This window comes from Pseudomonas sp. 203-8, assembly GCF_020708595.1.
Taxonomy (GTDB): domain Bacteria; phylum Pseudomonadota; class Gammaproteobacteria; order Pseudomonadales; family Pseudomonadaceae; genus Pseudomonas; species Pseudomonas aeruginosa.
In genome coordinates this window covers 397,836-453,249 of record NZ_JAJFDF010000005.1, presented here as the reverse complement: position 1 = coordinate 453,249, position 55,414 = coordinate 397,836, and the positions used below count along the sequence as shown (strand labels likewise).

The 55,414-nt window shown below is 66.1% G+C and carries 53 protein-coding genes, 2 tRNA genes, 2 pseudogenes and 1 riboswitch (1 of these 58 running past the window's edge); of the genes and pseudogenes, 25 read left to right on the top strand and 32 right to left on the bottom strand.

Going from position 1 to position 55,414, the window contains the following annotated elements; genetic code table 11:
* Positions 1-2,070, bottom strand: partial view of a TonB-dependent receptor gene (locus tag LJF27_RS14710; protein WP_003099265.1) — the 5' portion only. It extends 159 nt beyond the left edge of the window; only the first 2,070 of its 2,229 coding nucleotides appear in the window; the start codon lies at positions 2,068-2,070; its stop codon lies off the left edge, out of view.
* Positions 2,071-2,220: 150 nt separating this feature from the next.
* Between LJF27_RS14710 and LJF27_RS14705 the strand changes: the two are divergent.
* From LJF27_RS14705 to LJF27_RS14695, 3 genes and pseudogenes are all read left to right on the top strand, one after another.
* Positions 2,221-2,346, top strand: a pseudogene (locus LJF27_RS14705) (integrase); the annotation flags it as partial.
* Between the two features lie 52 nt (positions 2,347-2,398).
* Entirely contained in the window at positions 2,399-2,677 is a 279-nt protein-coding gene (locus LJF27_RS14700) for a type II toxin-antitoxin system RelE/ParE family toxin (protein ID WP_003117425.1), read from the top strand.
* An 11-nt stretch (positions 2,678-2,688) separates the two neighbouring features.
* On the top strand, positions 2,689-2,994 hold the full coding sequence (locus LJF27_RS14695) for a HigA family addiction module antitoxin (protein ID WP_003099268.1): 306 nt from the start codon (positions 2,689-2,691) through the stop codon (positions 2,992-2,994).
* A 150-nt stretch (positions 2,995-3,144) separates the two neighbouring features.
* Here the strand turns inward: LJF27_RS14695 and LJF27_RS14690 are convergent.
* The 9 genes from LJF27_RS14690 to lbcA all read right to left on the bottom strand — a co-directional run bounded on the left by LJF27_RS14690 (position 3,145) and on the right by lbcA (position 10,250).
* A tRNA-Met gene (locus LJF27_RS14690) sits at positions 3,145-3,221 on the bottom strand.
* Positions 3,222-3,399: 178 nt separating this feature from the next.
* Entirely contained in the window at positions 3,400-4,500 is a 1,101-nt protein-coding gene (gene ychF / locus LJF27_RS14685) for a redox-regulated ATPase YchF (protein WP_003099270.1), read from the bottom strand.
* 40 nt (positions 4,501-4,540) lie between these two features.
* The gene (gene pth / locus LJF27_RS14680) at positions 4,541-5,125 is read right to left on the bottom strand and encodes an aminoacyl-tRNA hydrolase (protein WP_003099278.1); all 585 of its coding nucleotides are present in this window, start codon (positions 5,123-5,125) and stop codon (positions 4,541-4,543) included.
* Positions 5,126-5,166: 41 nt separating this feature from the next.
* On the bottom strand, positions 5,167-5,781 hold the full coding sequence (locus LJF27_RS14675; protein WP_003099279.1) for a 50S ribosomal protein L25/general stress protein Ctc: 615 nt from the start codon (positions 5,779-5,781) through the stop codon (positions 5,167-5,169).
* A gap of 116 nt (positions 5,782-5,897) precedes the next feature.
* Positions 5,898-6,839, bottom strand: a complete 942-nt coding sequence (locus tag LJF27_RS14670) for a ribose-phosphate pyrophosphokinase (protein WP_003099281.1) — start codon at positions 6,837-6,839, stop codon at positions 5,898-5,900.
* A 55-nt stretch (positions 6,840-6,894) separates the two neighbouring features.
* Positions 6,895-6,969 (bottom strand) — tRNA-Gln (locus LJF27_RS14665).
* 36 nt (positions 6,970-7,005) lie between these two features.
* A complete protein-coding gene (ispE, locus tag LJF27_RS14660; RefSeq protein WP_003117426.1) occupies positions 7,006-7,854 on the bottom strand; it encodes a 4-(cytidine 5'-diphospho)-2-C-methyl-D-erythritol kinase in 849 nt (282 codons plus the stop codon).
* Between the two features lies 1 nt (position 7,855).
* The gene (gene lolB, locus LJF27_RS14655; protein ID WP_003117427.1) at positions 7,856-8,473 is read right to left on the bottom strand and encodes a lipoprotein insertase outer membrane protein LolB; all 618 of its coding nucleotides are present in this window, start codon (positions 8,471-8,473) and stop codon (positions 7,856-7,858) included.
* Between the two features lie 4 nt (positions 8,474-8,477).
* Entirely contained in the window at positions 8,478-10,250 is a 1,773-nt protein-coding gene (gene lbcA, locus LJF27_RS14650) for a proteolytic complex protein LbcA (RefSeq protein ID WP_004347799.1), read from the bottom strand.
* 143 nt (positions 10,251-10,393) lie between these two features.
* On the opposite strand from lbcA, the gene hemA reads away from it, so the two are divergent.
* The 6 genes from hemA to pagL all read left to right on the top strand — a co-directional run bounded on the left by hemA (position 10,394) and on the right by pagL (position 15,788).
* Complete coding sequence (hemA, locus tag LJF27_RS14645; RefSeq protein WP_003095001.1) at positions 10,394-11,662, top strand: glutamyl-tRNA reductase; 1,269 nt, start codon at positions 10,394-10,396, stop codon at positions 11,660-11,662.
* Positions 11,663-11,679: 17 nt separating this feature from the next.
* Positions 11,680-12,762, top strand: coding sequence for a peptide chain release factor 1 (gene prfA / locus LJF27_RS14640; RefSeq protein WP_003099290.1), 1,083 nt, complete (start codon positions 11,680-11,682; stop codon positions 12,760-12,762).
* A 1-nt stretch (position 12,763) separates the two neighbouring features.
* A complete protein-coding gene (gene prmC / locus LJF27_RS14635; protein WP_003117429.1) occupies positions 12,764-13,594 on the top strand; it encodes a peptide chain release factor N(5)-glutamine methyltransferase in 831 nt (276 codons plus the stop codon).
* Complete coding sequence (locus LJF27_RS14630) at positions 13,588-14,346, top strand: molybdopterin-synthase adenylyltransferase MoeB (protein ID WP_003117430.1); 759 nt, start codon at positions 13,588-13,590, stop codon at positions 14,344-14,346. Before prmC ends, LJF27_RS14630 begins: the two co-directional genes overlap by 7 nt.
* Positions 14,336-15,133 carry a glutamate racemase gene (murI, locus tag LJF27_RS14625; protein WP_003117431.1) on the top strand — a complete coding sequence of 266 codons (798 nt, stop codon included), beginning with the start codon at positions 14,336-14,338 and terminating at the stop codon, positions 15,131-15,133. Before LJF27_RS14630 ends, murI begins: the two co-directional genes overlap by 11 nt.
* Before the next feature lie 133 nt (positions 15,134-15,266).
* Positions 15,267-15,788 carry a lipid A 3-O-deacylase gene (gene pagL, locus LJF27_RS14620; RefSeq protein WP_003099307.1) on the top strand — a complete coding sequence of 174 codons (522 nt, stop codon included), beginning with the start codon at positions 15,267-15,269 and terminating at the stop codon, positions 15,786-15,788.
* A 125-nt stretch (positions 15,789-15,913) separates the two neighbouring features.
* Here the strand turns inward: pagL and phrB are convergent, their stop codons facing one another.
* The 4 genes from phrB to LJF27_RS14600 all read right to left on the bottom strand — a co-directional run bounded on the left by phrB (position 15,914) and on the right by LJF27_RS14600 (position 20,357).
* Positions 15,914-17,359 carry a deoxyribodipyrimidine photo-lyase gene (gene phrB, locus LJF27_RS14615; RefSeq protein ID WP_003121048.1) on the bottom strand — a complete coding sequence of 482 codons (1,446 nt, stop codon included), beginning with the start codon at positions 17,357-17,359 and terminating at the stop codon, positions 15,914-15,916.
* On the bottom strand, positions 17,356-18,255 hold the full coding sequence (locus tag LJF27_RS14610) for a MerR family transcriptional regulator (protein WP_003117433.1): 900 nt from the start codon (positions 18,253-18,255) through the stop codon (positions 17,356-17,358). The genes phrB and LJF27_RS14610 overlap by 4 nt, the downstream gene beginning before the upstream one ends.
* Before the next feature lie 9 nt (positions 18,256-18,264).
* Complete coding sequence (locus LJF27_RS14605; RefSeq protein WP_003099314.1) at positions 18,265-19,221, bottom strand: DUF523 and DUF1722 domain-containing protein; 957 nt, start codon at positions 19,219-19,221, stop codon at positions 18,265-18,267.
* Positions 19,222-19,373: 152 nt separating this feature from the next.
* A complete protein-coding gene (locus LJF27_RS14600; RefSeq protein ID WP_003099318.1) occupies positions 19,374-20,357 on the bottom strand; it encodes an NAD(P)/FAD-dependent oxidoreductase in 984 nt (327 codons plus the stop codon).
* Between the two features lie 413 nt (positions 20,358-20,770).
* Between LJF27_RS14600 and LJF27_RS14595 the strand changes: the two genes are divergently transcribed.
* The 3 genes from LJF27_RS14595 to LJF27_RS14585 all read left to right on the top strand — a co-directional run bounded on the left by LJF27_RS14595 (position 20,771) and on the right by LJF27_RS14585 (position 24,360).
* Positions 20,771-21,688, top strand: coding sequence for a TIGR01777 family oxidoreductase (locus tag LJF27_RS14595; RefSeq protein WP_003117434.1), 918 nt, complete (start codon positions 20,771-20,773; stop codon positions 21,686-21,688).
* Positions 21,685-22,707, top strand: a complete 1,023-nt coding sequence (gene hemH, locus LJF27_RS14590; protein ID WP_003099324.1) for a ferrochelatase — start codon at positions 21,685-21,687, stop codon at positions 22,705-22,707. The genes LJF27_RS14595 and hemH overlap by 4 nt, the downstream gene beginning before the upstream one ends.
* Before the next feature lie 279 nt (positions 22,708-22,986).
* Complete coding sequence (locus tag LJF27_RS14585; protein WP_003099328.1) at positions 22,987-24,360, top strand: spinster family MFS transporter; 1,374 nt, start codon at positions 22,987-22,989, stop codon at positions 24,358-24,360.
* Position 24,361: 1 nt separating this feature from the next.
* On the opposite strand, the gene LJF27_RS14580 is transcribed toward LJF27_RS14585, so the two are convergent.
* The 8 genes from LJF27_RS14580 to upp form a co-directional block, all read right to left on the bottom strand.
* Positions 24,362-25,309, bottom strand: coding sequence for a spore coat U domain-containing protein (locus LJF27_RS14580; protein ID WP_023116764.1), 948 nt, complete (start codon positions 25,307-25,309; stop codon positions 24,362-24,364).
* Positions 25,306-27,678, bottom strand: a complete 2,373-nt coding sequence (locus tag LJF27_RS14575) for a fimbria/pilus outer membrane usher protein (protein ID WP_003099332.1) — start codon at positions 27,676-27,678, stop codon at positions 25,306-25,308. The genes LJF27_RS14580 and LJF27_RS14575 overlap by 4 nt, the downstream gene beginning before the upstream one ends.
* Positions 27,679-27,694: 16 nt before the next feature.
* Positions 27,695-28,483 (bottom strand): molecular chaperone, encoded by a 789-nt coding sequence (locus LJF27_RS14570; protein ID WP_023090862.1) that lies wholly within the window; start codon positions 28,481-28,483, stop codon positions 27,695-27,697.
* A gap of 18 nt (positions 28,484-28,501) precedes the next feature.
* Positions 28,502-29,044, bottom strand: coding sequence for a Csu type fimbrial protein (locus tag LJF27_RS14565; protein ID WP_003099337.1), 543 nt, complete (start codon positions 29,042-29,044; stop codon positions 28,502-28,504).
* Entirely contained in the window at positions 29,044-29,577 is a 534-nt protein-coding gene (locus tag LJF27_RS14560; protein WP_003146046.1) for a Csu type fimbrial protein, read from the bottom strand. The genes LJF27_RS14565 and LJF27_RS14560 overlap by 1 nt, the downstream gene beginning before the upstream one ends.
* 30 nt (positions 29,578-29,607) lie before the next feature.
* Positions 29,608-30,156, bottom strand: coding sequence for a Csu type fimbrial protein (locus LJF27_RS14555; protein ID WP_003099340.1), 549 nt, complete (start codon positions 30,154-30,156; stop codon positions 29,608-29,610).
* Between the two features lie 333 nt (positions 30,157-30,489).
* Positions 30,490-31,773, bottom strand: a complete 1,284-nt coding sequence (locus LJF27_RS14550; protein ID WP_003094970.1) for a uracil-xanthine permease family protein — start codon at positions 31,771-31,773, stop codon at positions 30,490-30,492.
* Between the two features lie 2 nt (positions 31,774-31,775).
* Positions 31,776-32,414, bottom strand: a complete 639-nt coding sequence (gene upp / locus LJF27_RS14545; RefSeq protein ID WP_003094968.1) for a uracil phosphoribosyltransferase — start codon at positions 32,412-32,414, stop codon at positions 31,776-31,778.
* Positions 32,415-32,581: 167 nt separating this feature from the next.
* On the opposite strand from upp, the gene LJF27_RS14540 reads away from it, so the two are divergent.
* From LJF27_RS14540 to LJF27_RS14520, 5 genes are all read left to right on the top strand, one after another.
* Complete coding sequence (locus tag LJF27_RS14540) at positions 32,582-33,139, top strand: hypoxanthine-guanine phosphoribosyltransferase (RefSeq protein ID WP_003094967.1); 558 nt, start codon at positions 32,582-32,584, stop codon at positions 33,137-33,139.
* 1 nt (position 33,140) lies between these two features.
* Entirely contained in the window at positions 33,141-33,614 is a 474-nt protein-coding gene (locus LJF27_RS14535; protein ID WP_003094965.1) for a WbuC family cupin fold metalloprotein, read from the top strand.
* Between the two features lie 67 nt (positions 33,615-33,681).
* Positions 33,682-34,167 carry a hypothetical protein gene (locus tag LJF27_RS14530; protein ID WP_003094962.1) on the top strand — a complete coding sequence of 162 codons (486 nt, stop codon included), beginning with the start codon at positions 33,682-33,684 and terminating at the stop codon, positions 34,165-34,167.
* An 82-nt stretch (positions 34,168-34,249) separates the two neighbouring features.
* Positions 34,250-34,540 (top strand): PA4642 family protein, encoded by a 291-nt coding sequence (locus tag LJF27_RS14525; protein ID WP_003099343.1) that lies wholly within the window; start codon positions 34,250-34,252, stop codon positions 34,538-34,540.
* Positions 34,541-34,808: 268 nt separating this feature from the next.
* Positions 34,809-35,222, top strand: a complete 414-nt coding sequence (locus LJF27_RS14520; protein WP_003094957.1) for a VOC family protein — start codon at positions 34,809-34,811, stop codon at positions 35,220-35,222.
* A 51-nt stretch (positions 35,223-35,273) separates the two neighbouring features.
* On the opposite strand, the gene mqo is transcribed toward LJF27_RS14520, so the two are convergent.
* The gene (mqo, locus tag LJF27_RS14515) at positions 35,274-36,797 is read right to left on the bottom strand and encodes a malate dehydrogenase (quinone) (protein WP_003099345.1); all 1,524 of its coding nucleotides are present in this window, start codon (positions 36,795-36,797) and stop codon (positions 35,274-35,276) included.
* Positions 36,798-37,638: 841 nt separating this feature from the next.
* Here mqo and LJF27_RS14510 point away from each other — a divergent pair.
* Positions 37,639-38,226, top strand: a complete 588-nt coding sequence (locus LJF27_RS14510; protein WP_003094953.1) for a YajG family lipoprotein — start codon at positions 37,639-37,641, stop codon at positions 38,224-38,226.
* A 57-nt stretch (positions 38,227-38,283) separates the two neighbouring features.
* Here LJF27_RS14510 and LJF27_RS30445 read toward each other — a convergent pair whose 3' ends face one another.
* Entirely contained in the window at positions 38,284-38,490 is a 207-nt protein-coding gene (locus LJF27_RS30445) for a hypothetical protein (RefSeq protein ID WP_003094951.1), read from the bottom strand.
* A gap of 283 nt (positions 38,491-38,773) precedes the next feature.
* Between LJF27_RS30445 and LJF27_RS14500 the strand changes: the two genes are divergently transcribed.
* Entirely contained in the window at positions 38,774-39,052 is a 279-nt protein-coding gene (locus LJF27_RS14500; RefSeq protein WP_003114705.1) for a hypothetical protein, read from the top strand.
* Between the two features lie 120 nt (positions 39,053-39,172).
* On the opposite strand, the gene LJF27_RS14495 is transcribed toward LJF27_RS14500, so the two are convergent.
* A complete protein-coding gene (locus tag LJF27_RS14495) occupies positions 39,173-40,333 on the bottom strand; it encodes a 1-acyl-sn-glycerol-3-phosphate acyltransferase (protein ID WP_003099351.1) in 1,161 nt (386 codons plus the stop codon).
* Between the two features lie 97 nt (positions 40,334-40,430).
* Between LJF27_RS14495 and LJF27_RS14490 the strand changes: the two genes are divergently transcribed.
* Positions 40,431-40,613: a CPXCG motif-containing cysteine-rich protein gene (locus tag LJF27_RS14490; RefSeq protein WP_003094945.1), complete on the top strand. Its 183-nt coding sequence runs from the start codon at positions 40,431-40,433 to the stop codon at positions 40,611-40,613.
* Positions 40,613-40,876, top strand: a complete 264-nt coding sequence (locus tag LJF27_RS14485) for a putative signal transducing protein (protein WP_003094943.1) — start codon at positions 40,613-40,615, stop codon at positions 40,874-40,876. The genes LJF27_RS14490 and LJF27_RS14485 overlap by 1 nt, the downstream gene beginning before the upstream one ends.
* Before the next feature lie 12 nt (positions 40,877-40,888).
* Here the strand turns inward: LJF27_RS14485 and LJF27_RS14480 are convergent, their stop codons facing one another.
* Positions 40,889-41,593: an MgtC/SapB family protein gene (locus LJF27_RS14480; protein ID WP_003457052.1), complete on the bottom strand. Its 705-nt coding sequence runs from the start codon at positions 41,591-41,593 to the stop codon at positions 40,889-40,891.
* Positions 41,594-42,018: 425 nt separating this feature from the next.
* On the opposite strand from LJF27_RS14480, the gene LJF27_RS14475 reads away from it, so the two are divergent.
* Complete coding sequence (locus tag LJF27_RS14475; RefSeq protein ID WP_003123419.1) at positions 42,019-42,633, top strand: SOS response-associated peptidase; 615 nt, start codon at positions 42,019-42,021, stop codon at positions 42,631-42,633.
* A gap of 2 nt (positions 42,634-42,635) precedes the next feature.
* On the opposite strand, the gene LJF27_RS14470 is transcribed toward LJF27_RS14475, so the two are convergent.
* Positions 42,636-44,774: a methyl-accepting chemotaxis protein gene (locus tag LJF27_RS14470; protein ID WP_003099358.1), complete on the bottom strand. Its 2,139-nt coding sequence runs from the start codon at positions 44,772-44,774 to the stop codon at positions 42,636-42,638.
* A gap of 162 nt (positions 44,775-44,936) precedes the next feature.
* Here LJF27_RS14470 and LJF27_RS14465 point away from each other — a divergent pair, with 162 nt between their 5' ends.
* Complete coding sequence (locus LJF27_RS14465; protein ID WP_003099360.1) at positions 44,937-45,758, top strand: M48 family metallopeptidase; 822 nt, start codon at positions 44,937-44,939, stop codon at positions 45,756-45,758.
* Between the two features lie 143 nt (positions 45,759-45,901).
* Complete coding sequence (locus tag LJF27_RS14460) at positions 45,902-46,927, top strand: NAD-dependent epimerase/dehydratase family protein (RefSeq protein ID WP_003121034.1); 1,026 nt, start codon at positions 45,902-45,904, stop codon at positions 46,925-46,927.
* 9 nt (positions 46,928-46,936) lie between these two features.
* On the opposite strand, the gene LJF27_RS14455 is transcribed toward LJF27_RS14460, so the two are convergent.
* The 5 genes from LJF27_RS14455 to LJF27_RS14435 all read right to left on the bottom strand — a co-directional run bounded on the left by LJF27_RS14455 (position 46,937) and on the right by LJF27_RS14435 (position 52,065).
* Positions 46,937-47,380 carry a nuclear transport factor 2 family protein gene (locus LJF27_RS14455; protein WP_003114708.1) on the bottom strand — a complete coding sequence of 148 codons (444 nt, stop codon included), beginning with the start codon at positions 47,378-47,380 and terminating at the stop codon, positions 46,937-46,939.
* Between the two features lie 116 nt (positions 47,381-47,496).
* Entirely contained in the window at positions 47,497-48,075 is a 579-nt protein-coding gene (locus tag LJF27_RS14450) for a TMEM165/GDT1 family protein (protein ID WP_003094926.1), read from the bottom strand.
* Between the two features lie 90 nt (positions 48,076-48,165).
* Positions 48,166-48,289: riboswitch (yybP-ykoY riboswitch) on the bottom strand.
* A gap of 138 nt (positions 48,290-48,427) precedes the next feature.
* A complete protein-coding gene (locus LJF27_RS14445; RefSeq protein WP_003094922.1) occupies positions 48,428-49,891 on the bottom strand; it encodes an amino acid permease in 1,464 nt (487 codons plus the stop codon).
* Positions 49,892-49,985: 94 nt separating this feature from the next.
* Positions 49,986-50,984, bottom strand: a complete 999-nt coding sequence (locus LJF27_RS14440) for a class I SAM-dependent methyltransferase (RefSeq protein ID WP_003117439.1) — start codon at positions 50,982-50,984, stop codon at positions 49,986-49,988.
* A 109-nt stretch (positions 50,985-51,093) separates the two neighbouring features.
* Complete coding sequence (locus LJF27_RS14435) at positions 51,094-52,065, bottom strand: 2-hydroxyacid dehydrogenase (RefSeq protein WP_003146034.1); 972 nt, start codon at positions 52,063-52,065, stop codon at positions 51,094-51,096.
* Positions 52,066-52,385: 320 nt separating this feature from the next.
* On the opposite strand from LJF27_RS14435, the pseudogene cdrA reads away from it, so the two are divergent.
* A pseudogene (gene cdrA / locus LJF27_RS14430) lies at positions 52,386-55,414 on the top strand (two-partner secretion system adhesin CdrA); the annotation flags it as partial.

The window sequence follows — 55,414 nt, the reverse complement described above, 5'->3', positions numbered from 1 at the left end:
GCCCACCGGCAGCGCCTGGGTGCCGAGCAGGTCGAACAGCGCGTAGCCGTCGATCTTGTTGCCCGGCTCGTCGTTCAGGTTGAAGGTGCGCACGCCCTGCAGGCGCAGGCTGCGCTGGTCGTCCTTCCAGCCGACGAAGGCGCCGGCCTTGGACGGGCTGGCCGAGGTCACGTCCTGCTTCAGCCAGCGGCCGTCGACCTTCTCCTGGGAGCGGATGGCCAGGCCGTTGACGCCGACCTGCCAGTGATCGTCCAGCCAGTAGGTAGCCTGGCCCTCCAGGCCGTAGTTGCGCTTCTTGGTGTCCTGCTGCAGCACCGCCAGGGTCTTCGAGTCGTACTTGATGCTCTTGTCCGACCAGGAATAGAACGCCGCCACCTGGGTATCCAGGGCACCGTCGGTGTGCCGCCAGCCCAGCTCGACCTGCTTGGTCTTGATCCCGTCCAGCGGCGAGTCGTTCACGCTGACCCCCTGCAACAGCGGGTAGTGGCCATTGCCGTCGGCTGCGCCGTAGCGTCCGAAACCGTAGTACTTGGCCGGATCCGGCAGCTCGAAGCCTTCGCTGTAGTTGGCCCAGACCTGTTGTTGCAGGTTCAGCTTGTAGATGGCGCCGACGTTGACCAGGTTGACGTCGTAGTCCTTGCTCCCGCCCGGAACCGCGTCGGCGGTCTTGCCGAGGCCGTTGGCGATGAGGATCTGCTGGTTCGCCGCAACGAAGTCGCTGACGTCGGTGCTCATCGACTGGCGCCGCACGCCGGCGCTCAGGGTCAGGTCGTCGGTGGCCTTCCAACTGCCCTGGAGGAAGAAGGCGCGGCTGTCGGTATCGATGTCCGGGTAGCGGCCCAGTTTGGCCTGTTCACTGGCTACCAGCCCGCCGCTGGCGGCGGCGAGCGGCAGGTTGAAGAGCATCTGGTCGGACGTGAATTTTTCCCGGTCCAGGTCCACCCCGTAGGTCAGGCTGGCGCGCTCCCAGGTCTTCACCAGGGCCAGTTTCATCCCGTAGTAGTCGGTGTCCTGCTGCGAGGCCGAGTAGTAGGAGGTGCCGTAGTTGATCGCGCCGCTATTGCTGTAGCGGATGGTAGGGAAGGGATTGAAGGCCATCTTCTCGTTGCGGTAGTAGGCCTGCAGGTAGAGGTCGTGACCCAGCACTTCCGGCGCGTGGTAGGTGGCGTTGAACTGATGGCGCTTGCTCTCCGGCTCGCGGTCGAGGTCGACGCCGCCCTTGATCGAATAGGGTGCCCGTCCGCGCAGGGCGTCGAAGTTGCGCCCAAGATCGAGGCCGCGGTCGCCGTCGTAGCCGGAGTCGTAGTACTGCAGGCCGAGATCGAGGCTGTGGCCATTGGCGAAAGTGAAGCCAAGGCTGCCCATCAGGTCCACCGACCTGTTGTACTGCAGGTCGGTCTGGGTGATGTCCGTCAGTACCTGGTCGCCACTGCCGTCGTAGGCCGCGCCGTTCTTCTGGTAGGCGATGGCCAGGCGGCCGTTGAACAGGTCGTTGCCGCCGCTGATCGACTGCGCCGCGCGCAGGTCGTGGTCCTCATGGCTCTGGAAGCCGCTGCGGGCGCCCAGCTCGGTGTTGAAGCGAGTGTCGCCGCCGACGCCCTTCTTGGTCACGATGTTGATGATCCCGCCGGTGGCGCCGCCGCCGTACACCGCGCTGGCGCCGGACATCACCTCGATGCGCTCGATGTTGAATGGGTCGATGGAGTCGAACTGCCGGCTGATGCCCCGTGAACTGTTCAGCGACACCCCGTCGATCATCACCAGTACGCTGCGTCCGCGCAGGTTCTGGCCGTTGTTGGTACGACCCTGGGAGCCGATATCCAGGCCCGGGATCAATTGTCCCAACGCCTCCTTCAGCGGCACGCCGGCCTGGGTCTGCTGGTCCAGTTGCTCGCGCTCGATCACCCAGACCGTGCCGGGCAACTCGCTGATGCTGGTCGGCGCGCGCGAGCCGATCACTACCATCTGCTGCTCCACCGGATCGGCAGCCAGCGCAGGAGCGGAAAACGAAGCGAAGAGGGACAGGGAAAGCGCCAGGGGAGCCGGGCGCAAAGGGATGGAGCGGGGCATGAGGAGATTTCCGAGTTGCTGTTGTTTTGATGGGCGGCAAAGCTAAACAAATCGATAATGATTATCAAATGATTCGAACTGTTTCAATGAGGCATGCCTGGCATCCAAAGCAAGATGAAATGCCTGACACGGGGCGCTGCGCATGGCGTGGCCCTACAGCGGATCCTCGGGCATTCCTCGATGATGATGCGGTATGCACATCTGTCGCCGGAGCACTTGGAATCGGCGATGCGCTTTTCTCCGATTACTCAGTCTGGCTACAAATTGACCACATGAGGATCTGTGGTAGTCTGTAGTGAAATTAACGCTTAACGTTAAGGGTTAATGAATGATTCTGACCTTTCGCTGCGACGAGACTCGTCAGCTTTTTGAGACGGGTCTTTCGAGGCGGTGGGGAGCGATCCTCACAGTCGCTACGCGTAAGCTCGCAATGCTTCATGCGGCTAGGGAGCTTCGAGACCTGCGCTCTCCACCTGGAAACCGGTTGGAGCCGTTGCAGGGAAAGCGGGCGGGCCAACATAGCATCAGGATCAATGACCAGTGGCGTGTCTGTTTCGTCTGGACGGATGCGGGTCCCGAAGAAGTCGAAATAGTTGATTACCACTGAGGAGGTGGACCATGGCTACCAATGGTATGCGCCCCATCCATCCCGGGGAAATATTGCGCGATGAGTTTCTGATGGAGTTGGATATCTCTCCAGCTGCTCTAGCACGCGCTTTGAAAGTCTCCGCTCCGACAGTGAACGATATCGTTCGTGAGCAGCGTGGTATCTCCGCAGATATGGCGATTCGTCTGGGGCGTTACTTTGATACGTCCGCTCAGTTCTGGATGAATCTCCAGAGTGAGTATTCGTTAGCAACTGCTTATGCGGCGAATGGCAAGCAGATCGAACATGAGATTGAGCCGCTGCTTGCTCACGGATAGCAGTGACGTTGATCGTAGAGCCCCGCAGATGCGGGGCTTTTTTATGCGAACCGTAAATCGGTAAAGGGGGGCGTAGACGGTTTGTAGTCGGTTTGTAGTCTGCCGACCAAAACAAAAAGGGGTTAGCTTGCGCTAACCCCTTGAAAAATATGGTGGCTACACCGGGACTTGAACCTGGGACATCAGCATTATGAATGCTGCGCTCTAACCGACTGAGCTATGTAGCCGAGTGGCGCGCATTTTCCGTATCTCGGGCGGGGCTGTCAACCCCTGGGGCTAGATAATTTTCTGATCTTTCAATCGTTTAGACGGAAGGGGTCGGATCGCCGGAGAGAGGGCGATGGGGAGGGGTAGGAGCGAAAAGCCCCGGCGCTTGGCCGGGGCTTTCCTGGGACGGGAAGGGGATTACACGTTGAAGCGGAAATGCATCACGTCGCCGTCCTTGACGATGTAGTCCTTGCCTTCCAGGCGCCATTTGCCGGCTTCCTTGGCGCCCTGTTCGCCCTTGAACTGGATGAAGTCGTCGTAGGCGACCACTTCGGCGCGGATGAAGCCTTTCTCGAAGTCGGTGTGGATCACGCCGGCGGCCTGCGGGGCGGTGGCGCCGACGCGGACGGTCCAGGCGCGGACTTCCTTCACCCCGGCGGTGAAGTAGGTCTGCAGGTTGAGCAGGCCGTAGCCGGCACGGATCACACGGTTCAGGCCGGGTTCCTCGAGACCGAGGGACTCGAGGAACATGTCCTTCTCTTCGCCGTCTTCCAGCTCGGCGATCTCGGCTTCGATCTTGTTGCACACCGGCACCACCACCGCGCCTTCTTCCTCGGCGATGGCCTTCACCACATCCAGGTGCGGGTTGTTCTCGAAGCCGTCCTCGGCGACGTTGGCGATGTACATCACCGGCTTGCTGGTCAGCAGGTGGAAGCTGCGCACCAGGCGCTTCTCCTCGTCACCGAGGTTCTTCAGCAGCGAACGCGCCGGCTTGCCCTCGGTGAAGTGGGGGATGAGCTTTTCCAGCAGGGCCTTCTGGGCCAGGGCTTCCTTGTCGCCGCCCTTGGCGTTGCGGGCGACTTTCTGCAGTTGCTTCTCGCAGCTGTCGAGGTCGGCGAAGATCAGTTCGAGGTCGATGATCTCGATGTCGCGCTTGGGGTCGACGCTGTTGGACACGTGGATCACGTTGTCGTCTTCGAAGCAGCGCACCACGTGGGCGATGGCGTCGGTCTCGCGGATGTTGGCGAGGAACTTGTTGCCCAGGCCCTCACCCTTGGAGGCGCCCGCCACCAGGCCGGCGATGTCGACGAATTCCATGGTGGTCGGCAGTACGCGCTCGGGCTTGACGATCTCGGCCAGGGCGTTCAGGCGCGCGTCGGGCATCGGCACGATGCCGCTGTTCGGCTCGATGGTGCAGAACGGGAAGTTTTCCGCCGCGATACCGGATTTGGTCAGGGCGTTGAACAGGGTGGACTTGCCGACGTTGGGCAGGCCGACGATGCCGCAGTTGAATCCCATGCTATGTCCCTCGCGCTCAGACAGGCGCTAGAAAAGTGGTTCAGGCCTTCTGGCTGTGCAGCTTCTGCATCGCCCGGGTCCAGTCCCCGGCGAGCATTTCCGGCAGCACGCCGAGGGCGAAGTCGATGCTGGTGTCGAGCAGTTCCTGCTCGCTGCGCGGGGCGCGGCCGAGCACGTAACCGGAAACCAGGCTGCTGTGCCCCGGATGGCCGATGCCAAGCCGCAGGCGATGGAAAGAATTCTGATTGCCGAGCTGGGCGATGATGTCGCGCAACCCGTTGTGCCCGCCGTGTCCGCCGCCGGTCTTGAGCTTGGCGACGCCAGGGGGCATGTCGAGTTCGTCGTGGGCCACCAGGATGGCGTCCGGGGCGATCCGGAAGAATCCCGCCAGCGCCGCTACGGACTGGCCGCTGCGGTTCATGTAGGTGGTCGGGATCAACAGACGAACGTCCTTGCCCTGGTGGCTGAACTTGCCGACCAGGCCGAAATACTTGCGGTCAGCCACGAGGCTGACGCCCTGGGCATGCGCCAGGCGCTCAACGAAAAGGGCCCCCGCGTTATGCCGGGTCTGGTCGTATTCAGGACCCGGGTTTCCCAGGCCAACGATCAGTTGTACGGCAGTCACGACGGGAGCCCCTCTCTATAAAAAGGCGATCGAGTAATGAATTACTCGGCGGCGCCTTCTTCGCTACCTTCTTCCTTCACCACGCGGGAAGCGTGGATGTTGGCAACGGCCAGGTCGTTGCCGTGGGCCAGTTGTACCAGCTCGACGCCTTTCGGAGCCTTGAGGTCCGACAGGTGAACGATCTGGCCCAGCTCGACCTTGGCCATGTCGACTTCGATGAATTCCGGCAGGTCTTTCGGCAGGCAGGAAACTTCGACTTCGGAGATGGTGTGGGAGATCTCGCCACCGGCTTGCTTGACGCCAACGGCTACTTCTTCGTTGATGAAGTGCAGCGGTACGTGGGCGGTCAGCTTGTGGTCGGCGACCACGCGCAGGAAGTCGGCGTGCATCACGAAGCCTTTCGCCGGATGGCGCTGCAGGGCCTTGATCAGTACGGTTTCCTTGGCGCCGCCAACGTTCAGGGCGATCACGTGGCTGAAGGCAGCCTCGTTTTCCAGGAGCTTGGCGATTTCGCGCAGTTCCAGGGTTACGGACTGGGGCTCTTTGTCGCCGCCGTAAACGACAGCAGGAACCAGACCGGCGTTACGACGCAGGCGGCGGCTCGCACCTTTCCCCAGATCGGAACGCACTTGGGCATTCAGAATAAAGTCGACCATTGTGTATCTCCAAAAATAACAATGCGCCCGAACGCTTGCGACCAGCGTTCGGGCGATTTCAAAGGCCCCGCCGGAGCGGGGCGTTTTCGTTCAGGCGCGTTCGTCGAGGCTGGGCCTCAGCGGAACATCGCGCTGATCGATTCTTCGTTGCTGATCCGGCGCATGGCTTCCGCAACGACCGGAGCGATGTCCAGCTGGCGGATGCGGCCACAGGCCTGGGCAGCGGCGGACAGCGGGATGGTGTTGGTCACCACCAGCTCGTCCAGTACGGATTTCTCGATGTTCTCGATGGCACGGCCGGACAGCACCGGGTGGGTGCAGTAGGCGATGACCTTGGCGGCGCCGTGCTCTTTCAGGGCCTTGGCGGCGTGACCGAGGGTGCCGGCGGTATCGACCATGTCGTCTACCAGTACGCAGGTACGGCCTTCGACGTCACCGATGATGTGCATCACTTCGGACTGGTTGGCCTTGGGACGACGCTTGTCGATGATCGCAAGGTCAACGCCCAGGGACTTGGCCACGGCGCGCGCGCGCACCACGCCGCCGATGTCCGGGGAGACGATCATCAGGTTCTCGAAGCGCTGGTCTTCGATATCGTCCACCAGCACGGGGGAACCGTAGATGTTGTCTACCGGGATATCGAAGAAGCCCTGGATCTGATCCGCGTGCAGGTCGACCGTGAGGACACGGTTGACCCCGACGACGGTCAGCATGTCGGCCACTACCTTGGCGCTGATGGCCACGCGGGCGGAACGCGGACGGCGATCCTGGCGGGCATAGCCGAAGTAGGGGATGACAGCGGTGATACGAGTGGCCGAGGAGCGGCGGAAGGCATCGGCCATCACCACCAGTTCCATCAGGTTGTCGTTGGTCGGCGCGCAGGTCGGCTGAATCAGGAATACGTCCTTGCCGCGGACGTTTTCGTTGATTTCGACGCTGATTTCGCCATCGGAGAATTTGCCAACTGAAACATCGCCAAGAGGAATGTGCAGCTGACGCACGACGCGTCGTGCAAGATCGGGGTTAGCGTTCCCCGTGAAGACCATCATCTTGGACACGCTACAGGTACCTGTGTCGACCGAAGGGATCCGGATGAAATACAGAAGAGGAAAATGGCAGGGGCGGCTGGATTCGAACCAACGCATGGCAGGATCAAAACCTGCTGCCTTACCGCTTGGCGACGCCCCTGTGGTATTGCTCGAATGCCGTTTCGGCATTCCTTTCTCAGACCAGAGTTTCCAGCTTCCGGTGCAACATCGAGATGTTGCTTCCTTTGGCGACGAACCTCTGAAGGTGGCCTGGAAGAAGGGCCGAGACTTTATCAGCTTCAGCTTTGTTTGGGAAGCTCCCAAACACACAACCTCCAGTGCCGGTTAATCTAGCTGAAACAAATTTGTTTAGCAAGATCAAAGCGTTACGAACTTCTGGGTAACGCCTCTCGACTACCGGCTGACAGTCGTTTCGGCTGTCCCCCTCGAGAACGGTGCGCACTTTAATGGCGGGAGAATCGCGTGTCAACAGTGGATCTGAAAAAATTTCTGCTGTGCTGACAAGTACTTGCGGAACCACGACGAGATACCAGGGCTCCGGGATGTCCACCGGGGTAAGCTTTTCGCCCACGCCCTCGGCGAAAGCCGCGCGTCCGCGGGTGAAGACCGGCACGTCGGCGCCCAGGCGCAGGCCCAGGGCGGCGATGCGGTCCTCGTCCCAGCCGAGTTGCCAGAGATGGTTCAAGGCCAGGAGCGTCGTGGCGGCGTCGGAGCTGCCGCCGCCGATGCCGCCCCCCATGGGCAAGCGCTTGTCCAGCCAGATGTCGACGCCTTGCGGGCTGCCGGAGGCTTCCTGCAGCCCGCGCGCGGCGCGCACGATCAGGTTGCTGTCGTGCGGCACCCCGGCGATTTCCGTGTGCAGGCGTACCTGGCCGTCCTGGCGGGCTTCGAAATGCAGCTCGTCGCCGTGGTCGAGGAATTGGAACAGGGTCTGCAACTCGTGATAGCCATCGTCGCGGCGGCCGAGGATATGCAGGAACAGATTGAGCTTGGCCGGGGCTGGCAGGCTGAGGCGCACGCTCATGTCAGCGGCCGAGCTGGCGCGGCTGCCAGTCCTTGATCACCAGGGTGACGTCGAGGTCCTGGCCGTGCAGTTTCAGGCGCTCGGGTAGCCAGTAGCCGTTCTGTTCGGCGTAGCGGGAGTATTCGATCTGCCAGCCGTCCTGTTCCAGGCGCGCCAGGCGGCTGTCGGCGTCGAGGGTCAGGCGGCTCTTGCTGTCCGGCGCCGGGAGGCCGCGTACCCACCAGAGCAGGTGCGAGACCGGCAGGCGCCAGCCTAGTTGTTCTTCCAGCAGTGCTTCCGGGGACTCCGCCTGGTAGCGGCCCTGACCGGCGACTTCCAGGCTCACCGCGCCTTCACGCCCGGTCAGGCGTGCTGCGCCGCGGCCGAGCGGGCCGGACAGGCGGATGTCGTAGTAGCCCTGGCGCTGCAGCCAGAACAGGGTGCCGCTGCCGGAGTCGCGCGGGGCGCGGATGCCGACCTTGCCGTCGATCTGCCAGGCATCCAGCTCGCTGAGCTGCTGCTTGTGGGTTTTCCAGGTCTGCGCATCGCCCTGGCCTTCCAGGGCTTCGTGGGAGGTCAGGCCGGCGCAGCCGCTGAGCAGGGCCAGCGCGGAGGCGGCGAGGAAAAGACGTAGACGCATGGTTTCAAGGAGTCTCGGCGCCGGTCAGGCGCTTGATGGTGCGGCGCAGCACGTCGCTGTCGGGCTGCTTGTCGAGGTATTCGCGCCAGATGGCCCGGGCGTCGCCCTGGCGCCCCTGGGCCCAGAGGACTTCGCCCAGGTGCGCGGCTACCTCGTGGTCGGGGTAGCGCTGCAGCGCCTGGCGCAGGTAGCGCTCGGCGTCGGCCAGCTTGCCCTGGCGATAGTTGATCCAGCCCATGCTGTCGAGGATCGCCGGGTCGTCCGGGTTCAGCTTGTGCGCCTTGAGGATCAGCTCGCGGGCCTCGCCGTAGCGGGTGGTGCGGTCGGCCAGGGTGTAGCCGAGGGCGTTGAGGGCCATGGCGTTGTCCGGCTCGCGGGCGATGACGAAGCGCAGGTCCTTTTCCATCTGCGCCAGGTCGTTGCGCTTCTCCGCCAGCATCGAGCGGGTGTAGAGCAGGTTGAGGTCCTCCGGGTACTGCTTCAGACCCTCCTGGATGGCCTGCCAGGCCTTTTCCTGCTGGTCGTTGTTGGACAGCGCCTCGGCTTCGATCAGGTACAGCTGGATGGCGTAGTCGGGTTGCTCGCTGCGCGCCTTGTCCAGGCGCTGGGCAGCTTCGTCGACGCGACCGGCCTTGAGCAGGACGTCGGTCTGGCGCAGTTGCGCCGGGAGGAAGTCATTGCCCGGACCGACCTGGCCGTACTCGTCGAGGGCACGCGCGGTGTCCTTCTGTTCCTCGGCGAGGCGTCCGAGGTTGAAGTGGGCGGCGTCGACGTGGCTGTCGCGCTCGACCAGTTCTTCCAGGTAGATCCTGGCTTCGTCCCAGGCCTGGGCTTCCAGGCAGACCAGCGCCAGGGAGAAACGCAGGTCGTCGTCGTCGGGGAATTGCTGGACCAGTCCGGCGAACTCGGCCTTGGCGTCGTCCAGGCGATTCTGCTCCACCAGCAGGCGCGCGTAGGCGAGGCGCACGCGTTTGTCGTCCGGGTGTTCCTTGATCCCGGCCTTGAGCAGCGGCAGGGCCTCGTCGCTGCGCTTCATGCTCTGCAACAGGCGCGAGCGGAGCAGCAGCGGGGCGACTTCGTGGCGGCTTGCGGAGTTGTCCTCGAGCAGGGTCAGGGCTTCATCCGGGCGGCCGTCCTGTTGCAGCAGCAGGGCCTTGCCGAACAGCAACTGGCCGTTGTTCGGGTATTTCTTCAACAGGTGGTCGAAGCTCTGCAGCAGGCCGGCGCGGGTATCCGGGTCGGTCTCCGCGGCAGACAGGGCGAGGAAGTCGAAGTGCGTGTCGCCCTGGCCGTTGAGGACCTTCTCCATGTACACCATGGACTCCTCGTAGCGCCCGGCGCGGGCCAACTGGATCGCGGCGGCGCGTTGGGCATCGAGGTTGTCCGGCGCGCTGTGTGCCCAGAGCAGGGAAGTGTCGAGGGCTTCCTGGTCGGCGCCGAGGTATTCGGCGATGCGGAAGGCGCGCTCGGAAACCCCGGGGTCGCGGGTTTTCTGCGCCTGCACCACATAGTTGCTCAGGGCGATGTCGAAGCGGTTGCGCTGCCCGGCCAGTTCGGCCACCAGCAGCGAATACAGGCTGTCCTCGCTGAAGGAGGCGTACTTTTCCGGCTTGGCCTTGGTCTCGACCGCGGTGTCTTCCACCGGCGGGGTGCCATCGGGAGTCTTGTGGATAAGTGACTGGCAGCCGCCGAGCAGCAGCGTGACGGTCAGCAGCGCAAGGGATTTGTTCATAGAGGAAGAAAGCCGGCCTTGAACCTGCGAGGGTGGCGCCATCATGACATAAGCCGTCCGGCAAGCCCAAGGGGGCCGGGACGGGCGTCGACGAAGCTGTCTATGGGGTCAATACATCGGCAATGGTTGTCCTGCCCTTGGCGAAGTAGGAGAATTGCGCGTTTCCCCGATTAGCTCAGCGATCCTGCATGGCCTTCATTGCCCTCGGCATCAATCACAAGACCGCCTCGGTGGCTGTCCGCGAGCGCGTGGCTTTCACTCCGGAACAGATGGTCGAGGCGCTGCAGCAGCTCTGCCGCCTGACCACCAGCCGCGAGGCGGCCATCCTGTCGACCTGCAACCGGAGCGAACTCTACCTGGAGATCGACCATCCGACCGCGGACGACGTGCTCGCCTGGCTGGCGGACTACCATCGCCTGACCCTCGACGAGTTGCGCGCCTGCGCCTATGTGCACCAGGACGAAGACGCGGTGCGCCACATGATGCGCGTGGCCTCCGGCCTCGACTCGATGGTCCTCGGCGAGCCGCAGATCCTCGGCCAGATGAAGTCGGCCTACGCCGTCGCGCGCGAGGCCGGCACCGTCGGTCCGCTGCTCGGCCGCCTGTTCCAGGCCACCTTCAGTACGGCGAAGACCGTCCGCACCGATACCGCCATCGGCGAGAACCCGGTGTCCGTGGCGTTCGCCGCGGTGAGCCTGGCCAAGCAGATCTTCAGCGACCTGCACCGCAGCCAGGCGCTGCTGATCGGCGCCGGCGAGACCATCACCCTGGTCGCGCGCCACCTGTTCGAGCAAGGCGTGAAGCGCATCGTGGTGGCCAACCGCACCCTGGAGCGCGCCAGCCTGCTCGCCGAGCAGTTCGGCGCCCATGCGGTGCTGCTTTCGGAGATCCCCGAGGAGTTGGCCAACAGCGATATCGTCATCAGCTCCACTGCCAGCCAGTTGCCGATCCTCGGCAAGGGCGCCGTGGAGCGCGCGCTGAAGCAGCGCAAGCACAAGCCGATGTTCATGGTCGACATCGCCGTGCCGCGCGACATCGAGCCGGAAGTCGGCGAACTGGACGACGTCTACCTCTATAGCGTCGACGACCTCCACGAAGTAGTGGCGGAGAATCTCAAGAGCCGCCAGGGCGCTGCCCAGGCCGCCGAGGAACTGGTCGGCAGCGGCGTCGCCGAGTTCATGCAGCGCCTGCGCGAACTGGCCGCGGTGGACGTGCTGCGCGCCTATCGGCAGCAGGCCGAGCGCCTGCGCGATGAGGAGCTGGGCAAGGCCCAGCGGCAACTGGCCAACGGTGCCGACCCCGCCGAGGTGATGGCCCAGCTGGCCCGCGGCCTGACCAACAAACTGCTGCACGCGCCCAGCGTGCAGATGAAGAAAATGTCCGCCGAGGGCCGCATCGACGCGCTGGCCCTGGCCCAGGAGCTGTTCGCCCTCGACGAGGGCGCGCCGCGCCACTGACCGGTACCTATGCCTGCATGAAAGCTTCTCTGCTGAAAAAGCTGGATGTCCTCAGCGATCGCTACGAAGAACTGACGGCGCTGCTCGGCGACGCCGAGGTGATCAGTGACCAGACCCGCTTCCGCGCCTATTCCCGCGAGTACGCCGAGGTCGAACCGGTGATCCTGGCGTTCCGCGACTACCGCAAGGTGCAGGCCGACCTCGAGGGCGCCCAGGCGTTGCTCAAGGACAGCGACCCGGAGTTGCGCGACCTCGCCGAGGAGGAGGTCGCCGAAGCGCGCGGCCGCCTCGCCGCCCTCGGCGACAGCCTGCAGCGCATGCTGCTGCCGAAGGATCCCAACGACAGCCGCAACGTGTTCCTGGAGATCCGTGCCGGCACCGGTGGCGACGAGGCGGCGATCTTCTCCGGCGACCTGTTCCGCATGTATTCGCGCTACGCCGAGCGCCAGGGCTGGCGGGTCGAGACGCTGTCGGAGAACGAGGGCGAGCACGGTGGCTACAAGGAAGTGATTGCCCGGGTCGAGGGCGACAACGTCTACGCCAAGCTCAAGTTCGAGTCCGGCGCGCACCGCGTGCAGCGGGTGCCGGAAACCGAATCCCAGGGCCGGATCCACACTTCCGCCTGCACCGTCGCGGTGCTGCCGGAGCCGGACGAGCAGGCAGCGATCGAGATCAACCCGGCCGACCTGCGGGTGGACACCTACCGTTCCTCCGGTGCCGGCGGCCAGCACGTCAACAAGACCGACTCGGCGGTGCGCATCACCCACATTCCCAGCGGCATCGTGGTCGAGTGCCAGGAAGAGCGCTCGCAGCACAAGAACCGCGCCAAGGCCATGGCCTGGCTGGCGGCCAAGCTCAACGACCAGCAGCAGGCCGCGGCGCAGCAGGCGATCGCCAGCACGCGCAAGCTGCTGGTGGGCTCGGGCGACCGCTCGGAGCGCATCCGTACCTACAACTTCCCGCAAGGGCGGGTCACCGACCATCGCATCAACCTCACCCTGTACTCCCTGGGCGAGGTGATGGAGGGCGCGGTGGAACAGGTGATCGAGCCGCTGCTGCAGGAATACCAGGCCGATCAACTGGCGGCCCTGGGCGACTGACATGACCACTATCTGTACCCTTCTCAAGGATTCCCAACTGCCCGATTCGCCCAGCGCCCGGCTCGACACCGAGTTGCTGCTGGCGGCGGCGATGGGCAAGCCGCGCAGCTTCCTGCGTACCTGGCCGGAGCGCATCGTGCCGCGCGAGGCCAACGAGCGGTTCGACGACTGGATCGCCCGTCGGCGCAACGGCGAGCCGGTGGCCTACATACTTGGCCACCAGGGCTTCTGGAGCCTGGACCTGGAGGTCGCGCCACACACACTGATCCCGCGCCCGGACACCGAACTGCTGGTGGAAACCGCGCTGGCGACCCTCGCGGCGGATACCGCTACGGTGCTCGACCTGGGCACCGGCACCGGCGCCATCGCCCTGGCCCTGGCCAGCGAACGGCCGCTGTGGACGGTGACTGCGGTGGACCGCGTGGAAGAGGCCGTGGCGCTGGCCGAGCGCAATCGCCAGCGGTTGCTCCTGGAGAACGTCGAGGTGCGCCGCAGCCACTGGTTCTCCGCTCTCGATGGCCGACGCTTCCGGATGATCGTCGGCAATCCGCCGTATATCCCTGCCAGCGATCCGCACCTGAGCGAGGGCGACGTGCGTTTCGAGCCGAAGAGCGCGCTGGTCGCGGGTAGCGATGGCCTCGACGATATCCGCCAGATCGTCGCCCAGGCGCCGCAGCATTTGCTGGACGAAGGCTGGTTGCTGCTCGAGCACGGCTATGATCAAGGGGCGGCTGTGCGCGAACTGCTCGGCGCCCGCGGCTTCGCCGGGGTACATACGTTGCGCGACCTCGGCGGCAACGAGCGGATCACTCTCGGACAATGGGTATGCTGAGCGACGAGGAACTGCTGCGCTACAGTCGCCAGATCCTGCTGGCGCAGGTCGACGTCGAGGGTCAGCTGCGCCTGAAGCGCAGCCGCGCACTGATCGTCGGTCTTGGCGGCCTGGGTTCGCCGGTGGCGCTGTACCTGGCCGCGGCCGGGGTCGGCGAGCTGCACCTGGCGGATTTCGATATGGTCGACCTGACCAACCTGCAACGGCAGGTCATCCACGATGGCACCAGCGTCGGTGTCGGCAAGGTGGAGTCGGCGATGCGCCGGCTGGGCGCGCTGAATCCGCAGATCCGCCTGGTCAGCCATAGCGCCGCGCTGGACAAGGACTCCCTCGATGCCGCCGTGGCGGCGGTCGACCTGGTGCTCGACTGCACCGACAACTTCGCCACCCGCGAGGCGGTCAACGTCGCCTGCGTGCGCGCCGGCAAGCCCCTGGTCAGCGGCGCGGCGATCCGTCTCGAGGGCCAGCTTTCGGTATTCGATACCCGCCGCGACGAAAGCCCCTGCTACCACTGCCTCTACGGGCACGGCAGCGAGGCCGAGCTGACCTGCAGCGAGGCCGGCGTGATCGGTCCGCTGGTGGGGCTGGTCGGTAGCCTGCAGGCTCTGGAGGCGCTCAAGCTGCTGGCCGGTTTCGGCGAACCGCTGGTGGGCCGCCTGCTGCTGGTGGACGCCCTCGGCACGCGCTTCCGCGAATTGCGGGTGCGTCGCGATCCTTCCTGTGCCGTCTGTGGGCAACGCCATGGCGGTTGAGTCGGCCGCGGTCGGCGTTTTCGATTCCGGGGTCGGCGGGCTCAGCGTATTGCGTGAGATTCGCGCGCGCCTGCCATCCGAATCGTTGCTCTACGTCGCCGACAACGCCCATGTGCCCTACGGCGAGAAGAGCGCGGAGTACATCCGCGAACGCTGCGAGCGGATCGGTGATTTCCTTCTGGAGCAGGGCGCCAAGGCTCTGGTACTGGCCTGCAATACCGCGACGGCTGCGGCTGCGGCGGAATTGCGCGAACGTTATCCGCAGGTGCCGCTGGTGGCCATGGAGCCTGCGGTGAAGCCGGCCGCGGCGGCCACCCGCAACGGTCGGGTCGGCGTCCTGGCCACCACCGGAACTCTGAAGAGCGCGCGTTTCGCCGCCTTGCTCGACCGCTTCGCCAGCGACGTACAGGTCTTCACCCAGCCCTGCCCGGGGCTGGTCGAGCGCATCGAAGCCGGCGATCTCTATGGGCCGCAAACCCGGGCACTGCTGGAACGCCTGCTGGCGCCCATCCTCGAACAGGGCTGCGATACGCTGATCCTCGGCTGTACTCATTATCCCTTCGTCAAACCCCTGCTGGCCGAGCTGATCCCGGCGGAGATGGCGGTGATCGATACGGGAGCGGCTGTCGCCCGGCAGCTGGAGCGCGTATTGTCGGCGCGGGCGCTACTGGCCTCTGGCCAGGCCGCGACGCCGCGTTTCTGGACCAGCGCGCTGCAGGAGGAGATGGAAAGGATCCTGCCGATCCTCTGGGGAAGCCCGGAAAGCGTAGGAAAATTAGTCGTTTAGTCGTTCCTGGCAGACGTGTCAGCGATTTTTTGAACTAAAGCGTTTGGTCTAGTATCTGCTTTAGTAAGTGCGCTCTTATAATGCGCAGCTTGAATGCGGGGGCTTTCATGCAACTTTCGAAAAGGACGTTTCAATGAAGAAACTACTTCCGCTGGCCGTTCTGGCCGCACTTTCCTCCGTCCACGTGGCCTCCGCCCAGGCGGCGGACGTCTCGGCCGCCGTCGGTGCGACCGGCCAGTCGGGCATGACCTATCGCCTGGGCCTGAGCTGGGATTGGGACAAGAGCTGGTGGCAGACCTCCACCGGGCGCCTGACCGGCTACTGGGATGCGGGCTACACCTATTGGGAAGGTGGCGATGAAGGCGCCGGCAAGCATTCGCTGTCGTTCGCTCCGGTATTCGTCTACGAGTTCGCCGGCGACTCGATCAAGCCATTCATCGAGGCCGGTATCGGCGTGGCGGCGTTCTCCGGCACCCGTGTCGGCGACCAGAACCTGGGTTCCTCCCTGAACTTCGAAGACCGCATCGGCGCCGGCCTGAAGTTCGCCAACGGCCAGTCGGTCGGCGTTCGGGCGATCCACTATTCCAACGCCGGCCTGAAACAGCCGAACGACGGTATCGAGTCCTACAGCCTGTTCTACAAGATCCCGATCTAGTCGGCACGGGCGAAAAAAGCCGGGTTCATCCCGGCTTTTTCATGCCTGCGATTCTTCCGCCACGCCGCACCGCCCTATGGAAAGAGCGAGCCATTTGGCGGGAGGCGATAGCTCGCTGACGCGCCCTACGCGCGACCATCGCGCGGCGGCAGGTTGCGGAAAGCCGCCAGCGCCCGTTCGCGGCTGGCCTTCAGGTCGACCATCGGCCGTGGATAGTCGACCCCGGCGAACAGCCCCAGGCTGGACGGATCGTGGATCGCCTTGCGCTCCAGGCCGGCCAGTTCCGGCAGCCAGTGGCGGATGAACTCGCCGCGTGGGTCGAAGCGTTCGGACTGCGAGAGCGGATTGAACAGGCGGAAGTAGGGGACCGCGTCGGTGCCGGTGGATGCGCTCCACTGCCAGCCGCCGTTGTTCGCCGCCAGGTCACCGTCGATGAGGTGGCGCATGAACCAGCGTTCGCCTTCGCGCCAGTCGATCAGCAGGTTCTTGCTGAGGAACATCGCTACCACCATCCGCAGGCGATTGTGCATCCAGCCGGTGGCGAGCAACTGGCGCATTGCCGCGTCGATGATCGGTATGCCGGTGCGCCCCTGTTGCCAGGCTTCGAGTTCCGCCGGGGCCTGGCGCCAGCGCAGGGCTTCGGTCTCCTCGCGGAAGGGGCGGTGCCGGGAGACCCGGGGGTAGCCGACCAGGATGTGCTTGTAGAACTCGCGCCAGAGCAGCTCGTTGATCCAGGTCGCGGCGCCTTGCTGGCCGCCGCTGAACTCGCCGCGGTTGGCAACCAGCGCGGCGTCCAGGCATTGTCTGGGTGAGAGTACGCCGGCGGCCAGGTAGGGCGACAGTTGGCTGGTGCCGGGAAGCGCCGGGAAGTCGCGCCGTTCATGGTAGTCGGCCAGGTGCTGGTCGGCGAAGTCGCGCAGGCGTTCCTGCGCTACCTCTTCGCCTGCCGGCCAGAGGCGGCGCAAGCTATCGGCCGGCCGCGGGAAGGCGGGCACGGCATCCGGCAGCGGGTCGCTGGCCAGCGCGTGCGGTGGCTGGGGCTGCGGACGCGGGCGGACACCCGGCAGGGCCTGGTACAGCCGTTCGTGGCAGACCTTGCGGAACTGGCTGAACACCTGGAAATAGCCGCCAGTTCGGGTCAGCACCGAGCCGGGGGCGAAGAACAGCTGGTCGAGGTGGCTGTGGAAGGCCACGCCCTGTTCACGCAGGCGTTGGCCGACGGCCTGGTCGCGGCGTTCCTCGTTCACCCCGTATTCCTGGTTGACGTGTACCGCGCCGACTCCCAGCTCCCGACAGAGCCGGCCGATGACTTCCGGGGCTTGCCGCCAGTGGCCGCAGTCGCGCACCAGCAGCGGGATGTTCAGCGCGGCGAGCTGGCGTTGCAGCTCGCCCAGGTTGCGCAGCCAGAAGTCGACCTTGCAGGGCGCATCGTCGTGTTCCCGCCACTGCGCCGGGCTGAGCAGGTAGAGAGCCACGCAAGGGCGCCCATCGGCGGCGGCGAGGAGCGCGCTGTTATCGGTGGTTCGCAGGTCGCAGCGAAACCAGATCAGGTTCATCGGAAGTCCGTTCATGGGTTCAACAGACCTTGTTCGCCGAGCAGGCGGCGGGCTTCCAGGGGCGTGCTCGCCAGCAGCAGGCCAGTTAGCGCCAAGGTTTCGAAGGCTTCGCGCTGGATCTCCACGGCCGGTCCGACCAGCACCACCGGGCAGCTCACCCCTGCCAGCAGGCGCGGCAGGTGCTCCGGATTGAGGCGATGACTGGCGTACAGCAACACGCCGCGAGCTTCCAGGCGTTCGCAGGCCAGGGCCAGTTCGGCCGGTGGCAGCGGCCAGTCGAAGACCTGCAGCGGCACCTCGCCGCTGCCGAGCAACCAACTGCACAGCCAGAGGTTCGGTTCCAGCGACAGCTCGGACTGGTTGACCAGCAGCAGCGGCGCGCCCTGTTGCAGCCGTTGCTGGTGATAAAGGCGGGCGCCCAGCTTGCTGCGCAACCAGGAGAAGAAGAAGGCCCGCTCCATGCGCGCGCCGAACTGTCCCTGCCAGCGTCGTTCGAGGTGCTGCAGCAAGGGTTGCAGAAGCTTTTCGCAGAGGGTCGCTACCGGATAGAGCGACGCGGCCTGGTTGAACAGATCGTCGAGGCGTCGCTCGGCCAGCGCGGCGATGGCGTCCAGCAGCTGTTCGTGCAGGCGTTCCCAGGGGGATTCGACATCCGCCGCCGGGGTTTCCTCCGGACGCTCCAGCAGCGCGCGCACCTGGCTGATGGCGACGCCACGCTCGAGCCAGACGAGTATCCGGCGGATGCGCTCGACCTGCTCTTCGCTGTAGAGCCGGTGCCCCTTGCCGGTGCGTTGCGGCACCACCAGGCCATAGCGGCGCTCCCAGGCGCGCAGGGTGACCGGATGGACGCCGGTCAGACGAGTGACTTCGCGGATCGGCAGGCCGCCGCGTTCGAGGTGGGGCGAGTTCATCGGGAAATCCTAGAGCGCGTTGCGCAGGCCGAGTTCGGTCGGGTGCGGTTGCAGGTAGGCCTGCTGGGCGATGTATGCATGCGGGTGGCGACGGAAGTGGTGCTTTAGCAGGGTCAGCGGTACCACCAGCGGCACGCTGCCATGCCGGTATTGCTCGATCAGCTCGCGCAATTCACGCCTGTCTTCGGTTGCGAGGTCGCGTTTCAGGTAGCCGCTCAGGTGCAGCAACACGTTGCCATGGCTGCCGCGGGTCGCGCAGCGGCGCAAGCCCTGCATCAGCTCGCCGAAGTAGCGAGTGCCGAGGGCTTCCGGCTGGTAGTGGCCGGCTTCGCCGAGCAGGCGGCCGAGGCTGCGGTAGTGCTCCGGCGAATGGGCCAGCAACTGGTACTTGTAGCGGCTATGGAAGGCGACGATGGCCGAATGGCTGAGGCCGCGCTGGCGCAGGGCCTGCCAGTGGGCATGGGCATACACGCGGGTGAGGAAGTTCTCCCGCAGGACCGGATCGTGCAGCCGGCCTTCTTCTTCCACCGGTAGCTCCGGCAAGGCTTCGCAAAGGGCTGCGGCGAAGCGTCCACGGCCTTCGGCGCGCGGCGCGCCGCCGCCTTCTGGATAGACCTTGACCCGTTGCAGCCCGCAGGACGGCGAGCGTTGCATGAAGATGAAACCGTCCAGCGTATCCGCCCGTTGCGCCACCCTCCGCGCATATTCGGCGAGCGCTCCGCCGACCGCCAGGCCGTCGCGGCTCCGCGCCTCGGCGGCTTCCGGAGTGCCTTCCAGGCGAATCGCCGGGCGCGGCGTGCCCAGGCCGATGGCCTGTTCCGGGCAGAAGGAGACGAACTCGACGTGTCGCGCCAGTTCCTCGCAAAGCGCGGATCGCTTGTGGCCGCCGTTGAAGCGCACCGGTTCGCCGAGCAGGCAGGCGCTGATGCCGAGTCGGGGCGTCAGGGAAGGGTGAGATTCGTGCATCGGTGTCGTCTCCCGAGGGGAAAGGAGGTTCGCGCGCAGCTCGACAGTCAGGCGGTCATACGACACATCCTAGAACTTATCTTGTACAGGTCAATGTATTTGTATAGGTATTTTCTTGTCACATCGGGCCGCCAGGCGACGGCCCGATCCCCTCAGAGATGTTCCAGCAGGCGCCGCGCGGCTTCCTGGCCGCTGAGCCAGGCGCCTTCGACGCGGCCGCTGGAGCACCAGTCGCCGCAGGCGTAGATGCCCAGGTCGGGATCGCCGAGGGCGCCCCACTGGTGGGCCTCCGCCGGGCGTGCATAGAGCCAGCGGTGGGCGATGCTGAAGGCGGCTTCCGGTACGGCGCAGCCGATCACTTCGGCGAAGGCGCAGCGCAGGTGCTCGACCACGTCCTCCTTGGCCATGTCGATGTGCTGCCGGCTCCACTGGCTGGTGGCGTGCAGCACCCAGGTGTCGAGGGTGGTGTCGCGCCCCGGCTTGCTGCGATTGCAGGCCAGCCAGGCGATCGGACTGTCGTGCACGAAGCAGCCCTGCACCGGGGTGTCGAGTACCTCGCGGAAGCCCAGCGCCACCGCCCAGGTCGGCTCCATGACCACGCTCGCGGCGGTGGCCGCCAGTTTCGGCACGCTGGCCAGCAGCGGCGTGGCCTGGGGAGCGGGGATGGCGATCAGGACCTGGTTGAACGGACCGTGGTTCTGTCCCTCGGCGTCCTGCAGGTGCCAGTGCTGCTTGCCGCGGAAGACCTCGGTGATGCGGCAGGAGAAGACCACTTGCAGATCGGTGAGCAGGGCGCGGGTGATCGCACTCATCCGTGGGATGCCGACCCAGCGTGGCTGCTCGTCCGGGGAGGGGCTCAGCTGGCCGTCGCGGTATTGGTAGAGAGCGGGTTTCCACTCGTCCACCCAGCCTTCCTCGCGCCAGTGTTGCAAGGCGTCGAGGAAGCGCCGGTCGCGGGCGGTGAAGTATTGCGCGCCGAGGTCCAGCGTGCCGGCCTCGCTGCGCTTGCTGGCCATGCGGCCGCCGCTGCCGTGGCCCTTGTCGAACAGTTGTACGGTCTGGCCGGCGGATCTCAATGCGTGGGCGGCGGAAAGCCCGGCGATGCCAGTACCGATGATGGCGATGGGGACGCTCATGACATGCCTCTCTGGTTGTGTAGCGTCTGGACAGGCGAATCAGGTTTCTTGTACAAGCTTGATTTAATGTACAGTATTGCGCGTGCTTCGAGGCGCACCTTGCATCGCGCCGATGGCGCGCCTGCGGCGCACGGCTCGCTTCCTGGCCTGTCGAACCTTCAGACGTTCCGTTCGGAAGTATCAACCGAGTTATCTGAAGAATAGACGGCTGGCGCCGTTCACTAAGGCACCAGTGCGATGCAAGCCCTGTTCCTTGGCTGAGTCGAAAACGACGCCAGGGTTCCCCGGCCGGAGCCGACGGATCTTCCATCCACAGGATAACGCCGGAATGGGGGAAGGATGCACGGTCATCGGGCAGATCGATGTCCAGGGTCCAGACTGAAAGGGCACGCAGGCAAAACGAGGAGACAGCCATGCACATTCTCTTGACCGGCGGTACCGGCCTGATGGGGCGCCGCCTGTGCGCCCGCTGGCGACAGGCCGGACACCGGCTGACCGTGTTCAGCCGGCGGCCGCAGCAGGTGGAATCGCTGTGCGGCGTCGGCGTGCGCGGCATCGATCGTTTCGACGAGTACGGCGACCAGCCGCTCGACGCGGTGGTCAACCTGGCCGGCGAGCCGATCGCGGACAAACCCTGGAGTCACAAGCGCAAGGCGCTGCTGTGGGAAAGCCGGGTACGCCTTACCGAGCGCCTGGTGGAATGGCTGGACGCTCGCGAGCAGCGCCCGGACCTTCTGTTATCGGGTTCTGCGGTGGGTTGGTATGGCGACAGCGGCGAGCGCCCGGTGACCGAGGAGGGGGCGGCGGCCGGCGAGGATTTCGCCAGCGAGCTATGCCTAGCCTGGGAGCAGATCGCCCTCGAGGCGGAGAAGCTCGGCACCCGTGTCGTGCTGTTGCGCACCGGCCTGGTGCTGGCCCCCGAGGGCGGCTTCCTCGGGCGCCTGTTGCCGCTCTACCGGCTCGGCCTGGGCGGACCGCTGGGTGACGGCCGGCAATGGATGCCGTGGATTCATATCGAGGATCAAATCGAGCTGATCGATTTTCTTTTGCGGCGGCCCGATGCCAGCGGTCCCTATAATGCGTGCGCTCCCAACCCGGTGCGCAACCGCGATTTCGCCAAGGCCCTGGGCCGGGCGCTGCACAAGCCGGCGCGGATACCGACCCCCGGGTTCGTCCTGCGCCTCGGGCTGGGAGAAATGTCCGGATTGCTGCTCGGCGGCCAGCGAGCCTTGCCGCAACGCTTGCAGGACGCCGGCTACCGTTTTCAATTCACCGACCTGGACGTGGCGCTGGCCGATGTCCTGGACGCCCGACGAAAGGATCAGGCATGACCGAGAATGCCCTGCTGTTGCTCAACCTGGGCTCCCCGGATTCGACCCGGGTGGAGGATGTCCGCCGCTATCTCGACCAGTTCCTCATGGATCCCTACGTGGTCGACCTGCCCTGGCCGCTGCGGCGCCTGCTGGTGTCGCTGATCCTGATCAAGCGTCCGGCCGAATCGGCGCACGCCTACAGCTCGATCTGGTGGGACGAAGGGTCGCCACTGATCGTCCTCAGTCGTCGCCTGCAGGAAGCGATGAAGCCGCACTGGCCGCATGGACCGGTGGAACTGGCGATGCGCTACGGCCAGCCGGCCATCGAGAAGGTCCTGCTCGACCTGGCGCGCCGCGGTATCCGGCGGGTGACCCTGGCGCCGCTGTATCCGCAGTTCGCCGACAGCACCACGACCACCGCCGAACAGGAGGTGCGCCGGGTGATCGCCGCCCATCGCCTGGGCCTGGAGGTCAGCACGCTGCCGCCGTTCTACGACCAGCCGGTCTACCTCGATGCCCTGGTGGAAAGCGTGCGTCCGTACCTGCAGCAGCCCCACGACCATCTGTTGCTGAGCTTCCATGGCTTGCCCGAGCGGCACATCCGCAAGCTGGTGAAGGATCCTGCCCACGACCTGCTGGCCGAGAACAGCCGCAACGTCAGCCCCGAAGCCCTCGCCCTCTGCTACCGCAGCCAGTGCCTGCGCACCGCCGAGGCCTTCGCCGAGCGCGCCGGCCTGGAGCAGGGGCGCTGGTCGGTGTCGTTCCAGTCGCGCCTGGGGCGCGCCAAGTGGATCGAGCCCTATACCGACGCCAAGCTCGACGAACTGGTGCAGCGCGGGGTGAAGCGCCTGCTGGTGATGTGTCCGGCGTTCGTTGCCGACTGCATCGAGACCCTGGAGGAAATCGGCATGCGCGGCCGCGAGCAGTTCATCAGTGCCGGCGGCGAGGACTTGGTGCTGATTCCCTGCCTCAACGACCACCCCGCCTGGGTCGGCGCCCTGGCCGAGATGAGCGGGCGCTTGGCCAGGCCGCTCTGAGAGCCTGTTCATGATCCGCTGCGCGGCGCGGTATGACGGCTTTGAAGTGCTCATTTGCCGCTCGTCAGCTCCGCTTCCCCGCCCAGCTCGCGAGATGCTGGACAGGCTCTGAGCGCATGCGGCGGCGAATGACCTGGCGGTCATTCGCCGGAACCCGCTTCCCGCATTCAGCAGTTCTATAGTCCCTTGCCCTGGGTATAAGCCCGGATGTTGCCGGCTTATCCTGCCTGTCGACCCTCCCTTCGCATCCGCCGCTTCGGCGGCGTCCAGGAGTTCGGCATGCATAACAACAATAACGGCTATCCCTCCAACCTTGCGGCCTGGACCACGGTGGCGATCCTCATGGTCGCCTATGTGCTGTCCTTCATCGACCGGCAGATCCTCAACCTGTTGGTCGGCCCGATCCGCCGCGACCTGGCCATCAGCGATACGGAAATGAGCCTGCTGATGGGCTTGTCCTTCGCCCTGTTCTACACCCTTTGCGGTATCCCGCTCGGACGCATGGCCGACAACCGCAGCCGGCGCGGCCTGATCCTGTTCGGCGTGCTGGTGTGGAGCGCGATGACCGCGGCCTGCGGTCTGGCGCGCAGCTATTGGCAATTCCTCACCTTCCGGGTCGGCGTCGGGGTCGGCGAGGCGGCGCTGTCGCCAGCGGCCTATTCGCTGATCGCCGACAGCTTCCCGCGCGAGCGTCGGGCGACGGCGATCAGCGTCTACTCGATGGGCATCTACCTGGGCTCGGGGCTGGCCTTCCTGCTCGGCGGGCTGGTGATCAAGTTCGCCTCGGCCCAGGGCGACGTGCATCTGCCGCTGTTCGGCGAGGTGCGCCCGTGGCAACTGATCTTCCTCATCCTCGGCGCCGCCGGCGTGCTCTTCTGCCTGTTGCTGCTGGCTATCCGCGAGCCGGCCCGGCGCGGAGTCGGCGCAGGCGTGGCGGTGCCGCTGGGCGAGGTCGGCGCCTACCTGCGGGCCAACCGCAAGACCGTGCTCTGCCACAACTTCGGTTTCGCCTGCCTGTCCTTCGCCGGCTACGGCAGCGGCGCCTGGGTGCCGACCTTCTTCGTCCGCACCCACGGCTGGGACGCCGGTCATGTCGGAGTGGTGTACGGCAGCATCGTCGCGGTGTTCGGCTGTCTCGGCATCGTCTTCGGCGGGCGCCTGGCCGACTACTGGGCGAAGCGCGGGCGCAGCGACGCGAACATGCGCGTCGGGCTGCTCGCCGCCTGGGCGGTGATTCCCTTCACCCTGGTCTATCCGCTGCTGGACAACGCCAATTGGGCGGCGGCGCTGATGGCGCCGACGGTGTTCTTCCTGAGCATGCCGTTCGGCGTGGCCCCGGCGGCGATCCAGGAGATCATGCCCAACTCGATGCGCGGCCAGGCCTCGGCGATCTACCTGTTCGTGGTCACCCTGTTCGGTCTCGGCGTGGGCCCGACGGCGGTGGCGCTGGTCACCGATTTCGTCTTCGCCGACGACATGGCGCTGCGCTACTCGCTGCTGCTGGTGACCCTGGCCGCGGTGCTTGGTGCGGTGGTCCTGCTGGGGATCGGCCTCAAGCCCTATCGCGCCAGCCTGGAGCACCTGAAGGACTGGAGCCTGCGACGGGAAGGCGAGGGCGGCGAGGATTGGAAGGCGTCCCGGCAGCCGGCCTGACTCAGTAGGTGAGGATCACCCGCACGGTATCGCTGTAGGTACCGGCGGGGACGTTGCCCTGGGCCGGGTTGACGATGGCCCGGTACGGCACGTTCTGCGCGGCGCCGCTACCGGTGCCTGCCTGGGTGTTGCTGGTGGTCCAGACCGTCGAGTCTCCCGGTTTGTAGAGGTTGTACTGGATCGCGTTGGCGCCGCTGAGCATTCGCCGCCAGCCGCCGCTGAAGTTGTTGCCGTTGTCGAAGCCGATGGTATAGGTGGCGTTCAGGGTGCAGCGCACGCCAATGTTCTGGTTCACCGCGGTGAAGGCCGAGACCAGCGCGGCGCTACCGAAGCTGAGGTCCGGAGCGCTGTCGATGAAGCAGTCCTTGAGCACCGTCAGGGTAACGTTGACGCTGCTGCTGGTGGTGCCGTCGTCGTATACGCAGACTGGGCCGATGCCCGCCGCGCACAGGTGCCAGGCCCAGTTCAGGCCGATGGTATCGGTATAGGTGCCGGCCGGCAGGGTCACCCCGGTGGCGGTGCGCAGGTACAGCGGCAGGCTGCCGTCGGTGGCGTTGAACAGGCCGAGGATGCCGAGGAAGGTGGTGCTGCTCCAGCGTACCGTCGAGCCGACGTTGTAGACGGTGCCGCAGCCGTTGTCCTTGCAGATACTGTAGGGCAGGTAGGTGCCGCTGGCGGCGTTGTACAGCCGCGGCGTGGTGCCCAGCGGATTGGCGGTGCTGGCGATGGTCGCGTCGATGGTGTTGGTGCTGAGGATCGACAACAGGCTGCCGGTGCACTTGAAGCCGGTGGTGCCGGTGATGGTCTGGGCGGTGCTGGCCACGGTGAACGAGCTCAGGCTGCCGAAATTGCCGGTGCCGGAGCTGGTGGTGCAGGCGGCGAGCAGCAACGGGCTGGCGCAGAGCGTAGCGAAGCCGAGCAGGCAGGCGGACGTGGAGTGGCGGCTCATGGCGTATCTCCGATCGGGGCCGAGCAGGTCAGCGGGCCGACCTGGCTGACGGTGGGTTTGCGCGTGTCCAGGCGGAAGCGTGCCTGGCAGGCCCGGCCGTCGGGGCGGACCACGCGTAGCTGGTTGTCGCTTTGCAATCCTTCGAAATAGACCTGGCCGTCCCAGCCGACGCTGGCGCGCTGGCCGCTGCCGGTTTCTTCGGCCTGGCTGCCCAGCGGCAGCGGTTCGCCGCGCTCGTCCACCAGGCTGATGCTGGCGGCGACTACGGCACGGATCGGGAAATCCAGCAGCAGGCCGCTGCCCTGGCGTACCGCCACGCGCTGCTCGACTTCGGGCGCGCTGACGTTGGCCGGAAGGTCCAGCGGCTCGATCTGGAACTTCGCCGGGTAGTAGGCCGCGACCCAGGGCACCAGCAGGTGGCCGTTGTCGTCGGTGCTGCCCATCAGTTGGTTCTCGTAGCGGATCGGCACCTGTGGATAACCCTTGGTGCTGACCAGGACGAAGGCGTCGTTGATCCGATTGCTGGCGAACACGGCGTTGTCCATCCATACCAGCGAGCCGCTGAGATCGGCCCAGCGCGTGTAGTTGCCGGTCTCGCCATAGAGGCCGCCCTGCAGTTGCACGTTCTGCATGCGCCAGGTCAGGTCGGCCTGCTGGTAGCGGCTGGCGCCGCCGCCATAGCCGAGGTTCCAGCCGAGGCCGCCCTGGCTCGGTGTGGAGCGGCTCCAGATCACCCGCTCGCTGTAGCGCCGGTCGCTGTCGCGGGTGACGCCGATGTTCAGCAGGCCGTTGATGTCGAAGGGAATCACCAGTTGCATCAGCGCGCTGTAGCCGTCGCCGTCGAGATCCTTGTTCAGCGCCAGGTAGAAGCTGCTGCGGCTGCCGATCGGGCGGCTATAGGAGAGGTTGGCCAGGCGCGTGCGGCTGCCGTCTCGGGCGCGGATGTCGAAGTAGCCGGTACCGATGGTGCCCTGCTCGTCGAAGGTCAGGCTGGCGGTAGCCTGGTCGGTGCGCCGGCTCAACTGGTACTCGCCGTCCAGGGTGCCGAGGTCGCCATAGCCGGCGCTGCGCTCGATGTGTTGCAGGCTGAGGCCGAGCCGTCGCGAATAGTAGGAGTAGCCGAGCAGGTATTGCTGGCCGCTGTCGCCCTGGCCGTCGCTGCCGCTGGCCGCCAGGCTGAGGGTGCCGAAGGTGGCCACGGCGATGTCGCCGCCGATGCCGAGCAGGCGCAGGTCGCTGGCGGCCTCGGCGTGGGTGGAGAGGGTCAGGCGGTCGCTGACGCCGTAGCGATAGATGCCGCTGGCGGCATTGTCGGCATAGGAGAAGTTGCGCAGGCCGTAGTCGTCGCGCAGACGCCCGACGGACAGGTCGAAATCGCTCAGGCCGCGCGCCAGCAGGGTGTTGGATACGTAGAACGGCAGGCTGGTCACCACTTGTCGGCCCTGGGCGTCGGTGGTCACCACCGTGGCTTCGCCGGCTCCGTTGATATACGGCACGTTGCTGATGGCGAAGGGACCGGGTTGCAGGTCGGCGCTGCTGGCCTTGTAGCCGTTGATGAAAAGGTCGACGGTGCTGGGTACGGCGGCCTGGCCGTCGAAGCGCAGCAGCGGATAGGTGACCAGGTCCGGACGTACGCCGAAGTTGCGGGCGAAGCGAAAGCCGCCCATGCGTACCGGGGTGGTCCAGTTCAGCGCGCCGTTGACGTAGTCGCCCAGTTGGTAGCTGTGCATGTTGCGTTCGTCGTTGTACAGCCAGTAGGTGTCGTAGCGCAGGTAGCGGCTGTCGAGGTTGTCGGCGTCGCCGAAATAGCGGGTGTAGACGCCGGTGTTGGAGATCACCCCGAAGCCGTCGAACAGGCGTTGCTCGAGCAGCGCGGAAAGCCAGGGCGTGGCGCCGTCGGCGGGGTCCGAGTAGTACAGGTCGTAGTTGAACAGCGCGCCGAGGCTGCTGCGCGCCGGGGCGCGGGCGACCAGTCCGGGATCGTCGAAGCGCTGCTCCGGCAGCCAGTCCGGCGGCACTTGCAGGTGCAGTTGCTGGCTGGCGCTGTCATAGTCCGCCCGGACCTCGGGCAGGGCGTCCACCGCGACCTGTCCGGCGGGGTTGCCAGGCAGGCGCACGCCGGCTTCGCGCAGGGCCGCGGCGTCGAGCAGGTAATGGCCATCGCCGGCGTTGACCGGCACCACCTGGCCGCTGTCGCGGCCGTTGATCACCAGTTCCAGGTAGTAGAGGACGTTGCTGCCGCCGGACGGAGCGGGTTGCGGCGGCGGCAGTCCGGCCAGGTAGTCCGCCGCATGGACAGGGGAGAGCAGCGCCAGGCCGATCAGTAGCGAGCGGTGGTGGCGAGAGCGCCGCTGACACGGGCGAGGCACGGGACCGACGTCCGCCTCAGTAGCCGGGAACGCTGATCGGCGCGTCGTTGTCCGCCAGTTGCAGTTTCAGGGTCATGCCGGCGTCCGGCAGCAGCCCCGGCGGCAGCGGCCAGCGCATCTGCCGGCCGGGCAGCACGTAGCCGAGCAGGCCGTCCAGCAGCGCCAGGCTGCGGCCGTTGCCCTCCCAGCGGACATGGCTCAGGCGGGCGTGCACGCTACCCTCGTTGCGCACCTGCAGGTAACGCTTGCCCTGTTCCTCGACCAGCCGCCAGGCCAGCTTCGGCCGGGTCGCGTCGGCCGGGTCGCGCTCGACATCGCTACGCGGCTGGGTCCAGACGCCGTCGGCGCTGACGAACAGCGGTACCGAATAGCGCATCTGGAACTGCAGGGCGAGACCGGGGCTTCGTTGCGTCTGCCCCGCGTCGCCGTCGGGCACTTCGTCGATCAGCACCCGGTAGGCGTCCTCCGGCGTGCTGGGCTGGCCGCCCTGGCGGATCAGCCGGACCAGTTGCCGGCGGCCCGGCTCGACCTTGACGAAGGGCGGGCTGGGAATCACTGCCTGCTGGTTGCGATAGACGTCCTGGAAATCCGCCTGGGACCAGCCGAGCACGCGCACCTGCAGGGTCACCGGTTGCTTGCCGCGATTCTCCAGCCACAGCGCCGTGGCCGGCTGGTCGGCTTCGATGGCCGGGTTGATCGGCCAGATCAGCACCGCACTGGCGGCCTGTGCCGGGCCGCCCAGGAGCAGCGCCAGCAGCGCCGCAAGCCAGCGGCCGGGGCGGAGAGGTAGGTGTGGACTGGGCATGTGATCCTCCATGACGGCTCAGAACGAAAGGGTGACGGTGACGGTATCGCGGTAGTTGCCGGCGGACGGCAGGCTGCCGACCGCGAACAGGCGCGCGTATACCGTGTAGGTCTGGGTGCTGGCGGGAAAGTTGGCGATGGTCCGCGCGAGTGCCCCGTTGCCCCAGACCTGGGAGTAGGCGGCATCCTGGTAGAGCTGGTAGGCGAGGGTCTCGTTGCCGCTCACCCGCTTCAGGTAGCGCTGGCTGCTGCTGCCGCCATTGACCCCGTAGTCGAGGGCGACGGAGACGGTCATTCCCGGAGTGCAGGTCAGGACGATGGAGCCGGCCCCGGAGCTGCTGGCGACGTTAACCGGACTGGCCAGGTTGCCGAGGGTGCCGAAGCTCAGGGTGCCGAGGTCATAGGCGTTGTTGCTGATGGCGGTGCCGAAGGCGCAGCCGTTGGCGACCACCGCCTGGACCTGGAAGGCGCGGCTGATCGGCGATGGATCGGCATGCGCGACCAGGTTCGGCAGCGGGAGCAGGAGAAGCGACAGGAATAGACGCCGGCTGGACATCGGCATCACCAACTGATGGTCACGTTGACGGTGTCGCGGTAGGTCCCGGCGACCGGCGTGGTCTGTGCCGGCACCAGGCCGTAGATGGGGTACCACTGGTCGTTGCCGTTGCCGGTGGCGGCAACGCCGGTGGTGTTGTCCCAGACGATGCCGCCGGGGCGGTCGCTGTACAGGTTGTAGGTCAGGGTGAGGGCGGTGTTGGCGATGTTCGCCATGCGCCGCGTGGCGACGCTGCCGTAGAGCCCGCCGTCGAGCGTGATCGCATAGGTCTGGCCGCTGACGCACCTGACCCGGATGGAGCCTGCGCCTTGCTGGCTGGTGGCGCTGATGGCGTTGTTCAGGGAGGCGTACTGGCCGAAGTCGAGGGTGCCGAAGGTGATCGCGCCGCCGCTGCCGACGCTACCTGCCTCGCAGGCCGGGAGCAGCGTGGCGCTCAGGACGATGGTGGCGGTCTGCGCGTTTGCCGGGTTGCAGCCGAGCAGGCAGAGCAGTCCTCCGGTGAAGTAGCGGTTCAGGCTCATCGGTCCCCCCAGGACCATGCTGCCTGGCGCCGCGCCTGGCGGCGCGTCTTACCAGGCGATGGTGACCAGCAGGGTGTCGGTGTAGGTCCCCGCCGTCGGCGTGGGTGTGCTTTGTCCGGTGGGCACCACGCGGCCATAGAGGGGGATGTTGACCGCGGTGCCGGTGGAGACCGAGGAGATGTCCACCGGTGTGTTGGCCTGGATCAGCGCGCTGCGCGCGGCGTCCGAATAGATGTTGTAGGCGATGGTGCTGCTGGTGGTGGTGGTGTTCTGCATGTAGCGCTGGCCGCCGCTGGCGTGCAGGCCTGCGTTCACCGTCAGGCTCGGGGTCAGGCCGGTGCTGCACTGGATCTGGATATTGCCGCTGGTGCCGACGGTCTGCGCGTCGACCACGTTGGTGAGGTCGGAATGGCTGCCGAAGTCCAGGGTTCCCCACTGGTTGATACCGCCGCTGACGCTGCCGTTGATGATGGTGCAGCCGGCACCGATGACCATCTGCACGCCGACCTGGCCGATCAGCGTACCGGCGGCCTGGGCGGTGCCCAGCAGGCTGGCGCAGGCACAGAACAACAAGACTGCCGGAATGCGTTTATTCATCTCTAACTTCCTGTCGATAACGAATGTCGGTGGCGCAGGACGATGTTGGCGGATAAATAAAGTTCCCACGACTTTAAATGATCGGCCTTATATATCCGCCAAACTCGAAGTTCATGGCTGGCGACGCGCCGGGTGCGGCGCAGAGCGGCTCGCCAGTCATGCTTGACTGGCTATATAGCAGCGCGAATAAGCCTCTGCCAGTTAGATGACGTGATTATTTGGAAAATACAGGGAAGTTTAATTACAAAGTAGTAAGCGATTGGCTACATGCTTTTGAAAATAACGTGGCGGGTGGAAAATGGACGGAACAGCGAAGTGTTCCGTCCGTTGTTTTCAGTGTGAATCCTTGTGTTGTTCGTCGAGCGCCTTGTTCTGCCAGCCGTCGTTGCCCGGCAGCAACAGGTTGAGGACGATGGCGACGATGGCGCACAGGGCGATGCCCTTCAGGCCGATGTCGTCGGGGCCGGTACCGCTGCCGATCAGCACGCCGCCGATGCCGAACACCAGGGTCACCGAGACGATCACCAGGTTGCGTGCTTCCGAGAGATCGACCTTGTGCCGGATCAGGGTGTTCATGCCGACCGAGGCGATGGTGCCGAACAGCAGGCAGAGGATGCCGCCCATCACCGGTACCGGGATGCTTTGCAGGATCGCGCCGAACTTGCCGACGAAGGCCAGGGTGATGGCGATCACCGCCGCCCAGGTCATGATCTTCGGGTTGTAGTTCTTGGTCAGCATCACTGCGCCGGTGACTTCCGCGTAGGTGGTGTTGGGCGGTCCGCCGAACAGGCCGGCAGCCGAGGTGGCCAGGCCGTCGCCGAGGAGAGTGCGGTGCAGGCCGGGCTTCTTCAGGTAGTCCTGGCCGGTGACGCCGCCCACCGCGATGACCCCGCCGATATGCTCGATGGCCGGGGCCAGGGCCACCGGGACGATGAACAGGATCGCCTGCCAGTTGAATTCCGGCGCGGTGAATTTCGGCAGTTCCAGCCAGGGTGCGGCGACGATCGCGGCGGTGTCGACCACGCCGAAGACGAACGACAGGGCGAAGCCGACCAGCACGCCGGCGATGATTGGCACCAGGCGGAAGATACCCTTGCCGAATACCGCCACCACCAGGGTGGTGAGCAGCGCCGGCATCGAGATCATCATCGCGGTGCGGTACGGCAGCAACTCGCTGCCGTCGCCGGCCTTGCCCATCGCCATGTTCGCCGCGATCGGCGCCATCGCCAGGCCGATCGAGATGATCACCGGGCCGATCACCACCGGCGGCAGCAGTTTATCGATGAAGCCGGTGCCCTTGATCTTCACCGCCAGGCCCATGAAGGTGTAGACGAAGCCGGCGGCGACCACCCCGCCCATGGTCGCGGCCAGGCCGAACTGGCCCTTGGCGAGGATGATCGGGGTGATGAAGGCGAAGCTGGAGGCGAGGAACACCGGTACCTGGCGCCCGGTCACCAATTGGAACAGCAGGGTCCCGAGGCCGGCGGTGAACAGCGCGACGTTGGGATCCAGACCGGTGATCAGCGGCATCAGCACCAGCGCGCCGAAGGCGACGAACAGCATCTGCGCGCCTGACAGCACCTGGCGCCAGAGCGGCTCCTGGAAGGCATCGCCCATGTTCAGGCTTCCTTCTGCTTGGTACCGAAGATCTTGTCGCCGGCGTCGCCCAGGCCCGGAATGATGTAGCCGTTCTCGTCGAGCTTCTCGTCGATCGAGGCGGTATAGATGATCACGTCCGGGTGGGCCTTGCGTACCGCCTCGATGCCCTCGGGGGCGGCGACCAGCACCATGGCGCGGATTTCCTTGCTGCCGGCCTTCTTCAGCAGGTCGATGGTGGCGACCATCGAGCCACCGGTGGCGAGCATCGGGTCGATGATCAGCGAGCGGCGCTCGGCGATGTCCGGCGCCAGTTTTTCCAGGTAGGTGCGTGCTTCCAGGGTCTCTTCGTTGCGGGCGACGCCGACCGCGCTGACCTTGGCGCCGGGAATCAGGCTGAGCACGCCGTCGAGCATGCCGATGCCGGCGCGCAGGATCGGCACCACGGTGATCTTCTTCCCGGAGATCTTCTCCACCGTAACCGGGCCGGCCCATCCGGGGATTTCGTACTGTTCCAGGGGCAGGTCCTTGGTCGCCTCGTAGGTCAGCAGGGCGCCGACTTCCTGGGCCAGTTCGCGGAAGTTCTTGGTGCTGATATCGGCACGGCGCATCAGGCCCAGTTTGTGGCGGATGAGGGGGTGGCGGATCTCATGTACGGGCATGGGCGACTGTCTCCAACGGGGGCGGGCAAAAAAATTGCGCTAGCGTAATGCATTCCGCACAGTCTGGACCATTATTCTGATTCGCACTCGACCGCCGGGGGTTGCCCGATGGCGACCGGATGAGTACCTTTGCCGACTTTTTCTCAGCCCAGCCAGGGAGAAGCACCATGTCCGTCGATCTCGCGCACATCCGCCAAGTCATGGCGGAAGCCGACTGCCTGTTCAACAACGACGAGGTCGAGGCAGCCATCGGTCGCGTCGCCGAGGCGATCAACCGCGATCTCGGCGAGACCAACCCGGTGGTCTTCTGCGTGATGAACGGCGGCCTGATCTTCTCCGGCAAGCTGCTCCCGCTGCTCGACTTCCCCCTCGAACTGTCCTACCTGCATGCGACCCGTTACCGCAACGAGACCTCCGGCGGCGAACTGTTCTGGAAGGCCAAGCCGGAAATCTCCTTCATCGACCGTGACGTGCTGATCATCGACGACATCCTCGACGAAGGGCACACCCTCTCGGCGATCATCGACTTCTGCAAGCATGCCGGCGCACGCGCGGTGCACACCGCCGTACTGGTGGACAAGGAACACGAGCGCAAGGCCCGGCCCGACCTCAAGGCCAGCTTCACCGGCCTCTACTGCGCCGACCGCTACGTGTTCGGCTACGGCATGGACTACAAGGGCTACTGGCGCAACGCCGCGGGCATCTTCGCGGTCAAGGGGCTCTGAGATGGCCGGACCGCGCTACCTCGACCAGCAATTGTTCGCCGAACTGGCGAGCGGGGCGGGTAACGCGCCGCGTGGTCGCCAGCATCACAACTTCCACCGCATGGAGGAGCCCTGCCACCGCATGGCGGTGGGCCTCCAGCCGAATACCTACATCCCGCCGCACCGGCACCTGGATGCGGGCAAGGCCGAGGCGCTGATCGTGCTCAAGGGCCGTCTCGGCCTGCTGGTCTTCGCCGAGGACGGGGAACTCCTCGACAAGCGCGAGTTGAGCGCCGCTGGGGACTGCCCCGGTGTCGACCTGCCGCCCGGGGTGTTCCATGCCCTGGTGGTGCTGGAGCCGGACAGCATCCTGTTCGAATGCAAGGCCGGGCCTTACCGCCCGCTCGGCGAAGGCGAGTTCGCCAGTTGGGCGCCTGCCGAAGGCAGCGCCGATGCGCCGGCCTACCGGGACTGGATGCGCGCCCAGTTCGCCTGAGCGCTTCGCTTCGGCGGCGGGTCGGCAGCCATGCTAGAGTGCCGGCTCGCCCTGTCCGGAGGTCCCGATGTTCGCCCGTAGCCTGTGCGGCTCCCTGCTCCTGTTCGTCAGTCTGGCCGGCCTGGCCGCCGAGAATCCCCCGATGCACGCGCGCTTCCTGCCGCCCGACGACGGCCAGTTGCGCCAGGAGGCGCCGGAGCAGCAGCAACTGATCCAGATCACCGAGTACAGCGTGGTGCTGGGCAACCAGCGGCAGTCCAACCAGCAGCCGATCCCGATCACCACGCCGACCCTGCTGCGCCTGAAGGGCAAACCGCTGAGCAAGGGCGCGACCCTGGCCCAGGTGCTGATCCAGTTCGACAGCGAAGGCAAGAGCCTGAAGAAGCCGGTCTACGATGCCGGGACCCGCACCCTCACGCTCAACTACCCGTTGGCGCAGTACCCGGCGTTGCTCGACCTGCTGCGCAACCAGACGGTCTATTGCCAGTTCCTCGCCTATCCCAACGGCCATGTCTGGGCGGACCTGCACACCGGCGCGGTACGCGCGCGTTGAGCCTCGCCGCGCGCCGGGAGTAAACTGCCTGGCCTTATCCCGCGCCGGGCGAGCCCGGCCCCAGAGCCGTTGAGAGAAAGCGATGCGCAAAGACAAGAAACAGATCATTGGCGAAGAGATCAGTGACGAGTCGATCAAGCTGTTCCTCGGCGTCGAGCCGGCCGACGACACCCCCCCCTCGCTGCACAAGCTGATCAAGGCCTATCGCGGTCTGCGCATCGACGACTTCGAGCGCTTCCTCACCTTCTTCCGCGAGGCCGGCTACGATCTCGACGCGCGCGACGCCAAGGGCAACGACTTCGTCGCCCTGGTCGCCGACCAGCGCCAGGCCGTGCCCTACATCGAAGCGCTGCAGGCGGCCAAGGGCGCCTGAGCCGGCCATGCAGCGAAAAGCCCGCCCTTCGGCGGGTTTTTTCGTTGCGCGGTCCGCCGAGTCACGCCCGTCGGAGAACGCCAGCATCCGAATGGCGGCTGGTGGTGGCAAGGGTCGATAGACGCCGCGCGGGCCCCGCCGCGGTCGCGGATCGCCAGGGCGGCGGGGAAGGGCGAATGGCCAGGACTGCCTTATTCGCTCTGCGAGAGGCTGCCTGTCGGCTGCTGCTTTTCTACACTCACAGGAAAAACAGCCTGCCGAGGTTCCCATGTACGTCCAGCCCTACGTCTGCTTCAACGGCCGTTGCGAAGAGGCCCTGCGTTTCTATGAACACGCCATCGGTGCCAGGGTGAGTTTCCTGTTCCGTTTCGACGAGGCGCCCGGTCCGGTGGTGGTGCCCGAAGGCTGGTGCGACAAGGTGATGCACGCCAACCTGCAGATCGGCGACAGCCAGATCATGGCCTCGGACGGGCACGGGCCGGCGTTGCAGCCGATCTCCGGGATTTCCCTTTCACTGAATACCCGCGACCCGCAGCAGGCGCGGCGCTGCTATGACGCCTTGCTGGAGGACGGCGGGCGGGTCGAGCTGGAGTTGGGCAAGACCTTCTGGTCGCCCTGTTTCGGTACCCTGGTGGACCGTTTCGGGGTGTCCTGGATGATCAATTGCGAGGCCGGCGCCTGACTCCACAAATGAAAAAGCCGCCCGAAGGCGGCTTGTTCCATAGCGCGCGGCTCACTCGGCGTTGACCGGGGCCTGCACGTCGTTCTTCGCGGTCAGTTCCAGCACCTCGCTGCAACGGCTGCTGACGCTGCGGTACAGCTCGGCGTCGCTTTCCAGCTCTTTCTCGCGAGCCGGGAAGATTTCCTTCAGCTTGGCGCTCCACTCCGGCGAGCGGGCCTGCTCCGGGAAGCAGCGCTCGATCAGGCCGAGCATGATCGAGACGGTCACCGAGGCGCCCGGCGAGGCGCCCAGCAGGGCGGCGATGGAGCCGTCGTGGGCGGCCACCAGCTCGGTGCCGAACTGCAGGATGCCGCCTTTCTTCGGATCCTTCTTGATGATCTGCACGCGCTGGCCGGCGACTTCCAGGCGCCAGTCCTCGGCCCTGGCTTCGGGGTAGAACTTGCGCAGGGCTTCCAGGCGCTGTTCCGGCGACTGCATGACCTGGCCGATCAGGTAGCGGGTCAGGTCCATGTTGTCGCGGGCCACCGAGAGCATCGGCAGGATGTTGCCCGGGCGTACCGACAGCGGCAGGTCGAGGAACGAGCCATGGCGCAGGAACTTGGTGGAGAAACCGGCATAGGGGCCGAACAGCAGGGATTTCTTGCCGTCCACCACACGGGTGTCCAGGTGCGGCACGGACATCGGCGGCGAGCCGACCTCGGCCTGGCTGTAGACCTTGGCCTGGTGCTGCTTGACGATTTCCGGGTTGTCGCAGCGCAGCCACTGGCCGCTCACCGGGAAACCACCGAAGCCCTTGCCTTCCGGGATGCCGGAAAGTTGCAGGAGCGGCAGGGCGCCGCCGCCGGCGCCGAGGAAGACGAAGCGTGCCTGGATCTCGCGGTCGCCGCCGTTGCGGGTGTCCTTGACGGTGACCCGCCAGCCGTTATCGGCGCGGCGCAGGTGGGTGACCTTCTGGTTGTAGCGGATCTGCGCGCCCGGCTGTTGCGCCAGGTGTTGCAGGAGCTGGTTGGTCAGGGCGCCGAAGTTGACGTCGGTACCGCCCTCGACGCGGGTCGCGGCGATCGCTTCGTCGGCCGGACGACCCGGCATCATCAGCGGCATCCACTCGGCGAGGGTGGCCTTGTCCTCGGAGTAGACCATGGTCTCGAAAGCGTGGTGCTTCGTCAGCGATTCGAAGCGCTTCTTCAGGTAGGCGATGCCTTCGCTGCCGCGCACGAAGCTCAGATGCGGTACCGGGTTGATGAAGGTCTTCGGCGAGCCGAAGGTGCCCTTGGCGACCAGGTGCGACCAGAACTGCTTCGACACCTCGAACATGGTGTTGATGCCCACGGCTTTCTTGATGTCGATGCTGCCGTCGGCCGACTGGGGGGTGTAGTTCAGCTCGCACAGGCCGGCGTGGCCGGTGCCCGCGTTGTTCCACGGGTTGGAGCTTTCGATCGCGCCGGACTCCTGGAGTTCGACGACTTCCATCTTCAGGTTGGGGTCGAGTTCCTTGAGCAGGACCGCCAGGGTCGCGCTCATGATGCCGGCGCCTACCAGCAGCATGTCGACTGTTTCGTGATCGTTTTGCGCCATTAACGCTTCTCCAAAATCTTCAGCACCAAATTGACGACAGACGGGGCGGGGCCGAGGCCGGTACGGGCCGGCAGGCAGCGGCGGAGGGAGCCGTCATGTCCGATTCTTCGCAACAACGGCGGGACGCCGGGCGTCATCGCCTATGGATGCCGGGCGCGGGGCTGGCGATCTGGCAGCCTGGCTGGCCCATGCGGGCATCCGGTCGTGCAAGCACATTCGCGACGGAACGGGCCGTCAGGCTCTGGTCATGAGGTATCCGCTGCGGTCGCGTCTGCGGGGGGCTGTTTCAAGCGCTAATGGCGCACTTACCGACGCAAAACTCTTCATTGCTCGCCACACTCTCGTGAAGTAGTGAAATACCTTCGATCCACGCTCTTTTGGAGACATGGGCCGGAAGGGCTCGTCTGTCGCGGGCATGCCTTCGCAGAATCGTGCGGGGTCATGCGGCATTCCTTGCCGAAAAACTCGCTACAGGCGTTTCAGGGCGTCTGCCTCATGGGGCAGCGCTCTACTGGCGGCTCTCTGTGGGGGGATGGCGCGGGGGCCGGAACCCGATCAGGAGGCGTCCTTATAATCGGGGGGCGATTATAACGGTGAAAATCAAAAAATACCCCGCTCCTTAGACTTTTTTCCCATTCCCGGTCACGAAGTGCCCGCCGGCGAAAGCCCCCTGGGACAATCCGCCGCGCCGTATCTGCCAAACGCCGGGCATGCGTGCCCTGCGCCACCTGCCACAGGCGAGGAACCGCGCCCCGTGGCGAACGTCCAAGGCAATGCTGCGGTGCTTTCGCGGCGCCGTTATACTGCCGGCCATTCGTGCCCAACCCATGGAGAGATGAGCATGCTGCATCGCCTGTTGCTCAGCCTGATGACCGCAAGCGCCCTGGTTCTCGGCGGCTGCGCCCTGAGCCCGCAACAACTGGACCCGCAACCGGTCCTTAAAGGACCGTTGACCGCAGTCGGCCATGGCCAGCCGGTGGTGGTCAAGGTGGTCGATGGCCGTCCCGGCCCGTCCCTGGGCACTCGCGGCGGCCTCTACGCCGATACCAGCACCCTGACCGTCCGTAGCGAGGACGTGGTGCCCAAGCTCCAGGCCCAGGCCGAGACGGCCGTGCGCCTGCTCGGCTACACGCCTTCGGCCAACGCCTACAACGCGCCGCAACTGACCCTGACCCTGGCCGAGCTGAAGTACCAGTCGCCGAAGGACGGCGTCTACGTCACCCAGGCCGACATCACCGCGACCTTCCGCGCCGACGTGCAGAACAGCAGCCGGCGCTACACCGGTCGCTATGGCGCCTCGCTGAACCAGCGCTTCGGCATGGCGCCGAACCAGGCGACCAACAGCAAGCTGGTCAGCGAGGTGCTCAGCGACGCCCTGACCCGCGTGTTCAAGGACCCGACCATCGCTCAGACCCTCGGCCAGCAATGAGCCGGCGGTAACGAGAAAGCCCGGCGGATGCCGGGCTTTTTCATGCGCTCGGGAAACTCAGGCGGCCTGGTGGAACGGGTCCGGCTCGCCGATGCTGATGCGTTCGTCGGTCTCAGGCAGGTCGAGGTGTTCATGGCCGCAGGCGGTGCAGTACACCAGCCAGCGGTCGTCCTGGACATTGAAGGAAAGATCGACGATCACGGCCTCGATCTCGTCCAGGTGGTCGATCAGATAGTTATGTTCGTGGGGTGCGGTTTCCAGCATGACGACTCTCCTGTGTTGTCGTTTGCCTGGGTGGGGTTCTGTGACCGGAAAAGCACTTTCAGACTAGTCGGTCACTCTGGCGAGGCCGCGCCTTTTTTAGACGGATTGCTGCTAACCGCTGCGCTTCGTCGCGACAACCCGGGTGCCGCTGGCCGTCGCTCATGCATTCTGGATAGAATTCGACCAGTCCTTCCCCGCCGTCCCCGACGGTCCGTCCTGTCATCAGCTCACCCAAGGCGTTATTCGGTAGCCCCGGCGTGTGGTCCTGTTGCGGAGGTTATCGATGTCCTTGCAAGCCTTGTGGGCGCTGTTCCTCGCCCATCCCGCGCAGGCCGTGAACGGCCTTGCGCTGTTCTTCGGTGTCGCCGGCGCCTGGCTGCTGCTGGCCACCCGCGCACGCGAGCGTCGCGCCCTGGCGCGCTGGGCCGCGGAGGGCGAGGCGGGGGAGGCGGCATTGCCGATGGACGAGGCGACCCTGCGGATCAACCTGTTCTTCTACCGATTCGGCACCGCCTGCCTGGGCCTGGCGCTGCTGGTCAGCTGGGCCAGCACGCGGCTCTGAGAGCCCTGCCTCGGCGAGCCGAACCGCACGCGGATAAGCGTATCGCGGTTATCCGTCCATCGCCTGCGGGTTCGAAGCCGTTGCCCGATGGAGAAGCCCGGCGGCGCCGGGCTTTCGTCTTCAGGATTGCTGCTTGATCCGGTATTGGTTGAGCACCGGGTTGGCGTATTGCAGCACCAGCCAGGGGCGCTGCTCGGCCGGGCATTGCTCCAGGCGGCGGTTCCATTCCTTGCGCGCCTTCTCCAGCTCCTCGCTGCCGAACAGGCTCTCGGCCGTGGGGACGGCGAGGCCCGGGTCGCGGTTCTCGCTCATCTCGTAGGCCAGGTAGTGCACCGGGAACAGACGGTAGTTGCCGAGGATCTGCCGGTCCAGTTCGGCGGCCAGCTGCTTGGCGTCGCTGAACTCGCCCTCCAGCTCGGCGCCGAAGTTGATGTGCACGCGGCCCTTGTAGCCGGTGATGCCCAGGGCGATGCTGGCATCGTCCTCGCCCGGCGCCTTGCGGTACTCGCCGGTGCTGGCGCGGGTGTGCAACTCGCGGGCCTTGGCCAGGTCGCAGGGGTCGTATTCGTAGCTGATCGACACCGGGATGAAATGCAGGGCGCGCACCATTTCGGCGAAGGGTTCGTCCTTGCGGCTCATGTGGAACATCTTGAGGATCGCCGAGTCGGTACGGTCGTCGCCGTCCTTGGCCCGCCCTTCGGCCTGGGCGATCCACACCGACTGGCGGTCCTCGCGGATCGAGTGGTTGATGTAGGCGGAGAGCGTCTGGTAGGCGGCGAGCTTCTCGCGCCGGCCGCTCAGCGAACGGTGCACGATGAAGCTCTTGTTCAGGCGCATCAGGTCGCTGACGAAGGATTTCTGCAGCAGGTTGTCGCCGATGGCGATGCGCGGGGTCGGCAGGCCGGCGTGGTACACGGCGTAGTTGACGAAGGCCGGGTCCATCACGATATCGCGGTGGTTGGCGATGAACAGGTAGGCGCAGCCTGGCTTGAGGCGATTGACCCCGGAGTAGGTGACGCCATCGGTGGCCTTCTCGATGGTGTGGTCGACGTAGGGCTCGAACTTGTCCTGCAGCGTGGCGACGCTGCGGATGCCGGTGACCTCGCGGGCCAGGCGATGGGCTATAAGAGGTTTGAGCAGCCAACCGAGGGGACCGGCCAGGCGCGGGAAGCGGTAGCGGACCAGGGCGCCGAGGAAGGCGTCGTCGCTCAGGAGGCGTTGCAATACCGCGGGGACTTCGGCGTCACTGTAGGGTCGGATGGCTTCGAACTCGCCCATCATGCTTTCTGGTTCCATATGGATGCTGCGAAGGCCGCCCAAGGGGGTGGCCGAAAATTGAACCGCGCGATTATAAACGGAACTCATAGGGGGTGCAGCGATGCTCGAAAGCCAGGCCTATAGCTGCCCTTACTGCGGGGAACCGGCCGAGGCGCTGCTCGACCTGAGCGCCGGCGACCAGCAGTACTACGAGGACTGCCCGGTGTGCTGCCGGCCGATCCTGTTCGACCTGCGCACCGATGGGCAGGACTGGTCACTGAACGTCCGCCGGGAGGATGACTGATGCAGCGCGTATATGAGCCGGCCGACCTGCTGGAGGCCGAGATGCTGGTGGGAATGCTCGCCAGCGAAGGGATCGCCGCCCATGTCAGCGGCCGCCACCTGGTCGGCGCCATCGGCGAACTGCCGCCTGGCGGACTGCTGGCGTTGTTGGTGGCGGACGAGCAGACGGAGCGGGCGCGAGAACTGATCCTCGCCTACAACGCCGCCGCCCCGTTGGCCGAGGAGCCGCCGGAGCCCTGCGGCCCCGGCAGCCTGTTGTGTTGAGGCGGCCGCCGCTCAGTCGGCCGCCAGTTCGAAGACCTGCCAGCGCACCGAGCTGACGCCTTTCTCCAGGCTGACCCGGCTGACCAGGCGTTCCAGCTGCGCCGGAGCTTCGGGGGTGCCGAGCAGTTCGGCGCGGACTTCCAGCTTGGCCGGGTTGTCCAGATCCTCGCTGTGCAGCGATTGCAGGCGCAGGTCGCTGCTGCCGAGGCTGTGCAGCATCAGGCTGCGAACCTGGATCTCGTCCTCGGCGCGGCAGACGATCTGCACTTCGTAGCGTTGCTCGGCCTCGCTGGCCGGCAACACGTCCTGGCGGTTCAGGCGTTGGGCGATGTCGCGCAACAGGATGTTGGCGCAGAGCACCACCAGGCTGCCGAGCGTGGCCTCCAGCAGCAGGCCCATGCTGCACAGGACGCCGATGGCGGCGGTGCACCAGAGGGTGGCTGCGGTGTTCAGGCCGCGCACGTTGAGGCCGTCGCGCATGATCACGCCGCCGCCGAGGAAGCCGATCCCGGAGACTACATAGGCGGCGATCCGTGAAGCGTCGCCGGCCAGGCCGGGCACGCCCTGGGTCATCAGCACGAACAGGCAGGCGCCAGTGCTGACCAGCGCGTTGGTGCGCAGGCCGGTGAGGCGTTGGCGCAGCTGGCGTTCGGCGCCGATCAGGGCGCCCAGGGCCAGCGCGACCGCGACGCGCAGGAGAAATACTTTCCAATCCATGTTTCACCTCGTTGCCGGCCGACGGCCGGAGCTGGCGCGGGCCGTCGGTCCGCGCGGATAAGGGACGATGGATTGCGCAGGACCGCGGCTTCCCGCTGCGCGGTTGGCGCGAGGGAAGGGACACGAAGGGAAAATGGGGATGCGTCATCCCGGACGGGATGCGGATCGCCACTGTCCGCCATGTTCGGCGAGGCAGTGGCAGAGGGTTCTGCTGGACTAGCTCGCCGGATGGACCTGTCGCAATCGACTAGGGCTGTTGTCCAATGCAGGACTCCTGTGTGGGTTACAGAATGCGGGCGGCACCTTAAGCCTGGAGGATAGGCGCGTCAAGTTAAGATTGGGTTTCATTCAGCTTGCGTTCGGCAAGGCCAGTGTGGCGCTTCGGGTTACACTGTGCGGCTTTCCCTCACCAGGCAGTGCCAAGCATGAGTGGTCGTTACGCCCTGTTCCGCTGGAATCCGTCGCTGGCGGCCCTGCCGGGCTTTCCGGCGGATTGGCGGGCGCAGTGGAACATTTCTCCGGCGAACCAGGTGCTGATGGTTCGCGAGGACGCCGGTGCGCGCCGCGCCGACATGGCGCGCTGGGGGCTGACCCCGGCCTGGCTCACCGACCTGTCGCGTACGCCCAGCCACGCACGGGCGGAAACCCTCGCCGAGCAACCGATGTTCCGCGAGGCGTTCCAGCAGCGCCGCTGCCTGCTGCCGGCCAACGGCTTCTATGAATGGCGCGGGGTGCGCAAGCGTCCGTACTGGGTCTCCACCGGCGAGCGCCTGTTGTTCTTCGCCGGCATCTGGGAGGCCTATCCGGTGCATGGACAAACCTGGCTCAGCGTGGCCCAGGTATCCCAGGCGGCCGCCGAGTTCCGCCGGCCGCTGCTGCTCGACGAGGCCGAGCAGGATACCTGGCTGGCTCCGGACACGCCGCTGCCGGCGCTGATAAGCCTGCTCGCCAAGCCCCAGCCGAACCTGCGCAGCGTGGCCCTGGCCGGCTTCGTCAACAAGCCTGAAACCGACGGGCCGGAGTGCCTGACCCCGGCCTGACGCTAGACCCTGAACTGATTCACCAGGCGCCGCTGCTGCTCGGCCAGGCGGGTCAGCTCGGCGCTGGCCTGTGAGGCCTCGTCGGCGCCGCCGGCCACCTGGTTGGCGACCTGGCCGATGTTGGCGACGTTGCGGTTGATGTCCTCGGCCACCGCGCTCTGCTCCTCGGCGGCGCTGGCGATCTGGGTGTTCATGTCGTTGATCACCGATACCGCCTGGGTGATCGACTCCAGCGCCTCGGCCGCTTGGCGCGCATGGCGCACGCTGTCGTCGGTGCGCTCCTGGCTGTCCTGCATGACCTTCACCACGTCGCGGGTGCCCTGCTGCAACTGCTGGATCATGCTCTGGATTTCTTCGGTGGCCTGCTGGGTCTTCTGCGCCAGGTTGCGTACCTCGTCGGCCACCACCGCGAAACCGCGACCCTGCTCGCCGGCGCGGGCGGCCTCGATGGCGGCGTTGAGGGCGAGCAGGTTGGTCTGCTCGGCGATACCGCGGATCGCCACCAGGATCGCGTTGATGTTTTCGCTGTCCTTGGCCAGGTTCTGCACCACTCCGACCGCGCGGCCAATCTCGCTGGCCAGGGCCTGGATCGCCGCCGAGCTGCTTTCGACGATCTGCTTGCCCTGGTGCGCGGCCTGGTCCGCGTGGTTGGCTGCCTCGGCGGCGTGGGTGGCGTTGCGCGCCACGTCCTGGGCGGTGGCGGTCATCTCGTGGACCGCGGTGGCCACCAGTTCGATCTCCGCCAGTTGCTGCTGCACGCCCTGGTTGGTGCGGATGGCGATGTCGGCGGTGTGCTCCGAGGAGTCGCTGACCTTCTGCACCGATTGCACCACCTGGCCGATCATGTTCTGCAGTTTGCCAAGGAAGGTATTGAAGCCCTTGGCGATGGAGCCCAGCTCGTCGGCGCGCTCGCTGCTCAGGCGGCGGGTGAGGTCGCCTTCGCCCTGGGCGATGTCGTCGAGCATGCCGACCAATTGGCGCAGCGGCCGGGCGATGCCGTAGCCGACCAGCCAGACCACCAGCAGGCCGAGGGCCGCTACCACCAGGCCGGCCAGGCTCATGCCGAGGATATCCTGCTGGCGCTGGTCGCTCAGCTCGCCCTGGAGTTGCTGCAGTTCGCCGAATACCGCCGCCTGGGGAATCTGCAGCATGAGGGTCCAGCGCACGCCGCTGTCGGCGATGGTGAAAGGCAGGAACAGCTCGATGTGGCCGTGCTCGGCGTCGATGTCGTAGAGCGGCTGGTCGACCGTGAGGTTCTTCAGGTTGTCCACTTCGTTGCCGTCGAGGACGCTGCCGGCGGGCTCGCCGAGCTTGCTGTCGTCGCGGGTGTAGGCCACCAGGCGGCCGTTGCTGGCGATCAGCGCCATTTCCCCGGCGCCATCGTAGAGCTGCTGGTCGGCGCGCTTGAGCAGGTCCTGGATGAAGGCCAGCGAGAGGTCGGCACCGACTGCGCCGCGGAACTGGTCACCGACCATGATCGGCACGTTGAAGGACGACATCATCACGGTCTTGCCGCCCATTTCGTAAGGGGCCGGGTCGATGATGCAGGGACGCTTGTTCTCTTTCGGACAGGCATAGAACTCGTTCTCGCGCACCCCGGTGGGCAGCAGCTTTTCGCTATCGATGCTGTCGGCCATGGCCTCCACGATCGGCTTGCCGTCGGCGCCGCGATACCACCAGGGCAGGTAGCGGCCGTCCGGGCCGTAGCCCTTGCCGGGTTGCCCGGCGAAGGCGGCATCGGTATCGAAGGCATTGGGTTCCCAGGCCATGAAGGTGTCGAGCAGCTTGGGGTTGTTCTGCACGGTGCTGCGCAGCAGCGCGGAGATTTCGTCGCGGCTGGCGTTCAGCTGCGGCATGCCGTCGGCGCCCGGCTCGCCGAGCAGGCGGGTGCTGTTGGCCAGGCCGTGGACCACCGTCAGCGGATACTCCAGCTCGCGCTGGATCTGGCTGACCTGGGCGCGGGCCAGGGCCACCAGGCGCTCGTTGATGACCTTCTCCAACAGGCCCTGGGTGCGTTGCTGCACCAGCTCCTGCGTTCGCGCGCCGGCGAACAGGGCGTACAGCACCAGCACCACGACGACGCTTAGAACGCTGGCGCCGGCGAGGGCGGCGACAGAAAACTGGATCGACTTGAGCTTCATGATGGGACTTCTGACCCTTGTTGGAATTGTCTCTGAGGAGCTTATCGGCAGGAGGACGGCAAATCCTTAATCGGCCGTCGGAGATTTCCTCGCCAACGGCTGTTGCCGGCGTTCGAGGCGCGGCCTACCATGCGCTCGGCCTTCAGAGGAGAACAAAGGACCATGGCTCATCCCTTCCGATTCGCCACCCTCGCCGGCGCGCTGCTGCTCGCCGGTTGCCAGGCAGTGAACACCACCAGTGGCGGCGCCGTCGGCGTCGACCGCAAGCAATACATGTTCAGCATGTTGTCCAGCCAGGAAGTCGACCAGATGTACGCACAGTCGTACCAGAAGACTCTCGGCGAGGCGAAAAGCGCCGGCGTGCTCGATACCAGCAGCGCCGACGCGCGGCGAGTCAAGGCGATCGCCCAGCGGCTGATCCCGCAGACCGCCGCCTTCCGCCCGGACGCCACCGGCTGGAACTGGGAAGTCAATGTGGTGAAGAGCGACGAGCTCAATGCCAACTGCGGTCCCGGCGGCAAGATCATTTTCTACACCGGGCTGATCGACAAGCTGAAGCTCACCGACGACGAGATAGCCGCGGTGATGGGCCACGAGATCGCCCACGCCCTGCGCGAGCATGGGCGCGAGGCCATGTCCAAGGCCTACGGCGTGCAGGTGGCCAGCCAGATCGGCGCCCTGGCCGGCCTCGGCCAGGAAAGCCTGCAACTGGCCAATACCGGCGTCGACTACCTGATGACCCTGCCCAACAGTCGTGCCAACGAGAACGAAGCCGACCTGATCGGTCTCGAGCTGGCCGCCCGCGCCGGCTACAACCCGGAAGCGGCGATCACCCTCTGGCAGAAGATGGGCAGGGCCAGCGGCGGCGCCAGCCAGCCCGAGTTCACCAGCACCCACCCCTCCGACAGTTCGCGGATGGCCAATCTCCAGGCCGCGATTCCCAAGGTGATGCCGCTGTACCAGCAGGCCAGGCGCGGCAAGTGAGGCCAGGGCGCGCGGTCGCGGGGGGCGGCCGGCGCGCCGACAGGCTTACCATCGGAAACGCCTGTTGTGTATTTCCGTAACCTGCTGTTTGGTATCTCGCCGGTGTTCGGCCTAGACTGCTGGCCGACCCGCTTGCGGGACCCGTGGACGAACAGCCACTCTCACGCCCTGGAGCTCATGTGAAATACGCCGTACTCGGAGCCACCGGCCTGCTGGGACATCACGCCGCGCGCGCCATCAGGGCCGCCGGTCACGATCTGGTGCTGATCCACCGTCCTTCTTCGCAGATCCAGCGTCTCGCCTATCTGGAGCCCGAGTGCCGGGTCGCCGAGATGCTCGACCACGCCGGCCTGGAACGCGCCCTGCGCGGCCTCGACGGGGTGATCTTCAGCGCCGGCTACTATCCTTCGCGGCCGCGCCGCTGGCAGGAGGAAGTGGCCAGCGCGCTGGGCCAGACCAACCCGTTCTATGCCGCCTGCCTGCAGGCCAGGGTGCCGCGCATCCTCTATGTCGGTTCGGCATATGCCATGCCCCGCCATCCCCAGGGACTACCGGGCCACGAAGGGTTGTTCTACGACAGCCTGCCGAGCGGCAAGAGTTCCTACGTGCTGTGCAAATGGGCGCTCGACGAGCAGGCCCGGGAGCAGGCGCGCAACGGCCTGCCGGTGGTGATCGGGATTCCCGGCATGGTACTCGGCGAACTGGACATCGGCCCGACTACCGGGCGCGTGATCACCGCCATCGGCAATGGCGAGATGACCCACTACGTCGCCGGCCAGCGTAACGTCATCGATGCCGCCGAAGCCGGGCGCGGACTGCTGATGGCCCTTGAGCGCGGGCGTATCGGCGAGCGCTACCTGCTGACCGGGCACAACCTGGAAATGGCCGACCTGACCCGGCGCATCGCCGAGCTGCTCGGCCAGCCTGCGCCGCAGCCGATGTCGATGGCCATGGCTCGCGCGCTGGCCACCCTGGGCCGCTTGCGCTACCGGGTCAGCGGCCAGTTGCCGCTGCTCGACGAAACCGCCATCGAGGTGATGGCTGGCGGGCAGTTCCTCGATGGACGCAAGGCCCGCGAGGAACTCGGCTTCTTCTCCACCACCGCCCTCGACGACACCCTGCTGCGCGCCATCGACTGGTTCCGCGACAACGGCTATTTCAATGCCTAGGACGGTTGGCTAGGGCAGCGTTTTTTCCGCGAAGGGTCGGGTCTGCAGTCCCAGCTGGGCGCGAAAGCTCTCCATGTCGAACATGGTGCACAGCTCCTGCAACTGGCCCTGCGGGTTGAACACCCAGAAGCCCATCGCGGAAATGCTCAGCACCTTGTCGCTGGCCGGATAGCCCAGGGTCGGCCGGACGATGGTGCCGATCAGCGTGCTCCAGGTGAACACCTTGCGTTCCTCGCCGATGCAGTCTTCGACCACGACCTCCAGGTCCGGCATCGCCGTGCGGATGTCCTGCAGCAGGCGGATATAGCCGGCGGTATCCAGGGGACGGCCGATGAACGAGCTTTTGTAGAGGAAATCCTTGCTGTGCAACTGCTCCACCAACGCCATGCGGCCCTTGTTCCAGGACAGCTCGATGTGATGGCGGGCGAGTCGTTTCAGGTCGTGTGAGGGCATCTCCGGCTCTCGAGGGCGAGTGGTGGGGCAGGCATCCGGTGCCTGCCTGAACTGTAGCCGTTCCCATGCATTTTGCATTGGCCGCCCAGCCATCCCGGGCCCGGCGGCGCAGTCCTTCAGAGCCAGCCGGTCAATTGCGCGGCGTGCCAGGCGGCGTACAGGCCAAGTGCGGCGAAGGCGGCCGCGGCCAGGCGGCGGATCAGGGTCAGCGGCAGCTTGTCGGCGGCCAGGTTGCCGATCAGTACCACCGGTACGTTGGCGATCAGCATGCCCAGGGTGGTGCCGATCACCACCAGCCAGAAATGCGGATACTGGGCGGCCAGCATGACCGTGGCGACCTGGGTCTTGTCGCCCATCTCGGCGAGGAAGAACGCGATCAGGGTGGTGAGGAAGGGGCCGTATTTCTTCAGTCCGGACTCTTCGTCGTCGAGCTTGTCCGGTACCAGCGTCCACAGGGCGACGGCGATGAAGGAGGCGGCGAGGATCCAACTGAGGGTGGCTTCCGAGAAGAAGCTGGCGACCCAGGCGCCCACCGCGCCGGCAGCGAAATGGTTGGCCAGGGTGGCGGCGACGATGCCGGCGATGATCGGCCACGGCTTGCGGAAACGCGCCGCGAGCAGGAGTGCCAGCAACTGGGTCTTGTCGCCGATTTCCGCGAGGGCAACGATGAGGGTAGGGACGAACAGCGATTCCATCAGGCTTCCTAAGGGGCGGGTCGACCAATCACCATGACACGCGCCATCTGCCCGCCCCGGGTCAGATCGTGCGTGTCATAGGTCTTGTCAAACCCTTGGCCTGTCTGGGCAGGCTTGGGTCGCGCGCGCCATGGTCTGCGGACCAAGTGTGTTGACGCGTGCCGGGCGAGGCCGGTGCGGCGCTCGCGGGAGACTACTCCCCTAGGACGGGGCGCATTCTGCCCAAGCCGGGCGGCTTGGGCAAGCCCGGGACGGAAACTTTCGTCCGGGAGGGCGGCGAGGGAGCCTGATCGCAAGGAAACGTGCCGGCATCCGCAGCGATCCGCGAGGAATCGCTGGGCGGCAGGGTGAGTCAGGTATTGGTCGGGCTGACGTCCATTTCGTGGTAGCGAACGAAGCGTGCGCGCTTCTTCCAGCGGTATCCCAGCCAGATCGCCAGGAACAGCGGCAGGCTGATATAGGTGGCGAGGAGGCCGATCCAGTCGATGCGCTCGCCCACCAGCGCCTGGTAGTTCTGCCCGAGGGTGATGACCATGCACAGGGCGAAGGCGAACAGCGGCCCGAAGGGGAACAGCTTGGCCCGGTAGGGCAGGTCTTCCAGGCGGCCGCCCTGGGCCAGGTAACCCTTGCGGAAGCGATAGTGGGAGATGGCGATGCCCAGCCAGGCGATGAAGCCGCACATGCCCGAGGTGTTCAGCAGCCATGTGTAGACGGTGCTGTCGCCGAAGGCCGAAGTGAGGAAGCACAGGGCGCCGACCAGGGTAGTGGCGTACAGCGCGTTGCGTGGCACGCCGCTGCGCGAGACGCGGGAGAACAGGCGCGGTGCCTTGCCCTCGAGGGCGAGGTTGTAGAGCATCCGGGTCGAGGCGTACATGCCGGAGTTGCCGGCGGAGAGGATCGCCGAGAGGATCACCGCGTTCATCACCCCGGCCGCCGCGGCGAAGCCGGCGCGCTCGAAGAGCAGGGTGAAGGGCGACACGCTGATGTCGCTGGCATCGTTCTTCAGCAGGTTCGGGTCGGTGTAGGGAATCAGCATGCCGATCACGAAGATCGCCAGGATGTAGAACATCAGGATGCGCCAGAACACCTGGCGAATGGCGATCGGGATGTTCTTCCGCGGATTTTCCGATTCACCGGCGGCGATGCCGATCAGTTCGGTGCCCTGGAACGAGAAGCCGGCGATCATCGCCACCCCGACCATCGCCTGGAAGCCGCCGACGAAGGGCGCGTCGCCCATGGTGAAGTTGCTGAAGCCGGGCGACTCTACGCCATGCATGATGCCGAAGATGGTCGCCAGGCCGACGCCGATGAAGATCACCACCGTGACTACCTTGATCAGGGCGAACCAGAATTCGCTCTCGCCGAAGCCGCGCGCGGAAATCACGTTGAGGCCGAACATGATGCCCAGGAAGATCGCGCTCCAGTAGATGCCCGGCACCTCGGGGAACCAGAAACTCATCACCAGTTGCGCTGCCACCAGCTCCGCGGCGATGGTCACCGCCCAGTTGTACCAGTAGTTCCAGCCGAGGGCGAAACCGAAGCCATCTTCGACGAACCGGCTGCCATAGGTGCAGAACGAGCCGGAAACGGGCATGTAGGCGGCCATCTCGCCGAGACTGGTCATGAGGAAGTACACCATCAGCCCGATCAGTGCGTAGGAAAGCAGCGCACCGCCGGGCCCGGCGGTGGCCACTGTGGCCCCGGAGGCGACGAACAGCCCGGTGCCGATGGAGCCGCCGATGGCGATCATGTTCAGGTGGCGCGGCTTGAGCACCCGCCGCAATTGCTGGCCCTGGCTGGCGTTCAGGTCAGTCATCGGCGGCCTCCCGGCGGGTGGCCACGGAAGGGTCTGGCTGCGGGCGTGCGGGCAGGGAGAGGAAAAGCTTCATTCACAGGGTTCCAGGCAGAAATCAGGAGCGACGGGCGGAGTAGATGCGGAAACCGTCGCCTTCGGCGAGTGTCCGGCAGGGGCCGAGGTGGCGTTCGATCAATGGCGGGTACTTCAGGAAGCTGTTGGCGACCAGGCGCAGTTCGCCGCCCGGCGCCAGGTGCTCGGCGGCGCGTTGCAGCAGGCGCTCGGAGGCCTGGTAGTCGGTGTGCACGCCCTGGTGGAAGGGCGGGTTGCTGACGATCGCGGCGAGTTCGCGCGGCGCGCCGTCGATGCCGTCGGCGGCGATCACTTCGCCGTCCAGGCCGTTGGCGGCGAGGGTCAGTCGGCTGCTCTCGACAGCGAAGGCGTCGACGTCGAGCAGGCTCAGGCGACTGGCGGGGTAGCGACGCTTGAGGACCGCCCCGAGTACCCCGGCACCGCAGCCGAAGTCCAGCAGATGGCCGCCGGGCAGGGCTTGCAGTTGCCCCAGCAGCAGCGCGCTGCCGCGATCCAGGCGGCCATGGCTGAACACCCCCGGCAGGCTCACCACCTGCAGCTCGCCATCGGCCAGCGGCAGGCTGTAGCGCTGGGCCAGGGCGTGCAGGTCGGGCTCGGCCGGCGCCTGTTCGATACGCACCTGCCAGAGCTGGCAATGCCGCGCGCTATCCAGTTTGCGGGGCTTGCCGTAGGCGGCCAACTGCTTGCTCGCGCGCTCGATCCCGCCGCGCTTTTCGCCGACCAGGAAGAGTTCGCCGCCGGGCAGGCGGGCGGCCAGGCTGGCCAGCAGGTAGTCGGTCAGTTCGCGGGACTTGGGCAGGAACAGAACGGCCGAAGTCCAGGCGCCGGTCGGCGCGCGCGTGTCGAAACGGCTACGGTCGGGGAAGCGGGCGTCCAACTGCGCCTGCTCGCCGGCGTGCCAGCTCCAGCCCTGGGCCTGCGGTAGCTCGGCGAGCAGGTCGTCGGCGGGCAGGCCGGCCAGCAGCAGCGGGGTCGCGAAGAGGTGGCGCTGGCGCAGCAGCACTTCACTGCGAGGGTCCATGCGGGCTCCGGAAAAAATGGGAAATCTTAACAGGCTTGGGCCTGGCATACCCGCATGGATTGTCGGCGAGGATCGCCGTTCATCCGTGCGCGGTGCCCGCAGCGCCGTCTCAGCCGGCGTTGACTACCCGCAGGGCGCGCCCGGCCTTCCATGCCTCTGCGTTTTCCGCCAGTTGGCCGACGATGCGCTGCCGCGCCTCGCGACTGCCCCAGGCGTTATGGGGGGTGACGATCAGGCGCGGGATGTCGGGGGCCAGCAGCGGATTGCCGTTTCTCGGCGGTTCGACGCTGAGCACGTCGGTAGCGGCGCCGCCCAGGTGGCCGCCGCGCAGGGCGTCGGCCAGCGCCTGTTCGTCGACCAGGCCGCCACGGGCAGTATTGACCAGGAAGGCGCCAGGCTTCATCAGCGCCAGTTCGGCGGCGCCGAGCATCCCGCGGGTGTCCTCGGTCAGCGGGCAGTGCAGGGTCAGGGCGTCGACCCGTGGCAGGAGTTCGCCAAGCGGCAGGCGGTCCGCCCGGGCAGGCCGTCCTGGCAACTGACCGAGCAGCACGCGCATGCCGAACGCCTCCGCCAGCCGCGCCACCGCCCCGCCCAGTTCGCCATGGCCGAGCAGGCCGAGGGTCTTGCCTTCCAGTTCGACGATGGGGAAGTCCAGCAGGCAGAACTGGCTGGATTGCTGCCAGCGACCGCCGCGTACCGCCTGCTGGTAGTCCGGCAGGCGCGTAGCCAAGGCCAGCAGCAGCGCGAGGGTGTGCTGGGCTACCGAGGGCGTGCCGTAGCCATGGCAGTTGGCGACGACGATACCGCGCTCGCGAGCGGCAGCGAGATCGATGTTGTTGGTGCCGGTAGCGCTGACCAGGATCAATTCCAGCTCTGGGCAGGCGGCGATGCATTGCGCGTCGATCGGCGCCTTGTTGCTGATCGCGACCCGCGCACCGTGCAGCCGCGCGGCGACTTCCTGCGGCTGGCTGGCGGCATGCAGTTGCAGCTCGTCGAAGGCGGCGTGCAGGGGGCGCATGTCCAGATCGCCGAGGTCGAGGGAGGCATGGTCGAGGAAAACGGCGCGCAGGGCATGGCTCATGGACGGTTCCTTGGCGGCAGCGGATGGGGGCTGCCTAGCCTAGCAAACCCGCGTGCCAGGGAGGTCTTCCGGTTTTCTTGACAGTGATTATCCAGAAAGTATTGTCGGTTTTTTGACGGTATTACATATTTAACATCTGTAGTGTCATTTTTGAGTCACTCCGACGAACGGTCGCCCTTTCAAGTGGACAATTTTTGATCTGAAAGGCATTTTTTTGGCACACAAGGCGCAATGTGAATTGCTTCTCAGATTTTCGTCATTTAACTGACGAAATGCAGTGCTGGAAAACTGACGTGCGCCACGCAGATAGGGAGATTTTCATGGTCCGTCCGGATAGCCAGCGCGGCAAGCGCACCTCTTCGAAAGCTGGTAGGGAAGGGCGTTTCGTCTTTGCCGCCAGCAGCACCCTCATGTTCGCCATCGCCAGCATCAACGCGGCCATGGCGGCACCTACCGGTGCCCAGTTCAACCCCAACGAGATCAAGATCAGCCAGCAGGGCAAGACCACGCTGATCGACCAGAGCACCCAGCGCGCGATCATCAACTGGAAGGGCTTCGACGTCTCCGCCGACGAGGCGGTGCGCTTCAACCAGCCCGGCGTGACCTCGTCGACCCTGAACCGGGTCACCGCAGGCCAGGAAAGTGTGATCGCCGGGCGCATCTCCGCGCCCGGCCAGGTGATCATCTACAACTCCAACGGCGTGGTATTCAGCGGCTCGGCCAAGGTCGACGTGGGCTCCCTGATCACCACCACGGCGAACATCAGCGACGAACACTTCCGCCAGGGCAAGCTGATCTTCGACCAGCCCGGAAACCCCGACGCGCGGATCGTCAACGACGGCAGCATCAGCGTCGCGGAGAAAGGCCTGGCGGCCTTCGTCGCGCCGTCCGTGGCCAACAACGGCGTGATCAACGCCCGTCTCGGCACCGTGGCGATGGCCGCCGGCAACGCCGCGACCATCGACCTCTACGGCGATGGCCTGGTGTCCATCGCCGTGACCGACCCGGTTACCCGCAAGCCGCAGGATGCCCAGGCGCTGGTCAGCAACGGCGGCGCGATCCAGGCCGACGGCGGTAGCGTGCTGATCACCGCCGAGCAGGCTTCCCGGGTGGTCGACAACGCGGTCAACCTGTCCGGCGTGATCCTCGCCCGCGGCACCGAGGTGCGCGAGGGCAGCGTGGCGCTGGTAAGCAAGTCCGGGGACATCCAGGTCGCCGGCAAGATCGACGTCAGCGGTCCGAAGAGCGGCGGCGACGTGCTGGTCAGCGGGCAGCAGGTGGCCCTGGCGAGCACCGCCAGCATCGACGCCCGCGGCGCCGCACAGGGCGGCAGCGTGCGCATCGGCGGCGACTTCCAGGGCCGCGGCGAGCTGCCACGGGCGAAGAACGCTACGCTGGCCAAGGGCGCCAGCATCGACGTCTCGGCTACCGGCAAGGGCAATGGCGGCCTGGCGGTGGTCTGGTCCGACGGCAATACCCGCATGGACGGGCGGATCCTCGCGCGCGGCGGCGCCCAGGGCGGCAACGGAGGCCTGGTGGAGACCTCCGGCAAGGTCAACCTGAGCATCGCCGACAGCGCCTACGTCAGCGTCGCCGCACCCTACGGCAACGGTGGCACCTGGCTGCTCGACCCGACCACCCTGCGCATCGTCGCATCCGGCGGCACCTCCGGCTCGGTGGGGGGCGCCAACGGCGCCAGCGGCGACGCGACGGTGAATGCCTCGGTGGTTACCGGTGCGCTGGCAGGCGGCAAGGTGACCCTCAGCGCCAGCGACCGGCTGTCGGTGGAAGCGCCGCTGATCACCAGCAACCTGGGCGGCGCCAGTCGCGGCCTGGAGCTGATCGCCACCGGACCTACCGGTGCGGTGGATATCTCTGCGCCGATCCTGTTCCGCAACGGCAGCCTGGCAATCCGCGCCGGCGGCAACATCAGCTTCCTCAGCGGCGGCACGCCGCAGACCAGCGGCATCGTCGACCTGGGCAGCGGCACCCTGTGGATGCAGACCAGCACCGCCGGCAAGATCAGCCAGCAGGCCGGTACCGCATTGATCGCCGCCAACCTCGCCGGCCGCGCCGGTAGCATCGACCTGGCTTCCTGGGACAACTACGCCGGCAACCTGGCGCTGCAGACCTTCAACGGTACGCTCAAGTACCGGCAGAGCAACGCCACCGGCTTGACCACGAGCGGCACGGTGTTCGATCCGTTCATCAACCAGAGCATGACCGGCACCGCGCAGAACATCGTCTCCAGCGTCGGCACGCGGATTCTCGAGGCCAACAGCGTCGGCACCACCGGCAACTACACGCTGACTGCCGACGGCAACAGCGAGTTCGACCGCCTGGTGTTCACCGCGCTGCCCTATCGGCGGGTCAGCGGTTCCGCCAGTTTCCCGACCAACGACTCGTCGGACTACCTGGTGACCAACCTGCGCTACCAGGTCAACGGCAGCAACGTCACCGCCACCCCGAACGGCGGTGCGCCCAGCGGGTTCACCGTCGCCGCCGGCAACGGCAGCGTCACCACCTGGACCGGAAACTGGGGCACCAGTTGGGGCGTCAAGGGCTTCGGCGGCGTGATCGGCGTGACCGACGAGCTGCAGTACGACGTCGGCACCGGCCTGACCGAGGAACTGATCTTCGGCCTCGGCGGCAAGACCAGCCGCGTCGATACCCGCCTGGACCTGTTCATGCGCGAGGGAGCGTTCAACAGCTTCGCCGAGCGCGCCCAGGTGGAGATGTTCAAGACCACCACCACTGCTGGCGACATCCTTTCCCGCCAGCAGACCGCCACCCTGACCGCCAATGACGCTACCCGCGTCTACGGTGATGTGAATCCGACTCTGACGGCCACGATGTCCGGCATCAACGCCATCGACGCCTACGTCAACAGTCAGTTCAACGACCTCTACCAGGCGACCGCCAGCACCACGGCGACCCAGGCGTCGAATGTCGGGCAGTACGCGATCACCGGTAACGCCAATGGCAGCGAGTATTTCAGCCAGCGTTACCAACTGGTGCGCCAGGACGGCAAGCTGACCGTCACGCCGGCGCAATTGATCGTCAGCGCCGACGCCAAGACCAAGGTCTATGGCGACGCCGATCCGACCCTCACCTACCAGGTCAGTGGCCTGAAGAACAGCGATACCGCCGCTGGCGTGCTGAGCGGCAACCTCGGCCGGGTGGCCGGGGAGAACGTCGGCAACTACGGGATACTCCAGGGCGGGCTGGGCCTCAACACGGCCAATTACACCCTCAGCTACGTCGGCAACGACCTGCGCATCACCCCGGCACAACTGAACGTGATCGCCGATGCCAAGACCAAGGTCTACGGCGACCTGGATCCGGCGCT

Coding starts and splice junctions, on each gene's coding strand:
- LJF27_RS14700 (WP_003117425.1), top strand. CDS start 2,399: ATGATTCTGACCTTTCGCTGCGACGAGACTCGTCAGCTTTTTGAGACG.
- LJF27_RS14695 (WP_003099268.1), top strand. CDS start 2,689: ATGGCTACCAATGGTATGCGCCCCATCCATCCCGGGGAAATATTGCGC.
- ychF (WP_003099270.1), bottom strand. CDS start 4,500: ATGGGATTCAACTGCGGCATCGTCGGCCTGCCCAACGTCGGCAAGTCC.
- LJF27_RS14675 (WP_003099279.1), bottom strand. CDS start 5,781: ATGGTCGACTTTATTCTGAATGCCCAAGTGCGTTCCGATCTGGGGAAA.
- ispE (WP_003117426.1), bottom strand. CDS start 7,854: ATGAGCGTGCGCCTCAGCCTGCCAGCCCCGGCCAAGCTCAATCTGTTC.
- lolB (WP_003117427.1), bottom strand. CDS start 8,473: ATGCGTCTACGTCTTTTCCTCGCCGCCTCCGCGCTGGCCCTGCTCAGC.
- lbcA (WP_004347799.1), bottom strand. CDS start 10,250: ATGATGGCGCCACCCTCGCAGGTTCAAGGCCGGCTTTCTTCCTCTATG.
- hemA (WP_003095001.1), top strand. CDS start 10,394: ATGGCCTTCATTGCCCTCGGCATCAATCACAAGACCGCCTCGGTGGCT.
- prfA (WP_003099290.1), top strand. CDS start 11,680: ATGAAAGCTTCTCTGCTGAAAAAGCTGGATGTCCTCAGCGATCGCTAC.
- prmC (WP_003117429.1), top strand. CDS start 12,764: ATGACCACTATCTGTACCCTTCTCAAGGATTCCCAACTGCCCGATTCG.
- LJF27_RS14630 (WP_003117430.1), top strand. CDS start 13,588: ATGCTGAGCGACGAGGAACTGCTGCGCTACAGTCGCCAGATCCTGCTG.
- murI (WP_003117431.1), top strand. CDS start 14,336: ATGGCGGTTGAGTCGGCCGCGGTCGGCGTTTTCGATTCCGGGGTCGGC.
- pagL (WP_003099307.1), top strand. CDS start 15,267: ATGAAGAAACTACTTCCGCTGGCCGTTCTGGCCGCACTTTCCTCCGTC.
- phrB (WP_003121048.1), bottom strand. CDS start 17,359: ATGAACGGACTTCCGATGAACCTGATCTGGTTTCGCTGCGACCTGCGA.
- LJF27_RS14610 (WP_003117433.1), bottom strand. CDS start 18,255: ATGAACTCGCCCCACCTCGAACGCGGCGGCCTGCCGATCCGCGAAGTC.
- LJF27_RS14605 (WP_003099314.1), bottom strand. CDS start 19,221: ATGCACGAATCTCACCCTTCCCTGACGCCCCGACTCGGCATCAGCGCC.
- LJF27_RS14600 (WP_003099318.1), bottom strand. CDS start 20,357: ATGAGCGTCCCCATCGCCATCATCGGTACTGGCATCGCCGGGCTTTCC.
- LJF27_RS14595 (WP_003117434.1), top strand. CDS start 20,771: ATGCACATTCTCTTGACCGGCGGTACCGGCCTGATGGGGCGCCGCCTG.
- hemH (WP_003099324.1), top strand. CDS start 21,685: ATGACCGAGAATGCCCTGCTGTTGCTCAACCTGGGCTCCCCGGATTCG.
- LJF27_RS14585 (WP_003099328.1), top strand. CDS start 22,987: ATGCATAACAACAATAACGGCTATCCCTCCAACCTTGCGGCCTGGACC.
- LJF27_RS14580 (WP_023116764.1), bottom strand. CDS start 25,309: ATGAGCCGCCACTCCACGTCCGCCTGCCTGCTCGGCTTCGCTACGCTC.
- LJF27_RS14570 (WP_023090862.1), bottom strand. CDS start 28,483: ATGCCCAGTCCACACCTACCTCTCCGCCCCGGCCGCTGGCTTGCGGCG.
- LJF27_RS14565 (WP_003099337.1), bottom strand. CDS start 29,044: ATGCCGATGTCCAGCCGGCGTCTATTCCTGTCGCTTCTCCTGCTCCCG.
- LJF27_RS14560 (WP_003146046.1), bottom strand. CDS start 29,577: ATGGTCCTGGGGGGACCGATGAGCCTGAACCGCTACTTCACCGGAGGA.
- LJF27_RS14555 (WP_003099340.1), bottom strand. CDS start 30,156: ATGAATAAACGCATTCCGGCAGTCTTGTTGTTCTGTGCCTGCGCCAGC.
- LJF27_RS14550 (WP_003094970.1), bottom strand. CDS start 31,773: ATGGGCGATGCCTTCCAGGAGCCGCTCTGGCGCCAGGTGCTGTCAGGC.
- upp (WP_003094968.1), bottom strand. CDS start 32,414: ATGCCCGTACATGAGATCCGCCACCCCCTCATCCGCCACAAACTGGGC.
- LJF27_RS14540 (WP_003094967.1), top strand. CDS start 32,582: ATGTCCGTCGATCTCGCGCACATCCGCCAAGTCATGGCGGAAGCCGAC.
- LJF27_RS14535 (WP_003094965.1), top strand. CDS start 33,141: ATGGCCGGACCGCGCTACCTCGACCAGCAATTGTTCGCCGAACTGGCG.
- LJF27_RS14530 (WP_003094962.1), top strand. CDS start 33,682: ATGTTCGCCCGTAGCCTGTGCGGCTCCCTGCTCCTGTTCGTCAGTCTG.
- LJF27_RS14525 (WP_003099343.1), top strand. CDS start 34,250: ATGCGCAAAGACAAGAAACAGATCATTGGCGAAGAGATCAGTGACGAG.
- LJF27_RS14520 (WP_003094957.1), top strand. CDS start 34,809: ATGTACGTCCAGCCCTACGTCTGCTTCAACGGCCGTTGCGAAGAGGCC.
- mqo (WP_003099345.1), bottom strand. CDS start 36,797: ATGGCGCAAAACGATCACGAAACAGTCGACATGCTGCTGGTAGGCGCC.
- LJF27_RS14510 (WP_003094953.1), top strand. CDS start 37,639: ATGCTGCATCGCCTGTTGCTCAGCCTGATGACCGCAAGCGCCCTGGTT.
- LJF27_RS30445 (WP_003094951.1), bottom strand. CDS start 38,490: ATGCTGGAAACCGCACCCCACGAACATAACTATCTGATCGACCACCTG.
- LJF27_RS14500 (WP_003114705.1), top strand. CDS start 38,774: ATGTCCTTGCAAGCCTTGTGGGCGCTGTTCCTCGCCCATCCCGCGCAG.
- LJF27_RS14495 (WP_003099351.1), bottom strand. CDS start 40,333: ATGATGGGCGAGTTCGAAGCCATCCGACCCTACAGTGACGCCGAAGTC.
- LJF27_RS14490 (WP_003094945.1), top strand. CDS start 40,431: ATGCTCGAAAGCCAGGCCTATAGCTGCCCTTACTGCGGGGAACCGGCC.
- LJF27_RS14485 (WP_003094943.1), top strand. CDS start 40,613: ATGCAGCGCGTATATGAGCCGGCCGACCTGCTGGAGGCCGAGATGCTG.
- LJF27_RS14480 (WP_003457052.1), bottom strand. CDS start 41,593: ATGGATTGGAAAGTATTTCTCCTGCGCGTCGCGGTCGCGCTGGCCCTG.
- LJF27_RS14475 (WP_003123419.1), top strand. CDS start 42,019: ATGAGTGGTCGTTACGCCCTGTTCCGCTGGAATCCGTCGCTGGCGGCC.
- LJF27_RS14470 (WP_003099358.1), bottom strand. CDS start 44,774: ATGAAGCTCAAGTCGATCCAGTTTTCTGTCGCCGCCCTCGCCGGCGCC.
- LJF27_RS14465 (WP_003099360.1), top strand. CDS start 44,937: ATGGCTCATCCCTTCCGATTCGCCACCCTCGCCGGCGCGCTGCTGCTC.
- LJF27_RS14455 (WP_003114708.1), bottom strand. CDS start 47,380: ATGCCCTCACACGACCTGAAACGACTCGCCCGCCATCACATCGAGCTG.
- LJF27_RS14450 (WP_003094926.1), bottom strand. CDS start 48,075: ATGGAATCGCTGTTCGTCCCTACCCTCATCGTTGCCCTCGCGGAAATC.
- LJF27_RS14445 (WP_003094922.1), bottom strand. CDS start 49,891: ATGACTGACCTGAACGCCAGCCAGGGCCAGCAATTGCGGCGGGTGCTC.
- LJF27_RS14440 (WP_003117439.1), bottom strand. CDS start 50,984: ATGGACCCTCGCAGTGAAGTGCTGCTGCGCCAGCGCCACCTCTTCGCG.
- LJF27_RS14435 (WP_003146034.1), bottom strand. CDS start 52,065: ATGAGCCATGCCCTGCGCGCCGTTTTCCTCGACCATGCCTCCCTCGAC.